58 protein-coding genes, 3 pseudogenes and 3 riboswitches (2 of these 64 running past the window's edge) are annotated in these 57,671 nt (G+C 39.2%); of the genes and pseudogenes, 19 read left to right on the top strand and 42 right to left on the bottom strand.

The annotated features are described in order from the left end of the window. From CEF17_RS02440 to CEF17_RS02420, 5 genes are all read left to right on the top strand, one after another. Positions 1 to 524 carry the 3' portion of a magnesium transporter gene (locus tag CEF17_RS02440; protein WP_100398134.1) on the top strand. Its footprint begins 100 nt before the window's first position, so the window shows 524 of its 624 coding nt (coding positions 101–624); its start codon lies off the left edge, out of view; it ends in the stop codon at positions 522 to 524. A gap of 9 nt (positions 525 to 533) precedes the next feature. Beyond that, a riboswitch (M-box (ykoK) riboswitch) is annotated at positions 534 to 700 on the top strand. 70 nt (positions 701 to 770) lie between these two features. Further along, positions 771 to 1,505, top strand: coding sequence for an MgtC/SapB family protein (locus CEF17_RS02435; protein ID WP_232725394.1), 735 nt, complete (start codon positions 771 to 773; stop codon positions 1,503 to 1,505). Positions 1,506 to 1,532: 27 nt separating this feature from the next. Beyond that, positions 1,533 to 2,897, top strand: a complete 1,365-nt coding sequence (mgtE, locus tag CEF17_RS02430) for a magnesium transporter (RefSeq protein ID WP_100398133.1) — start codon at positions 1,533 to 1,535, stop codon at positions 2,895 to 2,897. 627 nt (positions 2,898 to 3,524) lie between these two features. Beyond that, a complete protein-coding gene (locus CEF17_RS02425; RefSeq protein WP_332835274.1) occupies positions 3,525 to 4,028 on the top strand; it encodes a tyrosine-type recombinase/integrase in 504 nt (167 codons plus the stop codon). 12 nt (positions 4,029 to 4,040) lie between these two features. Further along, on the top strand, positions 4,041 to 5,546 hold the full coding sequence (locus CEF17_RS02420; protein WP_100398131.1) for a potassium/proton antiporter: 1,506 nt from the start codon (positions 4,041 to 4,043) through the stop codon (positions 5,544 to 5,546). Between the two features lie 59 nt (positions 5,547 to 5,605). Here the strand turns inward: CEF17_RS02420 and CEF17_RS02415 are convergent, their stop codons facing one another. Next, entirely contained in the window at positions 5,606 to 7,099 is a 1,494-nt protein-coding gene (locus CEF17_RS02415; RefSeq protein ID WP_100398130.1) for a potassium/proton antiporter, read from the bottom strand. A gap of 280 nt (positions 7,100 to 7,379) precedes the next feature. Here CEF17_RS02415 and CEF17_RS02410 point away from each other — a divergent pair, with 280 nt between their 5' ends. Together CEF17_RS02410 and CEF17_RS02405 are read left to right on the top strand one after the other, a co-directional pair. Further along, entirely contained in the window at positions 7,380 to 8,333 is a 954-nt protein-coding gene (locus CEF17_RS02410; protein WP_100398129.1) for an arsenic resistance protein, read from the top strand. A 282-nt stretch (positions 8,334 to 8,615) separates the two neighbouring features. After that, positions 8,616 to 9,200, top strand: a complete 585-nt coding sequence (locus CEF17_RS02405) for a hypothetical protein (RefSeq protein WP_198508863.1) — start codon at positions 8,616 to 8,618, stop codon at positions 9,198 to 9,200. Between the two features lie 363 nt (positions 9,201 to 9,563). On the opposite strand, the gene CEF17_RS02400 is transcribed toward CEF17_RS02405, so the two are convergent. Next, a complete protein-coding gene (locus tag CEF17_RS02400; RefSeq protein WP_100398128.1) occupies positions 9,564 to 10,319 on the bottom strand; it encodes a helix-turn-helix transcriptional regulator in 756 nt (251 codons plus the stop codon). Between the two features lie 119 nt (positions 10,320 to 10,438). On the opposite strand from CEF17_RS02400, the gene CEF17_RS02395 reads away from it, so the two are divergent. The 3 genes from CEF17_RS02395 (at position 10,439) to crcB (ending at position 13,537) form a co-directional block, all read left to right on the top strand. Continuing rightward, a complete protein-coding gene (locus CEF17_RS02395) occupies positions 10,439 to 12,406 on the top strand; it encodes a right-handed parallel beta-helix repeat-containing protein (RefSeq protein WP_100398127.1) in 1,968 nt (655 codons plus the stop codon). 346 nt (positions 12,407 to 12,752) lie between these two features. After that, positions 12,753 to 13,154: a CrcB family protein gene (locus CEF17_RS02390; protein ID WP_100398126.1), complete on the top strand. Its 402-nt coding sequence runs from the start codon at positions 12,753 to 12,755 to the stop codon at positions 13,152 to 13,154. Next, a complete protein-coding gene (gene crcB, locus CEF17_RS02385) occupies positions 13,151 to 13,537 on the top strand; it encodes a fluoride efflux transporter CrcB (protein ID WP_100398125.1) in 387 nt (128 codons plus the stop codon). Before CEF17_RS02390 ends, crcB begins: the two co-directional genes overlap by 4 nt. 247 nt (positions 13,538 to 13,784) lie before the next feature. On the opposite strand, the gene CEF17_RS02380 is transcribed toward crcB, so the two are convergent. Both CEF17_RS02380 and CEF17_RS02375 read right to left on the bottom strand, forming a co-directional pair. Next, positions 13,785 to 14,162: a DUF1761 domain-containing protein gene (locus CEF17_RS02380; protein ID WP_100398124.1), complete on the bottom strand. Its 378-nt coding sequence runs from the start codon at positions 14,160 to 14,162 to the stop codon at positions 13,785 to 13,787. Positions 14,163 to 14,809: 647 nt separating this feature from the next. Further along, entirely contained in the window at positions 14,810 to 15,331 is a 522-nt protein-coding gene (locus CEF17_RS02375; RefSeq protein WP_100398123.1) for a GNAT family N-acetyltransferase, read from the bottom strand. Positions 15,332 to 15,622: 291 nt separating this feature from the next. On the opposite strand from CEF17_RS02375, the pseudogene CEF17_RS02370 reads away from it, so the two are divergent. After that, positions 15,623 to 15,836 (top strand): annotated as a pseudogene (locus tag CEF17_RS02370) (transposase); the annotation flags it as partial. A 110-nt stretch (positions 15,837 to 15,946) separates the two neighbouring features. Here CEF17_RS02370 and CEF17_RS02365 read toward each other — a convergent pair. The 13 genes and pseudogenes from CEF17_RS02365 to CEF17_RS02295 all read right to left on the bottom strand — a co-directional run. Beyond that, a pseudogene (locus CEF17_RS02365) lies at positions 15,947 to 16,594 on the bottom strand (SpoVR family protein); the annotation flags it as partial. A 281-nt stretch (positions 16,595 to 16,875) separates the two neighbouring features. Beyond that, entirely contained in the window at positions 16,876 to 18,204 is a 1,329-nt protein-coding gene (locus tag CEF17_RS02360) for a TrkH family potassium uptake protein (RefSeq protein ID WP_100398122.1), read from the bottom strand. A 2-nt stretch (positions 18,205 to 18,206) separates the two neighbouring features. Continuing rightward, on the bottom strand, positions 18,207 to 18,872 hold the full coding sequence (locus CEF17_RS02355) for a potassium channel family protein (RefSeq protein ID WP_157842899.1): 666 nt from the start codon (positions 18,870 to 18,872) through the stop codon (positions 18,207 to 18,209). A gap of 61 nt (positions 18,873 to 18,933) precedes the next feature. Beyond that, a riboswitch (cyclic di-AMP (ydaO/yuaA leader) is annotated at positions 18,934 to 19,090 on the bottom strand. Between the two features lie 396 nt (positions 19,091 to 19,486). Continuing rightward, a pseudogene (locus CEF17_RS02350) lies at positions 19,487 to 20,122 on the bottom strand (SpoVR family protein); the annotation flags it as partial. Between the two features lie 222 nt (positions 20,123 to 20,344). Continuing rightward, positions 20,345 to 20,779: a hypothetical protein gene (locus CEF17_RS02345; protein WP_100398121.1), complete on the bottom strand. Its 435-nt coding sequence runs from the start codon at positions 20,777 to 20,779 to the stop codon at positions 20,345 to 20,347. A 261-nt stretch (positions 20,780 to 21,040) separates the two neighbouring features. Then, complete coding sequence (locus tag CEF17_RS02340; RefSeq protein ID WP_232725393.1) at positions 21,041 to 21,283, bottom strand: dsRNA-binding motif domain-containing protein; 243 nt, start codon at positions 21,281 to 21,283, stop codon at positions 21,041 to 21,043. A gap of 34 nt (positions 21,284 to 21,317) precedes the next feature. Further along, positions 21,318 to 21,533, bottom strand: coding sequence for a hypothetical protein (locus tag CEF17_RS20255; protein ID WP_232725392.1), 216 nt, complete (start codon positions 21,531 to 21,533; stop codon positions 21,318 to 21,320). 140 nt (positions 21,534 to 21,673) lie between these two features. Further along, on the bottom strand, positions 21,674 to 23,122 hold the full coding sequence (locus CEF17_RS02335) for an SIR2 family protein (protein WP_100398119.1): 1,449 nt from the start codon (positions 23,120 to 23,122) through the stop codon (positions 21,674 to 21,676). Between the two features lie 345 nt (positions 23,123 to 23,467). Beyond that, positions 23,468 to 24,883, bottom strand: coding sequence for a SpoVR family protein (locus CEF17_RS02325; protein ID WP_100398118.1), 1,416 nt, complete (start codon positions 24,881 to 24,883; stop codon positions 23,468 to 23,470). Between the two features lie 347 nt (positions 24,884 to 25,230). Further along, positions 25,231 to 25,548 carry a hypothetical protein gene (locus CEF17_RS02315; RefSeq protein ID WP_100398116.1) on the bottom strand — a complete coding sequence of 106 codons (318 nt, stop codon included), beginning with the start codon at positions 25,546 to 25,548 and terminating at the stop codon, positions 25,231 to 25,233. 693 nt (positions 25,549 to 26,241) lie between these two features. Further along, positions 26,242 to 28,356 (bottom strand): heavy metal translocating P-type ATPase, encoded by a 2,115-nt coding sequence (locus CEF17_RS02305; protein ID WP_232725391.1) that lies wholly within the window; start codon positions 28,354 to 28,356, stop codon positions 26,242 to 26,244. Position 28,357: 1 nt separating this feature from the next. Further along, positions 28,358 to 28,723, bottom strand: a complete 366-nt coding sequence (locus CEF17_RS02300) for an ArsR/SmtB family transcription factor (protein ID WP_100398114.1) — start codon at positions 28,721 to 28,723, stop codon at positions 28,358 to 28,360. Positions 28,724 to 28,910: 187 nt separating this feature from the next. After that, entirely contained in the window at positions 28,911 to 29,642 is a 732-nt protein-coding gene (locus tag CEF17_RS02295; protein ID WP_100398113.1) for a sulfite exporter TauE/SafE family protein, read from the bottom strand. Positions 29,643 to 29,903: 261 nt separating this feature from the next. On the opposite strand from CEF17_RS02295, the gene CEF17_RS02290 reads away from it, so the two are divergent. Beyond that, positions 29,904 to 30,188, top strand: a complete 285-nt coding sequence (locus CEF17_RS02290) for a hypothetical protein (RefSeq protein WP_198508861.1) — start codon at positions 29,904 to 29,906, stop codon at positions 30,186 to 30,188. Between the two features lie 193 nt (positions 30,189 to 30,381). After that, the gene (locus tag CEF17_RS02285) at positions 30,382 to 30,891 is read left to right on the top strand and encodes a YusW family protein (RefSeq protein WP_100398111.1); all 510 of its coding nucleotides are present in this window, start codon (positions 30,382 to 30,384) and stop codon (positions 30,889 to 30,891) included. Between the two features lie 464 nt (positions 30,892 to 31,355). On the opposite strand, the gene CEF17_RS02280 is transcribed toward CEF17_RS02285, so the two are convergent. Genes CEF17_RS02280 through CEF17_RS02265 form a run of 4 tightly spaced genes read right to left on the bottom strand, consistent with a single transcriptional unit; the run spans position 31,356 to position 34,666 of the window. Next, positions 31,356 to 31,727: a (2Fe-2S) ferredoxin domain-containing protein gene (locus tag CEF17_RS02280; protein WP_100398110.1), complete on the bottom strand. Its 372-nt coding sequence runs from the start codon at positions 31,725 to 31,727 to the stop codon at positions 31,356 to 31,358. A 19-nt stretch (positions 31,728 to 31,746) separates the two neighbouring features. Further along, a complete protein-coding gene (locus CEF17_RS02275; RefSeq protein WP_100398109.1) occupies positions 31,747 to 32,523 on the bottom strand; it encodes an ABC transporter ATP-binding protein in 777 nt (258 codons plus the stop codon). Then, positions 32,523 to 33,647 carry a FecCD family ABC transporter permease gene (locus CEF17_RS02270; RefSeq protein WP_442857424.1) on the bottom strand — a complete coding sequence of 375 codons (1,125 nt, stop codon included), beginning with the start codon at positions 33,645 to 33,647 and terminating at the stop codon, positions 32,523 to 32,525. Before CEF17_RS02270 ends, CEF17_RS02275 begins: the two co-directional genes overlap by 1 nt. 11 nt (positions 33,648 to 33,658) lie before the next feature. Then, positions 33,659 to 34,666, bottom strand: coding sequence for an ABC transporter substrate-binding protein (locus tag CEF17_RS02265; RefSeq protein ID WP_100398108.1), 1,008 nt, complete (start codon positions 34,664 to 34,666; stop codon positions 33,659 to 33,661). A gap of 306 nt (positions 34,667 to 34,972) precedes the next feature. Continuing rightward, a riboswitch (cobalamin riboswitch) is annotated at positions 34,973 to 35,172 on the bottom strand. A 132-nt stretch (positions 35,173 to 35,304) separates the two neighbouring features. On the opposite strand from CEF17_RS02265, the gene CEF17_RS02260 reads away from it, so the two are divergent. Further along, positions 35,305 to 35,646 (top strand): hypothetical protein, encoded by a 342-nt coding sequence (locus CEF17_RS02260; RefSeq protein ID WP_100398107.1) that lies wholly within the window; start codon positions 35,305 to 35,307, stop codon positions 35,644 to 35,646. Between the two features lie 303 nt (positions 35,647 to 35,949). Next, on the top strand, positions 35,950 to 36,336 hold the full coding sequence (locus tag CEF17_RS02255) for a DUF2243 domain-containing protein (RefSeq protein WP_100398106.1): 387 nt from the start codon (positions 35,950 to 35,952) through the stop codon (positions 36,334 to 36,336). A gap of 77 nt (positions 36,337 to 36,413) precedes the next feature. Here the strand turns inward: CEF17_RS02255 and cysI are convergent, their stop codons facing one another. From cysI to sda (CEF17_RS02185), 14 genes are all read right to left on the bottom strand, one after another. After that, on the bottom strand, positions 36,414 to 38,135 hold the full coding sequence (cysI, locus tag CEF17_RS02250; protein ID WP_100398105.1) for an assimilatory sulfite reductase (NADPH) hemoprotein subunit: 1,722 nt from the start codon (positions 38,133 to 38,135) through the stop codon (positions 36,414 to 36,416). Positions 38,136 to 38,162: 27 nt separating this feature from the next. Beyond that, on the bottom strand, positions 38,163 to 40,001 hold the full coding sequence (locus CEF17_RS02245; protein WP_100398104.1) for an assimilatory sulfite reductase (NADPH) flavoprotein subunit: 1,839 nt from the start codon (positions 39,999 to 40,001) through the stop codon (positions 38,163 to 38,165). 602 nt (positions 40,002 to 40,603) lie between these two features. Beyond that, positions 40,604 to 41,281, bottom strand: a complete 678-nt coding sequence (locus tag CEF17_RS02240) for a Na-translocating system protein MpsC family protein (RefSeq protein ID WP_232725554.1) — start codon at positions 41,279 to 41,281, stop codon at positions 40,604 to 40,606. Between the two features lie 332 nt (positions 41,282 to 41,613). Continuing rightward, complete coding sequence (gene sda, locus CEF17_RS02235; protein ID WP_100398102.1) at positions 41,614 to 41,775, bottom strand: sporulation histidine kinase inhibitor Sda; 162 nt, start codon at positions 41,773 to 41,775, stop codon at positions 41,614 to 41,616. A gap of 183 nt (positions 41,776 to 41,958) precedes the next feature. Further along, positions 41,959 to 42,525, bottom strand: a complete 567-nt coding sequence (locus CEF17_RS02230) for a DUF7010 family protein (protein ID WP_100398101.1) — start codon at positions 42,523 to 42,525, stop codon at positions 41,959 to 41,961. Between the two features lie 207 nt (positions 42,526 to 42,732). Then, a complete protein-coding gene (locus CEF17_RS02225; protein ID WP_100398100.1) occupies positions 42,733 to 43,050 on the bottom strand; it encodes a DUF3784 domain-containing protein in 318 nt (105 codons plus the stop codon). Between the two features lie 179 nt (positions 43,051 to 43,229). Continuing rightward, a complete protein-coding gene (locus tag CEF17_RS02220; protein WP_100398099.1) occupies positions 43,230 to 44,471 on the bottom strand; it encodes an MFS transporter in 1,242 nt (413 codons plus the stop codon). A gap of 354 nt (positions 44,472 to 44,825) precedes the next feature. Continuing rightward, complete coding sequence (locus tag CEF17_RS02215) at positions 44,826 to 46,664, bottom strand: UbiD family decarboxylase (RefSeq protein ID WP_100398098.1); 1,839 nt, start codon at positions 46,662 to 46,664, stop codon at positions 44,826 to 44,828. 283 nt (positions 46,665 to 46,947) lie between these two features. Beyond that, positions 46,948 to 47,844 (bottom strand): ABC transporter ATP-binding protein, encoded by an 897-nt coding sequence (locus CEF17_RS02210; RefSeq protein WP_100398097.1) that lies wholly within the window; start codon positions 47,842 to 47,844, stop codon positions 46,948 to 46,950. After that, entirely contained in the window at positions 47,837 to 48,262 is a 426-nt protein-coding gene (locus CEF17_RS02205; RefSeq protein WP_100398096.1) for a GntR family transcriptional regulator, read from the bottom strand. Before CEF17_RS02205 ends, CEF17_RS02210 begins: the two co-directional genes overlap by 8 nt. 20 nt (positions 48,263 to 48,282) lie before the next feature. Further along, complete coding sequence (locus CEF17_RS02200) at positions 48,283 to 49,023, bottom strand: hypothetical protein (protein WP_100398095.1); 741 nt, start codon at positions 49,021 to 49,023, stop codon at positions 48,283 to 48,285. Between the two features lie 40 nt (positions 49,024 to 49,063). Continuing rightward, a complete protein-coding gene (locus tag CEF17_RS02195; protein WP_100398094.1) occupies positions 49,064 to 49,558 on the bottom strand; it encodes a small multi-drug export protein in 495 nt (164 codons plus the stop codon). 553 nt (positions 49,559 to 50,111) lie between these two features. Continuing rightward, a complete protein-coding gene (locus tag CEF17_RS02190) occupies positions 50,112 to 50,624 on the bottom strand; it encodes a GNAT family N-acetyltransferase (protein WP_198508859.1) in 513 nt (170 codons plus the stop codon). 136 nt (positions 50,625 to 50,760) lie between these two features. Then, entirely contained in the window at positions 50,761 to 50,907 is a 147-nt protein-coding gene (gene sda / locus CEF17_RS02185; protein WP_100398093.1) for a sporulation histidine kinase inhibitor Sda, read from the bottom strand. A gap of 278 nt (positions 50,908 to 51,185) precedes the next feature. Here sda (CEF17_RS02185) and CEF17_RS02180 point away from each other — a divergent pair, with 278 nt between their 5' ends. Further along, positions 51,186 to 51,683 carry a MarR family winged helix-turn-helix transcriptional regulator gene (locus tag CEF17_RS02180; RefSeq protein WP_100398092.1) on the top strand — a complete coding sequence of 166 codons (498 nt, stop codon included), beginning with the start codon at positions 51,186 to 51,188 and terminating at the stop codon, positions 51,681 to 51,683. A 69-nt stretch (positions 51,684 to 51,752) separates the two neighbouring features. Here CEF17_RS02180 and CEF17_RS02175 read toward each other — a convergent pair whose 3' ends face one another. The 4 genes from CEF17_RS02175 to CEF17_RS02160 form a co-directional block, all read right to left on the bottom strand. Beyond that, positions 51,753 to 52,490 carry a polyphosphate kinase 2 family protein gene (locus tag CEF17_RS02175; RefSeq protein ID WP_100398091.1) on the bottom strand — a complete coding sequence of 246 codons (738 nt, stop codon included), beginning with the start codon at positions 52,488 to 52,490 and terminating at the stop codon, positions 51,753 to 51,755. An 82-nt stretch (positions 52,491 to 52,572) separates the two neighbouring features. Next, a complete protein-coding gene (locus tag CEF17_RS02170; protein WP_100398090.1) occupies positions 52,573 to 53,124 on the bottom strand; it encodes a hypothetical protein in 552 nt (183 codons plus the stop codon). A 172-nt stretch (positions 53,125 to 53,296) separates the two neighbouring features. Beyond that, entirely contained in the window at positions 53,297 to 53,497 is a 201-nt protein-coding gene (locus CEF17_RS02165) for a hypothetical protein (RefSeq protein WP_100398089.1), read from the bottom strand. A 252-nt stretch (positions 53,498 to 53,749) separates the two neighbouring features. Further along, positions 53,750 to 53,989 carry an HPr family phosphocarrier protein gene (locus tag CEF17_RS02160; RefSeq protein ID WP_100398088.1) on the bottom strand — a complete coding sequence of 80 codons (240 nt, stop codon included), beginning with the start codon at positions 53,987 to 53,989 and terminating at the stop codon, positions 53,750 to 53,752. A gap of 318 nt (positions 53,990 to 54,307) precedes the next feature. Here CEF17_RS02160 and CEF17_RS02155 point away from each other — a divergent pair, with 318 nt between their 5' ends. Beyond that, positions 54,308 to 54,625: a hypothetical protein gene (locus tag CEF17_RS02155; RefSeq protein WP_100398087.1), complete on the top strand. Its 318-nt coding sequence runs from the start codon at positions 54,308 to 54,310 to the stop codon at positions 54,623 to 54,625. A gap of 85 nt (positions 54,626 to 54,710) precedes the next feature. On the opposite strand, the gene CEF17_RS02150 is transcribed toward CEF17_RS02155, so the two are convergent. After that, the gene (locus tag CEF17_RS02150) at positions 54,711 to 54,980 is read right to left on the bottom strand and encodes a hypothetical protein (protein WP_100398086.1); all 270 of its coding nucleotides are present in this window, start codon (positions 54,978 to 54,980) and stop codon (positions 54,711 to 54,713) included. Positions 54,981 to 55,053: 73 nt separating this feature from the next. Further along, positions 55,054 to 55,323 (bottom strand): hypothetical protein, encoded by a 270-nt coding sequence (locus tag CEF17_RS02145; protein ID WP_054636689.1) that lies wholly within the window; start codon positions 55,321 to 55,323, stop codon positions 55,054 to 55,056. A gap of 148 nt (positions 55,324 to 55,471) precedes the next feature. Here CEF17_RS02145 and CEF17_RS02140 point away from each other — a divergent pair, with 148 nt between their 5' ends. Together CEF17_RS02140 and CEF17_RS02135 are read left to right on the top strand one after the other, a co-directional pair. Further along, positions 55,472 to 55,702 (top strand): hypothetical protein, encoded by a 231-nt coding sequence (locus CEF17_RS02140; RefSeq protein WP_100398085.1) that lies wholly within the window; start codon positions 55,472 to 55,474, stop codon positions 55,700 to 55,702. Between the two features lie 21 nt (positions 55,703 to 55,723). Then, positions 55,724 to 55,993, top strand: coding sequence for an acylphosphatase (locus CEF17_RS02135; protein WP_100398084.1), 270 nt, complete (start codon positions 55,724 to 55,726; stop codon positions 55,991 to 55,993). Positions 55,994 to 56,097: 104 nt separating this feature from the next. Here CEF17_RS02135 and CEF17_RS02130 read toward each other — a convergent pair whose 3' ends face one another. Next, positions 56,098 to 57,671, bottom strand: the 3' portion of a protein-coding gene (locus CEF17_RS02130; RefSeq protein ID WP_100398083.1) for a phospho-sugar mutase. The gene runs 163 nt beyond the window's last position; 1,574 of the gene's 1,737 nt are visible here — the last part of the coding sequence; the start codon falls outside the window, past its right edge — the gene reads right to left on this strand; it ends in the stop codon at positions 56,098 to 56,100.

Below are 57,671 nucleotides of genomic sequence, written 5' to 3'. Positions count from 1 at the left end.
TGCAGATTTGGAAATCAAGACTCCCTTATTTAATTATTACGTTGATTGGCGGTATGACAGCGGGTGCTGTCATTGGAGCATTCGAGGATGCATTAGAAGCTGTTGTACTGCTCGCCATCTTTATTCCTGTCATCATGGATATGGGCGGGAATGCAGGCACACAATCCTCCACGATTTTCACCCGAGCTTTTGTGTTAGGACAAATTGACTTTAAAAAGTACCGCAAGCACCTGGCAAAAGAAACGTTAGTGGGTGCTTCCATGGGGGCCCTCTTAGGGACGGCAGCATTCTTCATCGCTATGCTGTGGCAAGGAATACCTGAGTTAGGCTTAGTGGTAGGATTATCTTTATTCTTTACCGTGACAATTGCGACAGCGTTAGGTTTCTTAATCCCATATCTTCTTATTAAACTAGGACTTGATCAAGCAGCTGGTTCCGATCCATTTATCACAACAATTAAAGATATTTCTGGTCTTTTAATCTACTTTACTCTCGCTCAACAGCTTTTGTCTCATATGATGTAAGAAAATTAAATATTACTTCGTTAGGTGAGGCTCCTGTAATGGAGATACGCTGCTGCCCAGAAATGTCCAAAGACGCCAATGGGTCAACTGAAACGGTCGACATAAGGCCCTTTCTAATGCAGCTGGATGATAATCCTATGCCATACAGTGCTAAAGCTCTACGAATGAAGGAACAAGACAAAATCACTCCTAAACACATGACAGCCGCCTTCCTTCCAAAGAAAGGCGGCTTTTGATTTTTACCAAATGAATAATCTTGTAAGAAAGCAGGTGGTAAGAATGGAATTGCTAATCAAACTTAGCCTTGCCCTTTTATTCGGTCTCTTAATTGGGATTGACCGTCAGTTAAAACATAAGCCATTAGGATTGAAAACAAGCATGGTTATTTGTGTAGCTAGCTGTTTAATTACCATTACCTCCATCGAAGCAGCATACAATTTTCCTAAAATGGAACATATGATGATGGATCCTATGCGGTTGGCTGCTCAAATTGTAAGTGGGGTCGGCTTCTTAGGAGCTGGTGTTATTTTACGTAGGAACAATGATGTGATCTCCGGGCTAACCACAGCTGCGATGATTTGGGCAGCTTCTGCCCTGGGAATTGCCGTTGGTGCAGGTTTTTTTCTAGAAGCAAGCTACGCTGTTGTATTGTTAATTCTTTCAGTAAACGTTCTGCCCGCCCTGGTGAAAAGATTTGGCCCTCTGGCTCTCAGTCAGCGTGATGTGGCAGTAAAAATCGTCATGGAGCCAAACCTTAAAATGACAGAGCTACTAGAGTCTATCGAAAGAAGATCTCATACATTAAAGGAAAAAAAGAACTTTGATATAAACATTCGTAATATTAAATTAAAAGATTTAGAGAATGGAAACCAACAAATTGATTTAACAATATCTGCCCCTGAAAAGCAGTACACTACAGAGATTTATTATTTAATAAAAAAAATTGATCACGTTCTTACCGTTGATGTGGAGCATCTATAAAAAATATCAGTAAGGAGGGGTGCACTTATGTTGAAATTAAACTTCAAAAATAGAGAAGAGTATACTTTCTATCTCCATCTTTATTTAAAACAAGGGGAAAAAGAAAAGTTCCGCCATGATTTTTTGGCTCTGCATCCTACTGCTCAAAGTGAAATCCTATTTGAGTACAATGAACCAAAACGAAAACAGGCATATCAATATCTCTCTTCAAAAGAGCTGGCAGAAATCTTTCAAGAATTAGAGTCAAGTCAGCAGAAACAAATGGTCTCTGAATTAAGTGAGGAAAATGCTTTAGAAGTATTTGATGGTTTGGCAGCTGACGACATCACGGATTTCTTTTCTGAAATCCCTGAGCACATCGCTACGTACTACTTAAATCAAATGGAACAGGAAGATGCCAATAATATTAAGCATCTCCTTTCTTACGATGAAAGAACTGCAGGTTCCATTATGACTACTGAATTTATTACGTTACAGGAAGAGGAAACCGTTTCACAAACGCTCGAAAGAATCAGCCGAGAAGGAAAAGAAGCAGAAACAATCTATTATTTGTATATAGTAAACAAAAACAATGAACTGTTAGGCGTTGTATCGTTACGTGAAGTAATTACTTCTGCTCCTGACCTAAAGGTTGCAGAGATTATGAAGGAACAGTTTGTTTCTGTCCACCCTTTCGCTGATCAGGAAGAAGTCAGTCAAATCATTCAGGAGTATGATTTTCTCGCTGTTCCTGTGGTGAATGATGCCCGGCAGATCATGGGGATTGTAACGATTGATGATATCCTCGATATAGTAGAAGAAGAAACAACAGAAGACATTGGTGAGATGTCAGCAGTAAAAGGCGCGATTGACCTTGACGTCACCGCCTTTCACTCAGCTATGAAACGATTGCCCTGGCTAATCTTGTTAATGGTTCTTGGAATGGCTACAGCTGGTCTGATTGGAACCTTTGAAGAAACGCTTGCACAACTAGCTGTACTTGCTGTATTCATCCCCCTGATTGCAGATATGGGCGGAAATACAGGCACGCAGTCCCTGGCTGTTGTGGTAAGATTACTGGCTCTTGGAGAGATTGAGAAACATACTCTCCCTCGTTTAATGAAACGTGAGCTTATAGCAGGATTGATCTTGGGGAGTGTATGTGGGTTTCTTGTCATGGGGATCGTTCAAATATTTGCCTTTGGCGATCTAACGCTTGCGTTAGTTGTCAGCTTGTCCCTTTTTGGTACCATTTTTATTTCCAACCTGACAGGTACTTTGATCCCTCTTCTCATTAACCGTTTGAAAATAGACCCTACGGTAGCCTCTGGTCCTTTTATTACAACAATTAATGACATTACTGGATTGTTTATTTACTTTACTCTCGCGGGAGCCTTGCTTCATACTTTATAAATGCTCCCTGCATTCTGGACTTCCACACAGGAAAAAGTCTCTTATTTGGAATTCGACTGTTATAAAAAAAGAACCCTAGAGTAATGGAGAAAACTACCTTTTATATGATTCTATTACCCTTAACACCCATGTGAATAGGAAGACGTTCTATCGTTCACATGGGTGTTAAAAATTTTTAACCTGATATTCAGTGCCTCATTACTAATTTAAATGAATTTCTTTACCGTAAAACGAACCCCTTTAAAGAAGATGGAATATTAAATATTGTTTTGACTAATGTTTAATAAAAAAACTCACCCTTGATATGCTCCCCTAAAGGTAAACAGAGGAAATGTACTAAATCTGTCCACCTTTAGGTTTTTTTTCATCGAAGTCCCATCTGCTGCTCTTTCTTACCCTTAATAAAAATGAAATAAATAAGCTGTTTTTTATTAGTACCGCCATAACAGTGAGGGATTACCCCTTTAACTAAAAATGCAATTATATTATGACCATCACCTTTCTATTGCTCAAAGCATATTACTTCATGTTACATACATATATGTTAAAATAATAATAAGTAACATAGTTGAGGTGATCTCAGTGGAGTTTGTTGCGCCAATAAAAGATATTAGGAAAATTCGTTTAATGAAAAAAATCATTAAAAAAAAATCCTCTAGAGATTATTTATTGTTTGTCATGGGGATAAATACTGGTTTTCGAATAGGAGAATTACTCGACTTAAAGGTTACTGATGTAATGGATGAAGAAGGAGCTTTTCGGTTATTTTTAGATTATGAAAACAAACAACAGCCTATTTATCTTAATGAGCAGGTAAGACGCGCTCTTAAGCTTCACTTTCAACAAAAAACACCCATATCTACTGATTATTTATTTCAGTCCTCAAGAGGCCATGCTCCAATTACCAGACAACAGGCATACCGAATAATCAACGAAGCCGCAAAGCACGTGGGAGTTACAGAAAAAGTTGGAACTCATACGCTTCGAAAAACGTTTGGATATCACGCTTATGTAAAGGGGATTGCTATTTCCTTGATTCAAAAACGATTTAACCAGGCAACACCGTCTGACACATTAAAATACATTGGCATTGACAAGACTGAACAGCAAAAAATAGATGTGAATTTATAATGGAGGCTAAACATGTTTTTGGAGGCATTTGGAACTGACGCATTTGTTTTAGTAGCTGCTTTGCTGTTAATTAGTGGAGTGTTAGTGGCCAAGTTCTCAAACCGCCTTGGGCTTCCTGCACTTGTTCTCTTTATCCTTGTTGGTATGCTCATTGGGAGCGATGGGTTAGGTTTCATTTATTTTGATAACGCGGAAACCGCACAATTAATTGGGATCCTGGCTTTGGTTATCATCTTGTTTGAAGGGGGGCTTCAAACAAAGTGGTCCACCGTTCGATCGGTTGCTGCTCCTTCTCTATTATTAGCTACGCTTGGCGTGTTGCTTACTTCCGCCATTGTTGGTTTAGCAGCGATGTTAATTTTTGATATCACTTGGTTTGAAGCCTTCCTGTTTGGTGCCATAGTCGGTTCAACCGATGCAGCGGCTGTATTTGCCGCTTTAAAAGAACGAAACATTAAGGCAAAAATGGGAGCTACACTTGAAGCTGAATCCGGGACCAACGATCCCATGGCCGTTTTTCTTACGCTTGGATTCATAGAATTGATTCTTGCTGACGATATGAGCATATTTATGCTTATCCCGAATTTCTTCTGGCAAATGGGTGTGGGACTTGGACTAGGCTTTGCAATAGGAAAAATTGCTTCTTACTCGATAAACCGAATCAATCTGGAATCTAGTGGACTTTATCCGATTTTTTCAGTAGCCTTTGCCTTGCTAACTTATAGCGTTACGGCTTTTATCGATGGAAGTGGATTTTTGGCAGTTTATGTGGCTGCGCTTGTGATTGGGAACTCGGAACTTACTTACCGCTATTCCATTTTTCAGTTTAACGAAGGGTTTGCCTGGATGGCTCAAATTCTCATGTTTATCATCCTAGGTCTGTTAGCTTTCCCAGGTCAGCTATTTACCTTAGATGTTATGGCTGCAGGATTATTCCTTTCCTTTATTCTGATGTTTGTCGCTCGTCCAGTTGCAGTATTTCTTTCAACCCTCGGAATGAAGTATACACTAAAAGAAAAGACATTCATCTCTTGGGCTGGATTAAGAGGGGCGGTACCAATTGTACTTGCCACCTTCCCTGTTGTGGCTGGCCTTGAAAACAGTCAAGTGTTTTTCAATGTTGTCTTTTTCATTGTTTTGACATCTGCTCTCGTACAAGGTTCAACCATTTCACCTGTAGCTAAAAAGCTTAAGCTCACGGGTCCTAAAAAAGATACGCCTCATCACTCAATTGAATTAATTTCGATTGGGAAAGCCAACGCAGAAATGGTGCAATTTAAAACAAATGAAGACACAGCGATTGTCGGTCGAAAATTACACGAGATCCCATTTCCTCGCAAAGCAACAATCAGCGCGATTGTGAGGGATGAAACGCTGATTACTCCTTACGGGGAAACAGAAATTCAAGCAGGTGATTTTCTATATATTTTAGTATCCCGAAAAGAAAAGGATGCGTTAAAAAAGCTCATTGAAAAGAAAAAGTGGAACACCAATAAGCGTAAAGAGAAAGCTAAATAAATGTAAAAGCATTAGATATGAAAAGGGAGGATTGCTCTTAAAAAGCAACCCTCCCTTTTTTATGATTTATTCATATCTCTTCTCTTTTTTCTGGCTAATCCTTTCTTTAATTCTTCTATCTTTTCATTAGGAATTAAAAAGTAAAGGGAATCATCCTCCCTGACTATTGTATGCTCATTAATATCCACAAGTCTTTCCTCTCTCACCAGAGCGTTAAAAACGGTTTCCTCTGGAAGTTTGATGTCTTTTACCTTTTTTCCCGCTACGTCTGTTTCCTCTGACACAATGAATTCGACAAGTTTGGCATTTGCCTTCCCAATATTAACTAACTCCCAGGAATGGTGAGGAAACTTTTTCTTTGCCCCTGTAACTTTTAATTTTTCGGCCACCCAATTGATCGAGTATCCTTGGATGAGAACTGAAGTTATGACTATAAAAAATACGACATTAAAGAAAAGTTGACTATTTTCAACTCCCACAGCAATGGGAAAGGTTGCAAGGACTATGGGAACAGCCCCTCTAAGCCCCGCCCAAGAGAGAAATAGACGCTCATTCACCTCATATTTTAAACCAATTGTAGATATAAATACTGCAACAGGCCGGGCAACAAACATTAAGCAAATGGAAAGAAGAAGGCCGGTCCAAATGACATACCAGGAGAAAATATCCTGTGGAGAAGCCAAAAGGCCTAAGATCACAAACATAACAATTTGAGCCATCCAAGCGAGGCCTTCCTGAAAACGTGAAATAGTGTATCGATACGCGAGTTCAGAGTTTCCAATTACTAATGCCGCTACATACACAGCAAGTAATCCACTGGCTTGGGAAAATTCTGCTGCACTATAAGTAATAAAGGCAAATGAAATAGCAAAAATGGGATACATACCGCTTATATCAATATTAATACGGTTAATGAGAAGAGATGCCCCTTTTCCAAAAACCAGGCCTAAAACAACACCAAAGAGCATTTGCCAGAAAAATGCCCCTACCATAAACAAGTAATCATTGTTTTCTATGGTAATGAGTTCAATAGCTGCCAAGGTTAAAAACACAGCCATAGGGTCGTTGGCACCTGATTCCCCTTCCATGGCTGCACCTAAGCGGGCTTTTATGTTTTTTCCTTTTAATGTGGCAAATACGGCGGCAGCATCCGTGGAACCAACCAAGGCTCCTAGCAAGAAAGCTTCAAACAAAGTAAGATCAAGAATCCAATAAGCAAAAAAAGCGAGAATTACTGATGTAAGAAGCACAGTTACTGTGGCCAAGGAAATGGCAGTACCAATTACAGGTCGGACGGTAGACCAATTGGTATGAATGCCTCCCTCAAAAAGAATAATTACAAGAGCCACAATCCCTATAACTTGAACATACTCTACGTCTGTTAAATTAATAAAACCAATTCCATTTGTACCTAAAGCCATCCCTAAGCCAATAAAAAAGATAAGGGATGGAATTCCTAATCGGCTTGAAAACTTAGTGACAATTACACCCAAAGCCAAAATCAACCCAATGAATAGTACCATATAGTCACTAATAAAGTTACTTGTCAACATAACAATGACAGCCTCTGAATAGTAAGTTACATACTCTGAATTTTTATGAGTATATTCCCTCTTTATGTAGCATCTAACCGTTCGTACTAAAAAGAAAGCTTACGTTTACACATAGGCTTTCCCTAAAGCTCAGTCTTCTCTCGTCATACGTATCATTACCCACCGTTTTAATATGTCTGGTCTCCCCCCAAAACTGATGCAAATAAGGAAAACTTACTGGATAGTTAAACTATGATAAAATTACGTCATTCAAAAATTCTTTAGCAGGCTGTGATACCCAATGAACTTATTTGAAAAACTATATACTCTTATTATTTTCTTAGCAGTATTGATTGGTATAGGTATAGGACAAGTAGAGTTAATAAGAAATAATGCGGAAAGCTTTATTGTTCCTTTACTAGTAGCCATGCTTTATATTACTTTTTTACAAATTCCTATGGAAGAATTAAAAAAAGCTTTTAAAAACATCAGGTTTACATATACTTCAGTTATTATAAACTTTGTCTGGACCCCTATCCTGGCATGGCTTCTGGCAATGGTATTTTTAGGTGATAACCCAGCATTATTTCTTGGATTTATTATGCTCATAGTTACACCATGTACTGACTGGTACTTGATCTTTACAGGGGCGGCAAAAGGAAATGTGGCGTTATCAACGGCCATTTTACCTCTAAACTTAATCCTCCAAGTCATTTTGCTTCCTGTTTATCTTCTTATATTTGGAGGCACAACAGGGGTTATAAAACTTTCTTTTCTCATAGAAAGCATCTTGGTTGTTTTATTCATGCCGCTAGTTTTGTCTCTTCTAACAAAGATGTTCTTAAGAAACAAGCAACAGGTAAGGGATAACCTTATATCCAATCTCAGCGTGTTACCTATCATTTTTCTAAGCCTTGCTATCGTTGCTATGTTTGCTTCACAAGGGCAATTACTTCTTAATAATTTAGATATAATGTGGAAAATTATTATTCCTATTCTTTTATTTTTCATAGTAAATTTCTTTGTCGCTCAAAGAATTGGAAAGGTTATGAGGTTTTCAAACTCCGACAGAGCAAGTTTGAGCTTAACTACTCTAGCAAGAAATTCGCCAATCGCTTTAGCAATTGCTATGACCGCCTTTCCAGATCAACCCTTAATAGCTTTAACATTAGTTATAGGACCCTTATTGGAACTGCCTATTTTGGCTATTATTACTCAGCTGTTACTTTTCTCTTCTAGAAAGAGAAAAACTTAAAAATCTCGAAAGGAATAATGTAATAAATAATAGGATATTTTCAGTACCCTCCAACCTTCACCTTGTCAGTTATAAGGAATAATCTCCTCCCTCTTGGGTTTGTGTATAAATATTCCGGAGCATTCTTCTCCAATCATCCGTAAATACGGCATCCTTATCACTTTCCCCTGTATCTATATGCACTGAGGATTATATTGACAATTCACTATAAAGGAATTATAATCCCATTTGTAGGAAGAAATAGATACATAATTTAGAAGAGGAGTTATTATTATTATTAAATTGAGAAGAATTGGAAGCGTAGTGGGAGCAGTATCTTTCGCTGCAATGTTAACTGCATGTTCAACAGATTCTTCTACTGAACCAGTAGAGGGTGAATCAGCGGAGGAAGAAGTAGTACAGGAGATCACTGAGGAGGAAGTTTTGGAATTTCAGCAAAGCTGGGGAGAAGGAATTGTTCATATCGGAGAAGTATACAGCGAGGGTGAAGACTATGAAGCCGCTGCTTCTGAGCATATCGAACGTTTCTATGGTTATGATACCGGCGAGGTCCTTTTCAAACCAACTTTAGCTAGTGAGGAACGTTTCCGCGATACCTTTGAAGGAGCGTTGTCTTATTTCATAGGGGGAAATGAAGCGTATCCCGAGGATGATGGTTTTGCTATTGCACCTTGGACAGATGTTCAGTGGGAAAATGAAGGAGTTATAATTGAAGGAAATACGGCTCTAAGTATGGGTGTGTATTATTTTACACCAGCGGATGGAGGAGAACCTGTTGAAGTAGAATACAATTTCGCTCATACAAGAAATAATGATGGCGACCTGAAAATTGTCCTTCACGGCTCTCATTACCCGTATACTCCTTAATTAATTAGCTCTGGTACATGAGATAAGGAACGAAACAGAAAAAAACAATACCTGCCTCAAAAAAAAAGCTGGTCTTATCTACATTGTAGATAGACCAGCTTTTTACATTTACTATTATCTCTCTTCATCCAGAACAAAACCCATTCCACTTTCTTTATAAATGTGTTTGTTAGGTACTTGGACAACCCTTATTAGGAAATGTAACTGCAACTGACTTAGCATCTTAGCAAATGTAACACCGTTCATCCGTGAGCGACAGATATTTTATTGAAATTGCCAAACTGCCCTATAAAAGGATGTAAAACTTCCCCTGTCTCTTTTTTTACGAGATCAAACTACCCGCCGCTCCAGTTCTTCAATTCCTTAGGTTAACTCTCTGAACTTTCTAGGTGAATGGCTGGTAATCTTTTTGAAGTTACGATGGAATGACCTGAGGTTATTATAACCGCAGTATATAGCTATCTCGCTAATTGGCTGCTGACTATTTTTCAACAGATAACAGGCTTGTGAAATACGATAATGATTTAAGTATTCAGTAAAGCTCATATTCGTCATTTGTATAAAAAGTTTGGATAGGTAGGCATAATCGTATTGTAATTGTTTTGCGATTACTTTTAGCGTGCAATCCTCACTATAATTTCTATCCACATAAAGGAGAATTTTATGTAGTACTTCCGTCTTTGTTGAGTGTTCAACGGGAAGAAATTCAGTATTATCTACCAGTCTCCCGCAAATATCATACAGGAAACTTTTCTGTCTATAAATAGAATCTAGTGCATCAAAATCGGGGGCTTTACTTAAATGAATAACATTATCTTCTGGGACGTATCCCTTATAATTCATGAAAAAACGACCGATTAACTCTGGTGAAAAGATGACGATGGAAATGTCGGAATGATTCTTTGCTTTAAGTTCATGGATCTGGTTATTAAAAATGAAGGCTATGTCATTTTTATACAAAGTATAGTTTTTTTGGCCAATACTTACTAGTAACTCTCCTTCATTGACAATGATAAGTTCGTAGGCTCGGTGAAAATGGAGAGGAAAGGTTTGGTTATCTAGTTTAAAAAAGTGGAAGAATTCTTTTTCTTCAACTCCATGGTGTTCAAAAAAAACCAAAGGCTATCCCCCCTGAAAAAAAAAACTAATATTGTCTTAAATTATACTATATTTTGAATAGAAATAGACTTATTTTGGCTCCTATAATGAATCTATGATATATAGAAGGAGGAGTAAAAATGGCTTTTGAATACCATGTAGCAAAAAATGGGTCAGATTTTGCAGATGGAACGAAACAGAATCCATTCTTGACAATCAATAAAGCCGCTTCAGTAGCACAAGCAGGAGATACTGTTATTGTCCACAAAGGGGAATATCGGGAATGGGTGAAACCAAAGTTTGCAGGATTAAGTGAATATAGAAGAATAACATATCAGGCAGCTAAAGGTGAGAAAGTTGTAATTAAAGGTTCCGAGCAAATTCAAGATTGGGAACAGGTAGAAGGAACTGTCTGGAAAGTTGTATTAGCAAATGAATTTTTCGGAGATTATAACCCATACAAAGAAGAGATTTTTGGAGACTGGATTGTTTATAATCCAGGAAGACACCTTGGAGATGTTTATTTAAATGGGATGTCCTTTTATGAAGCAGAAACTTTTGAAATGTTAATAAATCCAGAAGAGAAAACAGAAGTATTAGACCATTGGTCAAAGACAGTTGTCCCTGTCCACAATCAAGAGCAAACAAAATATGTTTGGTATGCAGAAGTAAATGAAAATAATACAACCATCTATGCTAATTTCCACGGAACAAATCCTAATGAAGAATTAGTAGAGATTAATGTGCGTAAAGCTTGCTTTTATCCAGAACAAATTGGTGTCAATTACATTACGGTTAGAGGTTTTGAAATGGCCCAGGCAGCAACTCCTTGGACTCCGCCAACAGCGGATCAGCCAGGATTAATCGGACCTCATTGGAGTAAAGGCTGGGTTATTGAGGATAATATCATCCACGACGCAAAATGTAGTGCAATCAGTATTGGTAAAGAAGCATCAACTGGCCATAACTATAGCACGATCCGAAAAGATAAGCCAGGCTATCAATATCAGTTAGAATCAGTTTTTTCTGCTAGACAAATTGGTTGGAATAAAGAAAAAATTGGTTCCCATATTATTAGAAACAATACTATTTATGATTGCGGTCAAAATGGTGTATTAGGTCATCTAGGCTGTGTATTTAGCAAAATTTACAATAACCACATTTATAATATTGCATTAAAGCGCGAGTTTTATGGACATGAAATTGCGGGGATTAAGCTACACGCAGCAATTGACGTTCAAATTCACGACAACCGTATACATGACTGCTCTTTAGGAACATGGCTAGATTGGCAGACACAAGGTACAAGAGTAAGCAGAAATCTGTATTACAGAAATACCCGTGACTTGTTTGTTGAAGTTAGTAGCGGTCCTTATATTGTTGATAACAACATTCTTACTGCAGACTATGCATTAGATAACCATGCTCAAGGCGGAGCGTATATTAACAATTTAATTCGCGGGAAAATGGTCCAGAAGAAAATGCTTGATCGTGCAACACCATATCATGTACCTCATAGTACGGCGGTAGCTGGTTTTGCTCCTGTGTATGGTGGAGATGATCGATTCTACAATAACATTTTTATTGGCGACGATTCTGTAAAAACAGCTGGTTTGCAAACATTAAACCCTTCAGAGATAACAAATGAATATGTTGGTACTGCTCACTATAAAGGTTATACAACTTCACTTGAGGAATATATCGAGATTGTGAATCAAGAATACGGTGACCACCGTAGATTCCATAAAGTTGAACAACCGGTTTATATTAATCGTAATGCATACTATAATGGGGCAGAATCGTTTGAAAGAGAAACTGAAAAAGTTATAGCTGATAACTTTAATCCAGAAATAAAAATTAGCGAAGAAGGAAATGCAGTATATCTTTATATTGATCTGCCAGAAGATTTTGAATCATTACTTGGAGAAATTCAATGCACCAAAACTCTTGGAAGAGCACGTATTGTGGATGCAGAATTTAAAAATCCAGATGGCAGCGAAGTAATCGTGGATAAGGATTTATTAGGAGAACAACGTGCAGAAAAAAGTGTATTAGGACCAATTGGTAATTTAAAAGCAGGGAAAAATTATATTAAAGTATGGGAATAAAAGTTTAGGGACAAGGTGTTACCTTGTCTCTCTTAAAAATATAAATTAAAGGAACTGACTCAAAAACATGTTTTTTGAGTCTTCCTCTTTTTCTATATAATGACCATACATAACTTATAAATACAAGCACCATTAGGACAAAAAATATACCTATTAGACAAATGATTAGAAATGTTGTCAGTGTGACGGTTACAGACGGTGACTATACAATGAAAAAATGTTTCTCCTCCTTTTAAAAAACGTGACATAGCCATGCGCCTTTTCTATGTCCCGTCCCAAATGGTTACAGAAAAGCACTTTTATCCTCAATATGGTACACTTTTCGTGTTAAAAGGAGGGACTATAAATGGTAAATCTTATTTCCATAGCGATTGGAGCAATTATTGGAACCATTCTACGTTATGGGTTAAACCTCTATACTTTGGCTTCTGGGTACCCTTACGGAACAATCATTGAAAATATCACTGGAAGTCTTTTGTTAGGAGGTCTAACAGGCTATTTTGCTATGCGAAGTTCAAAAGAGTGGGTGAAATTAGGTCTAGGTGTAGGTCTTTGTGGCGGCTTTACTACGTTTTCAACGCTTGCAGCTGATAGTGTGTTTGTCTATTCCGATTTAACGTTAGGACATGCTGCTCTTTATGTAGGCGTTACTATTTTTGGCGGGATCCTGACAGCCATGATTGGCTATATACTTGGACAGGACTTTGCAAGCAAACGAATGTCCACAAAAGGGAGGACGCGATCATGAACCTTTTCCTGTTATCAGCTGGAGGAGCAATTGGAGCAATCAGTCGGTACTTACTGGGAAAAGTAATTATGAAACAGTTTCCATCCCCGCCCTTTCCCTTAGCTATGTTAGTTGTAAATATTTTAGGATCCCTGGGGCTTGGTTTATTTTTTGGAATATACTTTGGTGGTATTCCTTTAGGGGCTTATGAAGATCCTTACTTCTTAGCTATCGGCATCGGTTTTTTTGGTGCTTTCACCACCTTTTCCACGTTCAGTGTAGAAGCCTTTACCCTGCTAGAAAACAGAAAATTAAAAGCTCTATTTATTTATACAAGTCTTTCCGTGGCAGGCTCGATTATCACTTTCGCATTAGCATATTACATAGGGTTGTCTCTTTATTAGGCTGATAGGAAAAAGAGTATGTTGTATATATTTATTGATTCACTTGAATAATTGATAAGAGGCTAAACTGAAAAAAGCCGGATTCCTGTACACTAAAAAGGAATATCCGGCTTTGCTTAGATGTTGTTTAGTTTTCCGTTGCAAATTCACTCTTCTTACGGTTATATACCTCTTACTTCGTTGATAATCGACTTATACCCCTTGATCTATACGGTATTTTGAATTAGGTTAATTAAATGGCTTTCCATTAAATAAAAAACATCATCACAGTTCCAATGAGGGTCAATGCAATTACATGATATCCTACAGCAATAAAATAAATGAATGCAGGTTTTTTACTATTTGCTCCTAAGCCAAAGATAAAGTCTTTTGCGTAGGCTAGAGCTACTATTGCCCCAACTGCCCCACCGGTTAATGCTCCATCTAGTAACGTTTCCGCCTGTGATAGTTGAAGTACGCCAAATAATAATGTTGAGGTTAGTAATGTAACCAAAGTGAGCAACCCATAATTTGGTTGTTCAGGTTTAATGTTTAATAGGTCTATCCAACGGTTTCCTACCACAGAATAATAAATCATTCCACTTACCATATACAGCACAACTCCACTTAAAATGGCTAAAATCATTTAACTCACTCTCTTTCTATTTTATAGTTTTTTACTGGTATGCAAATTTATGGATCATAAGCTTATACTTTTGTTCTTTAGCGCTTTCCATTAAATAAACTAATTCAAAGGGATACTTCCAGACTTTTTCTACACCAAACTTTGATGAAAATCATTACAAGGCTGATAGTAATAAGAATTTATTTCATTTCTACGCCTTTCTGTGTTTGGGATCCTGATAGTTAAAGACTCAGTTCTTTAATTTCGTAATTGGCGGCTAATACCATTTTATATATTGCTTCCAACGACCCATGGTATTTGTATTGCTAGTACCGGTTGACTTTTATTTTTGCTTTTAGAACCATTGTTCAGGTGTCTGGGGATATATAAGGTGTATTATTGAAATTGTCCTAAAATGGTTAGTGGTAAAAGATAAACGGCTAGGAAACACTATTGAATGAACTGTTTCTTTAGAACTTAAGTACATTCTTTTGAAAGTCTAGGAAAACATTTTGTTACCCAGTATTTAGTCAATCAAGAAAGACGATCATACTATATATAATCGTCTTTTTGAATTTGCATTACCATTGTACTACCCAGTAAAGAAAACTTTTTTGTTAGCTGTTCTACTTCAAAATAAGTTCCAAATAGTTGACCAAGTTTTTACTTTATTCTTGCATACATAAAACTGAAACATCTTTCCACCCATAAGCAACATCATCAACTATCCTTCCACCAAACTCATTTTTCCTACGAAGGTAGTCCTTTCCTCCCACCCTTTCATAGAAACCAAGTCCAGATTTATTTTGTTCCATTACCCATACCATTATTGAAGTAATGCCTATTTCTTTAAAGTATTTGGCAACAGCTGAAAACAATTGTCTTCCTACACCCAATCCTCTACATTCTTCTAATAGATAAAGGGCATATAATTCTCCATCAAAATTTTCGTTATTAATGCTCTTCCCTGACGCAAAACCAACAATATTACCTTCTTCGCTTATCGCAATAAACATAAAGGCTTCGTTTTCGGTGTTTAAAAAGTTAAGCCATTTTTTTTCGGCTTCTTCATATGATAACCCATCCAAATAACTTTTTGGTACTAAGTAACGATAAGTAGTTTTCCAACTTTCAACATAAACTCTTGCTATTCCTTTTACATCTTCTTCACTTGCTTTTCTAATTTTCAAATTTCCACCTCAAATATTACACAATATAATTATTTTAATATTTTAATATTCATATTGAATTAAAGCGCATTTAGCTTAAGTATACTCTTTCTCAAACAAAGTGAAGAATATTGCCTCTACTAAGTAATATAACAGTTACTCCACAATTTGACCTGGCCCCTATAGAGAAAAAAGCTTCTCAAAAAAATGAGTGAAAAATACTACTAAACCCTAATAAAATAAATGGCCAATATACAGTTAGGGTCTTTTAAGCAAATAGCAAGAGAAGCTGTTATGAAATGACTTGTTCCTAAACTAAAATGCAATGAAAAGTGGAAGAACCAAAAAGCCTTTCGGAAGAGGAAAACAGGTGAAATCTACGGAAAGAGTAAGGTTGATGTAGAGACTGTCTTCGGATTTCTGAAGGCTAATTTGCATGCCACCCGAATGTCGGTGAGAGGCAAAGAGCAGGTTAAAAATGAAATAGGATTTGCCTAGGGCGGTGAACTTAAGAAAGTACACCGCCCGCCAGGCTTAACAACCTATTTTAGATCAACAAAACAGTGCCAACTATCGAAAAGCGATAATTGGCACCGTTTTTTTTCCAAGGACTGTTTTATCCCAGCCCCTTTCTGATTACAAATATCTTCTATGCACTCTTCTCCCATCATACGTAAAGACAGTATCCTTTTCATTAACCACTGTTTCAATGTGCACTGGCCGTCCCCAAAGTTGGTATAGGTAAGGAAGTACTTTTTCTAAATACTTTACATCAAGCTCTGTGTCTTCAAAGTGATGGGTGATAAATAGCTCCCCAGCTTTGAGGTAATCCCCATCAGTCACTGTCAGGTAAGGGAAACCGCCGTTTACTCTGGATGAGATGAGCTGGTCACGCACTTCCTTCCATTCTTTATCGATGATCTTATACTCTTTTCCTTTTTTCTGGAACAAGTACATATCCTCTCTCGTTACCAGCTCTTTTGTTAAGTAGTTGCGGATAAAGGAAATATCAGACTCTACTTCTCTTACATCATACATTTTTTCTCGTCCGCTTCCCTTTTCCACTCCTCGCTGTACCATTTCTTCGGTTGGGTTATTGTAACGCTCCTCAATATCTTCAAAAATTTTCAGCCCTAAGTAATAGGGATTAATAGAGGTTTTTGAAGGCTGCACCACTCCAGCATTAAGCTTTGCAAACTCTAAACTTTCATCAGAAGTTAAGTCCATCTCTCTGAGTATCCTGGCATGCCAGTACGAAGCCCAGCCTTCGTTCACATAGGATGTTCAAACTATCCTTTATATTAATAAGTCTTTCTCAATCCATAACAATAGCCTATGGTAAATCGATAACAAAACGGTGAAAGCAAAGGGAGTTGCTGAAACTTCACACTCATGAATGGCTAGAGAAAAACTAAAAACCCAAACCATGTAATTATGGTTCGGGTTCTTTGAATAAGGTTCTTTGTCCCAACCTCCATAACAATTCACTTAATAAAGGTTGAGTAGGGTAACATCTCATCTTATTCAGAGTGAAGAATGATAAGGATGGGAAAACATCTTTAGTTTTATCCTGTAAAGATGTCCCCCTTGGGATAACGCACATTACTTTTAAAATCTTTGGCTAAGGCAAAAGCTAAGGTAACAGGACCAATTCTTCCAACAAACATCAACACCATAATGACCTGTTTACCCACAGCTGAAAGCTCATCGGTAAGTCCCATCGATAAGCCAACCGTTCCAAAGGCAGAAAAGGCTTCAAACACAATCATCATAAAGGGAGATTGTTCCGTAATCGATAAAAGGAAAATCCCTCCAAATACTGCCATTAAGCTGATTACCACAATCGCAAGTGACCGTGTCACAATATGGGGAGGAATCGTCCGAGAGAAGACGACAGACTCGTTTTTCCCTCTTAAATATGTGACTACTGCCAGCACAATAACAAGGAAGGTGGTAAGCTTGATTCCGCTGCCTGTAGAGGCACTCCCTGCCCCAATAAACATCAATAGTAAAAGAAAGACAATGGTGCTTGGCTCTAAGCTGCTAATATCCAAAGTGTTAAATCCAGCCGTTCTTGGAGTGACAGCTTGAAAATAGGCGGCCCACAGCTTCTCACCCATTGTTAACACTCCAAGCGTTTCAGGGTTCACGTATTCCAGCACAAAAATAAGGAGCATAGCAAAAATGTTGACGACGAGCGTTCCCACCAACATTATTTTAGAGTGCAGGGATAAGTGACGAAAGTTCCTTGTGTAAAATAAGTCGTATAATACAGTAAATCCTATGCCTCCCGTAATAAATAGAAAGGTGATCACGAGGTTAACCGTGGGATCTCCTACATAGGAGGATAAACTGTCTGACCAAAGAGAAAACCCTGCATTATTAAACGCGGAAACCGCATGGAAGAGACTTGTAAATAATCCAAAGCCCCAGCCGTATTCAGGAACCCAGCGTATGGATAGTATAAGCGTGGCAATAAGTTCCATGGCTAAGGCAAAAAGAAATAATACTTTGACCAAACGAACCATGCCGCCAACAGAGGTTTGGTTAAATGACTGCTGAATGAGAATCCTTTCCTTCAACCCAATTTTCTTCCCTAACACAAGAATGATCATGATCGTGAAAGTCATTAACCCTAATCCTCCAATTTTGATGAGGATCATAATCACGATTTGCCCAAACACCGTGAAATCAGTACCTGTGTCAAGAACCACCAGTCCTGTTACCGTCGTAGCTGAGGTGGCTGTGAACATGGCGTCAAGCGGGCTGATAGGTTGTGTGGTGGCAATCGGAAGAAGCAGGAGTAGGGTACCCACAAAAATTGCAGCCAGAAATGAAACGGCCAATGTCTGAGGAGGGGACATATTGATGACTTTGAAACGAAGACTGTTCATTATTATAGTCCCTCATTCTCAAACCGTCTAACATCGTTTTTGTGGCCGATAACGACAATCATATCCTCTTTTTTTATAAGGTCATCAGGCATAGGTGAGACATTGACATCCTCCCCTCGCTTGATTGCAAGAATCGTTACCCCGTATTTAGCTCGAACATCTAGATCTATTAAGCTTTTATTATGAACCTTTGACGTGGCCAGCAATTCCACAATACTGTATTCATCAGAAAGATCAATATGATCAATGACTTTTTCCGAAGCCATGTTTTGCGCAATCCGAATGCCCATGTCATATTCAGGATGAACAATTTGATCTGCTCCGATTTTTTCCAACACTTTTTGATGGTAATGGTTTTGAGCCTTCACCCAAACTTTCGGAATATCCATATCTTTCAAAACCAGTGTAGTTAGAATACTGGATTGTATGTTGTCACCAATGGCCACAACAACATGTTCAAAGTTTCCAATCCCTAAGGACTTTAACGCTTTTTCATCTGTTCCATCCGCCTGAACTGCATGAGTAGCAAGAGTCACATACTCGTTAACCTTCTCCTCGTCATTATCGACAGCCAACACATCATGCCCCATGCTGTACAATTCTCTGCAGATACTTCCACCAAAGCGTCCTAACCCAATGACTGCGAATTGTTTTTTCATTCTTTTCAACTTTTTCCACTCCTTTGCATTTAAAAAAACCATTACAAAGAAATGGTCTCTAGAAGACCCTTTCTCTCTTCACATGACGCTTACGAGGTTAGCTGTCGGATTAGGGATCGAGAGTATCCCCTCTTACATTAGTAAGATTCACCCCAAGATGAATTTACATTCATCAAAAAATGGTTCCCCCGCACTGTTTGGCCAAACAGTCTCAGCGATCTAAAAGGCGTCGTATGAAGTTGTTACAGCTAAAATTTACTCCTGTTTGTATCCGTTGTCAATAAGATTTTTTCAAAGGTTTTAAGAATAAAAGTGAAAGCAAAAAAGCTTCATTATACTGACTAATGATAGAGATATTGCACTCCTATCTAAGCACCTATCAGTATAGAAAATAGTACACAAAGTCTCGTAAGTATCCCCAATTAGTAAATAAATGTGGCCCTAATTTTTGTCCACCTGCTTTTATTCGACTTTGGCTTCTATCTCATACTTAAATGACTAAAATATGTTGATAAACCAATAACAAAGAGGTAACCAATTATAAACTTTTTGGTTACCTCTTTTCATGTTTTTGCTGTTTCTCCCTCTCACCCCAAAAGTGTTATCCTCCCTGGGCTTTCTGTTTATAAATACCTTCTATGAACCCTCCTCCCGTCATAGGTGAAGACGGTATCTTTCTCATTCACCACTGTTTCAATGTGCACTGGCCGTCCCCAAAGTTGGTATAGGTAAGGAAGTACTTTTTCTAAATACTTCACATCAAGCTCTGTGTCTTCAAAGTGATGGGTGATAAATAACTCCCCAGCTTTGAGGTAATCTCCATCAGTTACTGTCAGATAAGGGAAGCCTCCGTTTACTCTGGATGAGATGAGCTGGTCACGCACTTCCTTCCATTCTTTATCGATGATCTTATACTCTTTTCCTTTTTTCTGAAACAAGTACATATCCTCTCTCGTTACCAGCTCTTTTGTTAAGTAGTTGCGGATAAAGGAAATATCAGACTCTACTTCTCTTACCTCATACATTTTTTCTCGTCCGCTTCCCTTTTCCACGCCTCGCTGCATCATTTCTTCGGTTGGGTTATTATAACGCTCCTCAATATCTTCAAAAATCTTCAGCCCCAAGTAATATGGATTGATTGAGGTTTTAGACGGCTGAACCACTCCAGCATTAAGCTTTGCAAATTCCACACTTTCATCTGATGTTAAATCCATCTCTCTTAGTATCCTGGCATGCCAGAAAGAAGCCCAGCCTTCGTTCTCCTAGGATGTTTTACAACTGGAAACTTGTTCAACAGAAATTAATTCTTTCCTGTATCATCATAATAAGACCTCTTTAACAACACAAAAGGCTAGAGACCAATACGAACCAAAAGAGAGGCTAGTTCCCTCTCTTTACGTAACGTATTTTGCTTATTGGACTAACTCCAGTATGTTTTTATTATAAATAGTCTGTTTGTTCAACAGAACATAAAAAGTATATTACTTTTTTACTAAGTCATAATAAAGAGTCATGAAGAAGTATGGAACTATATAAGTAAACAGGGTTTTGTATATGTTCCACCCATTTTTATATATGAGTTTTCCTGACAAGATAGCCAATAGCTCAGCAGTTGTTGAAAAAACAGTAAATAATAATACCCAAAATGCTTTTGGCAAAATACTTTTCTGACTGCAAAAAACCATAAAGCTTGCCACCACTGGAAAGTAACCAAAATTTAAAGGGTATATCGTACGATATTGTTGTCTTTTAATTCGTGGCCTTAGTATCCAGTAACGAGAGCCTTTAATATTCATCACAAATGCAATCAATACACATATAGGGGTAGTTTTCACCATCAGTTGTTTGTCTTTTTTATAAAGGACAATACCGAGGATCCACGGAAGAACAAAACCAAAAAGTATATTAAATAACATTATTCATCACCTCTCTTCTTACTATCTACTACTGAAAGAGAGGTCATGTATTCTTATGATAATATTTTTATTCGAATGGATTTGGTTAACTCTGTTCAGAATATCCCGAGAGTTTAAAGACAAGGCAAGAAAGACATGCAAAAGAATAATCCCCGTTAGAGACTGGTTGCCCCCAAAATTGGCATAGATAAGGAAGTACTTGTTCGCCCTATTGACAGATAACATAAAAAAGACACCCCTTTATGGGATGCCGATAAATCTTCACAACTTCTCTCTTTCATTTAATATACTACGAATTGCCTCATGTGCTGCTTTATCTCTTGTGGAACCTGAACCAAAAAAGTGACCATCAACGTTTGAAGAGGCATCCTCCACTATTGCATGGTAAGAACCAGTTCTTCCGCTGTGGTAAACATGAGCTAAAAAGACCTTGTCTTCCTGTTCATAAACTAATGTTTCTGGTCTGTTAATATCATACATAAAATATCCTTCCTTTCGTATCACAACACCTTTCGATACAAAAAGAGGAAATTCTTCTTTATTCTGGTACTTCTTCATCCTCATCCAATTCAAGGAGCTTCACAAACTCCCCATTGAGGTATATGGCATAGACATGAATATTCTCATACTGCGCTACAAATAAGAACTGTATGTCAGCCCCTAGCTTCATGAGGCCAGCTTTTCCTATTCTTGACCGCCCATGACTTGTTACACTTACCGCACTTGAAGAATCCTTTTGTGAATCCTGCGACAACGATGGCCATAATGAATAATAACACACTCGCTGCCAGGAATAAGAATCCAATCCCGAATATCACGGTTAACACCCCGATAAACCCCATCAGTACCGAAAACTTAAAATAAAAAACGATACGTTTGGGTATCGTTTTCTTTTTACTCTCCCGCTGCCTCTTCCGTATCTTCAAGAAGAGGGTATGATATTTCCCTTCCATTAACATTTACTACATATGGTTCCATGTTTTTTACTTTTTTCAATAACTGAACCATATTCATTGAAAATCTACTTATTCCGTTCATTCTTACATGATAAATGTTATTGCTAGCACGTAAGTTTACACCAGTTTGAAAATGAACGTCTCTTATTAACTCATAAGCATATGACCAATGTGAATCATCTTGCTCATATACTCTTTCAGACAGTTCTGTAGCCGAAAGAGTAAACTGAGCAGCTAATTGATTAGGGTCTTGAATATCAGCAAAGGATACAAGCGTTCTTCCAGTTAGCTCCCCTTCTTCAGCAGGAGTAGTGAAGGAACCCAATAAGCTTTCTCTGTCAGTTAAATAACGTAAGCTTGCAATATCAACTTCTAGGTTAGTAATAGTATCACTTTTAACTACATTGTAAACTGTTTCTTCAATTTGTTTAAGAAATTCTATATCAACGGAATCTTGATACAGAGCTTCATATAACTGTTCGTATGTGTGTAATTTAATGTAATTTACTCTTACCGATTCACCGTTTCCAACAGAGATTGGCTTTTCCCTTGGAGGTGTTTCTTCTGGGTTAATCGGTTCCATGCTCCAGTCAATAAACCACATATTTTCAATCATCGGCTCCATATCAGCATCAATAATCTGCTTAACATTATACAAAATGGATTTTATATTTTCATCGCTTAAACTATAACCGATGAAAATTATTGGGTGTTCCATAAAATATGTAAATAACTTTGCAATTAGATAAATTTGTTTTTGGAAAAAGTTATCGTAATCTTGCTGTTCAATTACAATACTATCGCAATCTTCAACTGAACCATGGATTTTAAGTATATGACCAATATTAGTAGCTTTTTTCTGGCGGATAACCTGCTGTCCAACTATTGCTTCATATTTGGGAAATAAGGTCTCCAGCAAGGTGTCGTAGTTGGTAGTGATAATAGCTTGTGGGTTTAATTTTTTTATCAATCCCAGTTCTTCGCTTAATTCATGGGTTTCCACATTAAATTGTTCCATGAGTTCAATTAATATACTCGCAATTTTATATTTTAAGTGTATGCTTCTTGAAGCGGATTCAAAAAGGAATGGTGGAAACATGTCATCATTGCCATGATTTTTCCAAGCAAAGGTACGATAGAAATCCACCAATTCAGAAGCGATTTCTGCGTAATTCCCATTATGCTCTTGAACAAAATATTGCATTGGCATCTCTATTTCAGGGTTTTCATCAATTAATTGTTTTAATAAAGCTCCCCAAGTGGGTGAATTAATATACCGTTGGGAAAAGCCAGAGCCTACAAAAAGTATTGGCCTACTTTTCATATCGGCAATATATTGACTCAAGTATTCTAACGAACTACTTAAATAAGAATCATAATTTGACATAGCTCCAACCTCCCTTATAACTTGATAATAATTCCATTTTAACATTGATACGGCTTTTGCACTACAAATTAGGAGGGAAAATGTTAATCATTGTCGAACCTGTATTGTAGGAGGGAAGGATTATATGGAAGTTATTTACGTTTCTCAACAGAAGATTCCCCAACTCCAACTATGAATAAAAAAGCTGATCTATGTTTTATAGACCAGCTTTTTACCATTATTATCTCTCTTCAAGACGGGCAAAATCAGGGTGAGTTGAGAAAAGCCTTGCCATACCGCCTTTTCCGTTGATTTTCATCGTCTGTACAGCACGGTCATTAACCTGAGCTCGGTTAACATGAGTTTTTATAAATACCTCCTGTGCACTCTTCTTCCATCATACGTAAAAACGGTATCTTTCTCATTAACGACTGTTTCAATGTGCACTGGCCGTCCCCAAAGTTGGTATAGGTAAGGAAGTACTTTTTCTAAATACTTTACATCAAGTTCTGTGTCTTCAAAGTGATGGGTGATAAATAACTCCCCAGCTTTGAGGTAATCTCCATCAGTCACTGTCAGATAAGGGAAGCCGCCGTTTACTCTAGATGAGATGAGCTGGTCACGCACTTCCTTCCATTCTTTATCGATAATCTTATACTCTTTTCCTTTTTTCTGGAACAAATACATATCTTCACGTAATACCAAATCTCTGGTTAGGTAATTTCTAATAAACGAGATATCAGACTCTACTTCTCTCACTTCGAAAATCGTTTCAATTCCGCTACCTTTCTTTACACCTCGCTGCATCATCTCTTCGGTAGGGTTATTGTAGCGTTCTTCAATGTCTTCAAAAATCTTTAACCCCAAGTAATATGGGTTTATTGAGGTTTTGGAAGGTTGTACAACCCCTGCATTTAGTTTTGCAAACTCCACACTTTCATCGGATGTTAAATCCATTTCCCTTAGAATCCTGGCATGCCAAAGAGAGGCCCATCCCTCATTCATTATCTTGGTTTCAAGCTGAGGCCAGAAATAAAGCATTTCTTCCCGCATCATCGTAAGAATATCCCGCTGCCACGGTTCTAGCTCACGGCTGTACTCCTCAATAAAAAGAAGAATATCCTTTTCTGGCTGGGGAGGGAAAGCTTTTTTACGCTTGCGTTTCGGTTCTTCTTTCTTTTTCACATCCATTTTCCATAAATCATCATATGGAGTATTTCTTTCCTTTGGCTCATCTTCATCTATCTCATAAACATCGTCAAGGGTCCAGGACAACTTTGGTCGAACCAAGCTTGGGTCAATATGCTCTTGGATCGCCAAGACTGCATCCAAGAATGTTTCAACTTCTTCCTTTCCATGAATCATTTCATAGTTAGATATTCGTTCTGCAGTGGCACTCATGCTTTCAACCATGTCACGGCGAGTATTAGCAAACCTGGCATTATTTTTAAAGAAATCACAATGGGCAAGAACGTGAGCGACAATGAGCTTGTTTTGGATCAGGCTATTGCTTCCAAGTAAAAATGCGTAGCAGGGATTTGAATTTATGACTAACTCATAAATCTTGCTTAATCCCAAATCGTACTGAAGCTTCATTTTATGAAACTGCTTCCCAAAGCTCCAGTGGTTGTACCTCGTCGGCATACCGTATGCTCCAAATGTATAAATGATATCCGCTGGACAAATTTCGTATCTCATTGGGTAGAAATCAAGCCCGAATCCTTCTGCGATCTCCGTAATTTCCTCAATCGCCCGATTTAAATCCTTAAATTCATCGGTCATTCTTAGGCGCCCCCTTAATCATGCGTCTTCTTTTATCTTTATGATTTGTCAAAGACAGGCATGACAAAAAACATTCTAGCAGAGCCCTTTAAGAGCTGAATAATACAAGGTAGAGAGGATCCCTCGTTCGACTTTTCCGTAGTGCATCAGGAAGCAGAAATAAAAAATGATCCTGATCATTCGATTCAGGACCTTACCACAATCGTCTCTTCTTCAGTTTCTTTTTTTGTTTCCTCATTTTTTTCCATTCCAGGTATTTCGGGCCATTATCTATTTCTTTACTCCTTTGCTCAAAGATTGGATACATTAGACTACGCTTTCTCTCTTTTTCATGATATTCCCTCCTGTTAACTGGCTTCTTTTGAAGGGTTGGACGATCCCCAAACAAGGTTGGGTAAGCGGGTTTTGATCGCTCGGCAAAGGGATTCGGGCACTTTTTCCATCGTGCTTGCCCGCATGACATGGGTAACCTTTTTTTCTCGTTCGCAAAGAACCACGCGCATCATGTGGCGCTCTTTAATGAAGACATCCACGTAGATCTGCCTGTACCCTTCTGACAGACGACAACTGACCACTCCGCATCGCAAGGAGTCTTGAAAAAACGGTGGGTGGGAAAGAGCTTCTTCAATGGCTTGACAAGCCGCTTTTGTCCACTTTTCTCTCATCGTCTCCTCTCCTTTTTACGTAGGGTGGGAAAAAGAAAATTTCCTTTGTTTCTTATTTCTTTTCCTCTCCATTATACTTGATGTTAGACCTATTTATTTGTTTTTTCTGAATACGATATATAAGCTAATCTCTATTTCTATCTAAGGATTACGGCCCTCTTATACAGATATTCACCGTTTGTCCGCAAAGTCACGGCAAGTGAGCAAGAATGCAAGGTATTTCCTGTCGATACGATTTACGCCTATATTAGAAAGAATCACAGGCGATCATTTTACCTTTCTCTTATCACTCCCCTCTTGCTTCAATCAAGGAATTAAATGCCTCCTTGAAGCGCATGCAAGTGATGTGCGACATGCAGCCTTCCTCATATCTTCCAACTTTTCATTTGTTAACTTATTCCCTTTTCGAATCCCACTGAACCAAGCAAAAATCAAAACTCATGGTGCACTTCACCAAAACATGTACCGGGACTTTCAGAACAAAAACCAAAACTTCCCACAGATGGTATTGTCTGAAGCAGCTATCATTAAAAGTGAAGCAAGGATAAAAATCTATTCTTCATCTTTTCCTTATTTCGTTATTATAGTAATTTATCCTCTTACTTCTTCTTTTCCATGAAGCATTTTATAATTAGAGGTTCGTTCTGCAGGTATGACAAAAACCTCCTAGTTACCGTTCTACTAGGAGGAAAATTACTTGTTAACTTTTATTCTGGTCAGCCTCATACCATTTAATGTAACAAGAAGAGTGGCACCTACGTCTGCTAAAATCGCCAGCCATAGAGGCAGCCAGCCAGCAATAATGAATGCCATGGCAATAAGCTTTATACCTATAGAAAATGCAATATTCTGCTTTATAATTTGTATAGTTTTTCTGCTGAGTTGAATAGTGAACGGCAATTTGCTGATATCGTCAGCCATTAATACAATATCTGCTGTTTCAAGAGCAGTATCAGTCCCTGCCCCTCCCATGGCGATTCCCACTGTGGAAGCAGCTAAAGCAGGGGCATCATTTACTCCATCTCCTATCATAGCCACCTTCTGCTGTTCTTCCTTCAGCTGTTTTACAACTTCTAGCTTTCCTTGTGGAAGTAATTCTGCTTGAACTTCTGTGATACCTAGTTGCCCTCCAATTGAATTCGCAGTTAAAGAATTATCACCTGTCAGCATGATCGTGTTCTTTACTCCCAGGTGATGGAGTGACCTTATAATCTCACGGCTCCCTTCACGAACTTCATCGCGGACTGCTATCAGTCCAAGGACAGTGGATTTATCAGCAGTAACTATAACTGTTTTCCCTGCTTCCTGAAGCTGTTTAATCTTTTTCATTGCAGTCTCAGGTAACGTTGAAACCTGCTCCATTATAAACTCCGGGCTTCCTGCGTAAAATATTTGGCCGTTTACTGATGCTTGAATGCCTCTACCTGTCACAGATGTAAAGTCAGCCAATTCATACGGAGAATGTTTTATCTCCTTTTCCTCTGCCTTTCTAACAATGGCAGCAGCTAACGGGTGTTTAGACCCTTTTTCAATGGCTGCGGTAATTGTAAACCAATCTGTCGTATTTTCTTTTTGTAAAGGAATAATGTCGGTTACCTCTGGTATTCCCTTTGTTAATGTGCCTGTTTTATCAAAAGCTATAGCAGATAACGCACCTGCTTCCTCCAAGTAGACCCCGCCTTTAATCAACACACCGTTTCTGGCTGCATTTCCAATAGCCGTCACAATAGAAACAGGGGTAGAAATAACTAAAGCACACGGACATGCGACAACAAGCAGTGCCAGCCCTCGGTAGACCCACTCGTTCCAGTTCCCACCAAACAGCAGCGGAGGAACTGTCACCATCACTAGAGCCACTGCCATCACAGCTGGTGTGTAATATTTGGCAAATCGATCCACAAAAGCCTGTGAAGGCGCACGTTCTGATTGAGCTTCTTCTACCATGTGAATAATTCTTGCGATCGTCGTATCTTCACTTCTCTTGGTGACTTTGATTTCCAGGAGCCCTTCTTCATTTAATGTTCCGGCAAAGACTTCACTATCAATCTCTTTTGTAACGGGTATCGATTCACCTGTAATAGCTGCCTGGTTGACAGAGGAATATCCATTTACCACAATACCGTCCATAGCAATTTTCTGCCCTGGCTTTACGATCATTATATCCCCAATCACTATTTCTCCCACAGGAATTTCAATCTCCTGTCCGTTTCGTAGAATGGTGGCAGCATTGGGAGCAATACCCATTAGTGACCGAATAGACTGACGGGCTTTATCCATTGAATACATTTCCAGCCATTCACTGATCGCAAAGAAAAATACTACGGCTGCTCCTTCTGCCCATTCCCCAATTGCTGCAGCACCAAGGATAGCTACTGTCATTAACGTTTTCATGTCAAAGCGAAGTCGGGCAAGATTTTTAAAACCCTGGATGAACAAGCTGTATCCCCCAATAAGAATGGAAGAAGCAAAAGCTAAGACTGGCAGAAGAGTTTCATCATCCATCACGAGGTACAATATCAATCCCAGAATGAGTAATATCCCTGAAATAATCGTTTTTACTGCCCCCTGGTTTTTCCATAAGGGAATACGGGTCAGTTGTTCATTTTCATGCACTACCCTCAAGTTTTCAAAAGCTCCTGCTTTTTCTACTTCTTCTATAGAAGGGTTTCCGTACACTGTAATTTTTGAAGCTCCAAAATTTATTTTGGCGTCCTTTACGCTTGGCAGCTTCTTTACATTCTGCTCAAACTGAGCAGCACAGTCAGTTCAGGTAAACCCTTGAACATTGTAAGTCTTTTTTTCAGCCATATCACTCACCTTTTTCTTCTTGCTTATGTTCATAGGCGATGAGGACTAATTGTTTAATATGATCGTCGTCTAAGGAGTAAAATACTAATCTGCCTTTTTTCCGGTATTTTGCCAGCCCCATGTTACGTAAGAGCCTGAGGTGATGAGATGCAGTGGCGGTGGTAGCTCCAATGATATGTGCCACATCACAAACACATAATTCGTCTTCCTGACTCAGGGAATAAGCAATCTTCATCCTTGTGTCATCAGCAAGCGCCTTAAACATTCGTGCCATATGTTGCATATCTTCAGCTATAATTGTCTCTTTTAATCTGTTGACTTTTTCCTCGTCATAACAAAATATTTCACATTGATCCTTTGGTGTCATATACCTCCCACCCATCATTCAAATATTAATTTGATTATTACACTATTATTATATTACATAATTATATTCAAATGAATGTTTGAGTATTAATTATAGAATCTCCCCCTTTCGGACAAATAGGTAATGAATAATAGGGTACAGTTTCTGCCCTTTTTTGGCACATAAACTGTACCTTATTTAATTGTTCTTAACTAAACAAGATTAAATTAATGGCTGCCAGCAAAACCATTATCATGGCAAGTTTTTTGATAAAAGCAGCAGGAAGGTTTTCAAACCACTTTAACCCTAGTGCTGTGCCTAAAAACACCCCAAAAATTCCTGCCAAAATATACACAAGCAGCGAAACATCAAAATCACCATTCAAGCCGTGAAGGAGCAGAGTAAATAAACTGGTTATGACTACGGTGACTTGCAGGTTGGCATTGTATTTATACTTGTCCTGGTAAAGCATCAAAAAGTAAAAGACAAAAAATGGGCCCCCCACGGCAAAAATTCCGCCAATAAACCCACCTAAAAATCCAAGTACCAACGGTGTTACTAGCTTCATTTCTGCAGAAGGAGAGGCCTTCTTTTTAAGAAGTAAGTAAATAACCATTCCAATCAAAAAGAAGCCAAGCACCTGTTTCAACACAGCCATATCTCCGTAAGCCGTCAAAATAAAAAAAGAGAATACCCTTCCTGCCATCGCAGGAAGGATAATAAGTAGAAGACCTTTCAGTTCTATGTACTGATACATTTTTCGCACAATGCTCAACGAAGCTACGAGTAGTAACGCAATAACAATCAGCGTGCTTTCTTTTAACGTAAGAAAAAGCGGCAAAAACCCCATAGCAACTAATCCAAAGCCAAAACCACTGGCCCCCTGAATAAATCCGCCAATCACAACGATAACAAAGACAAATAATAATTCTAAGCCCACTTTGTTCAACACCTATCAATAAGTAATATTCTTACGAAAGTCCCTTCCTTTTTATCATAAAGGACTGATCACCACTTGTGTTGTCTTCTGCTCATAACAAAATGCTGAAATTGATTCTCTCTTGCTGTCATTGGAAGACGCCACTAAAAAACATATTGCTGCTTACCTGTTCATAAATTTGATAAAAGGCCGAACTTATTTCATTTAAATATAATAAGCGCTGTGAGTATAATGGAAAAAGCAAACAAAGGAGGTGTTGGAATGGCAGGTAGAGTATTAAAGTGGGTAGCAGGAGGATTAGAAGCATTGCTTGGCTTTCCCATTCTCGGAGCAACGATCGTTTTAGGATTCTACTGGGTACCATTATTAATTATGCTTGCATTACATATCGTAGCGTTAGTGATCACAACGAATGAAGGCAGAAAGAAAACAGGACATATTTTGGGTATTGTCACCTCCTGCATAGCATGGATTCCGATTGTCGGAATGATTATGCACATCATAACCGCTACCTTTTTACTGATCGAAGCAGGACGAAACGAATAGGGGGTGCCTGGCACCCCATCTAGGTTTGTAATATTTGTAATGATACTTCCCCTATGTAACAAGGGTTTCCATTGATTTAGCTACCCTCTTCTTTCCAGTGCCTGCACCCAGTTATATTTTCCTCATCCTCCTTTTGTGAGCATAATTTATTAATTTCTAGACACTCTAAAAGTATAAATATGCCAAAGGAGCGATGACATTGAAGAAATTCACCCGTGGTGCCGTTTTCTTTCTAGCTGTAATGTTAACTTTTATGAGTACAGGATGTAATGGAGGCGATGCAGCAGGTCAAGGAGGAAACCAAGCCGGAAACCAGGCTGGAAATCAGACCGGCATGAATGCACAAGACAACTTCGGTGGTCAAGCTTTTCAAACTAACGTTGATAACATTCGGGAATTTGATCTTGAGGTTAGAACGATATACGACGATGAAGTAGAATGGGAATATAAACGAACCACCAATGATGTGGATGCAAAAGTGGAGCACGAACATGGAGAAGAAGCTGATCAAGGCGGTGACTGGGCTGTACAGCATATGGAGGAAATGCTGGCGCAATTGAATATTTCCAGTCAAATGAGCGAGGCTCAAATTGCTGATGAGGTGTTAGCTGTTTTTGGACTTGTGCCAGAAGAGATTAATGACTTCGGCCTTGAAATCACTTTTGCAGACGGTACTGAAATTGAAATTGAACGTTTATCATAAATTATTGAAAAAGCATTCCTCGGAATGCTTTTTTTAATTAGAGAACATTGTTTCACCTATAGCATTCACAGACTTTCACTTCCACTTTTTCCTTCTTTCCTGTCATACTACTAATAATACTCATGTTTTCTTCTCCCGCCTTGCTGCCATAAAAGACTGGTAAACTGTGAAAGGAGACAACATATGTCATTGTCCTATATCAATCAATCTTCCAAACCCAAACTATTCATTTCCACTTTTATATTGTTCTGGTGCGGCCTGGTTATCTTATCGAGCATGTATTTAACCATCCTTTAGAACATGCACTGTCTCATACCTTTGATGTAAGCTTGGCTCAGGCCAACAAACTCCTCATATCCGTCTTATCCAGAAGCAAATCCTTTATATTCTCCCATAGAATCTGCTTCTCTAGCCACAATCCGGGTAGAAGAAACGGTTCACCTGTATATTTACAGGTTATCTTTTTATCTTATATCTCTTTTGTAAATCCCTGCTGGTGCTTCTTGCTGCCGCGAGAAACCACCATCACTATATTGATAAGTTAATGAGTCTTCCAGTATCGTTTTTTCCTGAATATGCTTTGTTATAATTTCTTTTCCTGTTTGTCTACTAATACCTTGATACCATATACCTTCTGGGTAGACAATGACCACACAAGCGTCCTCACATCTTCCATTACATCGTGTTCTTGTCGTATGAACCATGTCGTCTATTCCAAGGTCCTTAATTGCTTCCCTGATTGCTGAAGTAACTTCTTCTCCACCTTTCTTCATACAGCTTCCCCCGTTACATATCAAAATGTGGTGGGAAGTTTCTGATAAATTCCAAGTCGCCATAAATAAATTGCCTCCTTTGTTAAGAATGCATCCCTTCAGATAAATAAGTAATAGCAAGTTTCTTGGTTATGGGGTGCTCCATTACTACAGTTTCAACGCCGAAAATTTCTCTCATTAGCTCAGTGGTGAATACATCCTGTGGGGTTCCTGATGCATAGATCTCTCCATGGTTAAGGACGTAGATCTTATCGCAGTATGCTGCAGCCAAGTTTAAGTCATGTAGTGCTCCTATTACCGTCTGCTTTAAACACTTAACCAGATCTAATACTTGGAGCTGGTGCTGAATATCGAGATGATTCGTCGGCTCATCCAAAACAAGGACATCGGCCTCTTGTGTTAACGCTCTGGCAATTATAACCCTTTGTTTCTCCCCACCTGATAACGAGGCGAAGCTTCTTCTGGAAAACGAAAGCATCCCCACTTCTGATAATGCTTTTTCTGCAATTTTTTCATCCTCTATGTTATCTCTGTCCAGAAATCGTTTGTGAGGGGATCTGCCCATAAGTACCATTTCTTTTACCGAAAAATCGAAGGGAACACTTGACTCCTGGCTGACAACGGCCATATGTTTCGCCGTTTTTTTAGCCGTCCAGCTATATATATTTTCACCGTTTACTTCCACAACGCCAAAGTCAGGCTTAAGGTGCCGATAAATGCTTTTTAACATCGTAGATTTCCCGCTGCCGTTAGGTCCCACTATCCCGACAAATTTATTTGTATCTACATGTAAATTAATGTTTTGCAGTATTTTTTCACCTGATAAATCTTTTGAAAGATCTTCTACTTTTACATGCATTATGATTCACTCCCAAACGAGTATGTACTTCTTCGCAAGAGCCAAATAAAAAACGGTCCTCCGCATAAGGCGGTTAGAATACCTATGGGCATTTCCTCTGGTGCAGCAATCAGTCTTGCTCCAATATCAGCCCATATTAGAAATACCGCTCCAAGCAAAGCACTGACCGGCAGCACCCTTTTATGGTCTGAGCCGATAAGCAGCCTCACTATATGAGGAATCATTAACCCTACAAAGCCAATGGCTCCACTGACGGCTACCAAAACCCCAGTAAGAAGGGCGGTAATAACTAAAAGGATCTTTCGGAATTGATCAATATTCATCCCTAACGTAGCTGCCGTTTCCTCTCCCATAAGGAGAAGATTTAACGAACGTGATTGAAGCCAAAGAAAAAGAAACACAATACCAAGAGAAGCTAAGGGAATCGACAGGTTCCCCCAGGTTCCGCCGGCTAAACTGCCCATCAACCAGTAAAGAGCGTTTCGAATTCCTTCTTCTCTAGGCGCAGAAATAACAATGAAGCTCGTCACTGCACTCAATATCATGGAAATGGCTATGCCGGCTAGAAGGAGCCTCACTGTAGAAATTCTTTTATTTACTTGCGCTAACAAAAAAACCAGAACAATGGAAACTAATGCTCCTAAAAACGCAGCAAGTGAAAGAGCATATTGACCAAATACACTGAACGCTCCAAACAGAATCACCAAGGTAGCTCCAACAGAAGCACCAGAAGACACACCGAGAATAAAAGGGTCGGCCAGGGAGTTTCGAACCAGGGCCTGGATAGCCACACCTACAATAGAAAGCCCTGCTCCTACCACAGCACCCAAAAGCACTCTGGGCAAGCGGATATCCCAAACGATGTGTTCATGAGCAGGAGTCCACTCGGCTGTGATCCACGCACCCACAACCGGAACCTTCGAAACAATGATTCCCCATACTGCTTCAGGGGAAATAGCAACTGGTCCCAGCATCACCCCTGCAGTTATCGATATCAACAGTAATCCTAGAAGACCGCTGAGCCAAAGCATGTAGGCAACTTTATTCCTATTTAGCTGTTTTTCCTCCAATTTATCTTTCCCTGATAAAGGGGTAGTCTCATAAGTTTTTGCTATACCGCTCATAAGAAAGTCACCTAATTTTCGTCATCTATATCCGGGTAAAATCCTTCTGCCATCAACTCAAACGCTTCAGGAGCTCTGACTCCTTCAGCCGCCGCAGATAAGGGAACGACTACAAAATTCTCTTCTTGTATTGCTGTCACACTTTCCAAAGCATCATATGATAACAAAAATTCTTTTTTCTGCTCTGCTGTTGTTTCCCCGTAATCAACAATAACGATCCATTCAGGGTCCTCCTCAATCACTGCTTCCCAGCTTACGTTCCCCCAGTTTTGGTCCAAAGCATCAGAGAATATGTTAGTACCGCCTGCCATTTCAATTAAGTTTGTCATAAAAAATTGACTGCCAGTCATGGGCTCTTGTTCCCCGCTATCATATACAAATACCTTAAAGGGATCATCTGTATCCGGGTCTATTTGCGCTTGAACGTCAGCAATTCGCTGATCCATAGTAGAAATTAATTCCTCAGCCTTATCTTCCACTCCAAATATCTGGCCTATATTCGTAATATCCTGATAGACATCATCAAGAGTTGGTCCAACCATTGAGGAAGATTCATGAAGATAAGGGGTGATCCCGTACTCAAGGAGCTGAGTAAAGGTTCCTATATTGTCCTCTGTAAAAGCACTTTCCCATCCTGCGTAAGCAAAATCAGGTTCCACATTTAAAAAAGGCTCCTGGGAAGGGTATTGATCTGCCAAAACAGGCACACTCTCATATGCCTCCTTGTAATCGGGGTGTATGCCGTCATCTAAATATGCAGTCCCTGCCATATGGTCTTCAAGCCCTAGAGCTAGCATTACTTCTGTTACGTGCTGGTTTAATGTCACCGCACGCTGGGGTGCTTCTTCAAATGTAAGTTCTTCTCCATTGTTTTCAATGACCACTGCTTCATCCTGGGACAAAGAATCTCCATCCGCTTCAGCAGCTCCGGTTTCAGTATCCCCCTCTGCACCACATGCTGCCAAAATAAGGGTTCCGGCAAGTAATAAAGACAACGGATATATTTTGCTCCACTTCATATCATTTCTCCTCCTCAGCATCCTCAAATAGTAATTATTACGATTTATATTTTGAATTATAAGGACGCTTCCTCTTTTTGTAAAGATTTCTTTCCTCTTCATACCAATGCGTGTTATTTGTGTGTTTTTATATTTGCCTGCAACCACTCCTTTACCAAAAAAATAAGCGTTTCTACCCCGGGGGGTTAGAAACGCTTACTTCTCATCAAATATATCTGGAAGGCTCGTCACGCCTATTAAGGTTATATTCAAGTGAAGGCACACTTTTGTGCAGCATCTAACCACCTCCCTAATTCCCGTAGGTCAACAGTGATGTTGAAATAGGCAGGTCTCCTGACTTGGGGGTTATCCTCTCATCCCTTCCCGGGTGTTACCCAGTGAGATTACTTGAGAAAGCCAATCATTACATTGGCCCCCCTTACAGTGGCGGGTCCGTGCCGGAGTTTCACCGGACTTCCCTATTAAGCAGGCAGTATGTGCCTTGCACCTATTTCCATTGCATGTATAATTTTAGTAAATCGTATCATTGATTCCTTGCCTTGTCCATCTTCTCTTTTCCCAATCTTACGTTTTATGTATGTATGATTCGGATAATGAGTTTAAAAAGGTGAAATAATAATAAAAAGGAGGTAATAGGAATGGCGCATGATCACTCTGTTCATGAAAAACATTCCCACGAGCACAGCTTGTCTTGCGGGCACACTAAAATTAAACATGGTGACCATATTGATTACGTTCATGAGGGCCACCTTCACCGCGAGCACAACGGCCATTGGGACGAATGTAAAATTTCAGTAACAGAAAGTAACCCTGACAAATGTGCCCCCATGAACTGCGGATGTACTCACAATGATGACTGCGGTCACGAGGTTGTGCCTCATGGCGATCACTATGACTTTCTTGTCAATGGTCGTCTGCACCATGTACATGGGGACCACTGTGATGACCACGGACCTGTAGAGTTAGTAAAAATAGATTAGTGTCATCTGCGGCTGTCCCATTAACGGGGCAGCCTTTTATGTCGGCCAGTATATACCACGCGTAGACATATATTATCGTTGTATTTCACTACCGGACAAAGCCTGTTATCAGGTTATCAAATAGTTTTTCTTCTTTTGTTCAAAACATTATTTTATGTTCCTTCCAGAGTATCAATGCATATTCAGGTACGTGATCGAAATGCATGAAGGATTGTTGGAAAAAATAAAGAAAAGATATAAGGGGGATGTGAAAATTTAAATGTAAGCACAGGTAAATAGTAACGAGAGAAAGGAGGCACCATGTTGGCTCGCTTCATCAGTTACTTCTTTGGTGTTATTTATGTAGACTTGCTGTTTCATCAATATCAGGCTCAAGCTTTTGGGTTTCCTGCCCAAACGACGGGAGAAAGGCTGGGGGTTCTGGCTTTTGCCGGAGCAGTCACATTGCTTTTTTATTTTATCTCCTGGCGTTTCTTTCCGCCTTCTTTTTTCCATGGTGTCCTCATTGCCTCAGGCTTTTTTGCGACGTTTGATATTATCGTCATACATTGGATATTTCATCTTCATCGTCTTACATATGGTCCGGAAGCTTTTATTATTGAACTTCTGCTCGTTATCACAGGATTTGGTATGCTTGCTTACGGTCTTATAAGGGAAAGGAAAACGATACTTGAGGAAAAGTACTATTAATAAATTCCATCTTCCTTTACAAAAAAAGCCCCTTATACTCTTTTGTATAGAGAATAAGGGACCTTTATTAATTCTAATTAAGCATGAAAATTCGTTCCATCGGTCACAGCTTCAATAACGCCTGCTCTAATAACAAAATCACCAAAATGCTCGCCTTCCCTGCGTTCTTTAGCATACCTTGAAAGAAGTACTCTCAACTCACTTAGAATTTCTTCTTCCCCGATATTTTCTAGGTACATTTTGTTTAAGCGGCTGCCGTCAAAGGCTGCACCTAGGTACATATTGTACTTTCCTGGTGCCTTACCGATAAATCCTATTTCTGCAAGAGTAGGACGACCGCAGCTGTTTGGACAGCCGGTCATCCGGATGGTGATTTCTTCATCGCGAAGACCATTTTCATCCACAATTTCATCAATTTTATCGATCATAGAAGGTAAGTAACGCTCTGCTTCCGCCATAGCCAATCCACAGGTCGGCATGGCTACACAAGCCATTGAATTTCGGCGGAGTGCAGTATAATGCTTTCCTTCTGTTAAACCATATTGCTCAATCAACTCATTAATTTCTTTCTTCTTCTGGCTGGACACGTCCGCAATGACAAGATTCTGATTAGCCGTAAGGCGGAAATCGCCTCTGTGGACTTTTGCAATTTCACGTAGACCGGTCATCAGCTTGTAATCTTCATAATCAGCGATACGTCCGCCTTCTACATACAACGTGAAGTGCCATCTTCCTCTGACACCTTTCACCCAGCCGTAACGATCTCCATTATGGTCAAAGGAATAAGGCTTTGCCTCTTCCAGGCTCCATCCAAGACGATTTTCAAGCTCTTCAATTACCGTATCAAGACCAAGACGGTCAACCGTGTATTTAAAGCGTGCATTCTTACGGACAGAACGATTACCATAATCACGTTGAATTGTAATAATCTTTTCTGCTACATCGTAAATCTGCTCAGGTGTACAAAAGCCAATCACTTTAGCAACCTGGGGATAAGTTTCTGTATCACCATGAGTCATCCCAAGGCCTCCGCCAATTGCTACATTAAATCCAATGAGCTTTCCATCTTCTATGATTGCAATGTAGCCTAAGTCTTGAGAAAAGATATCAACATCGTTAGAAGGAGGTACAGCTACACCAATTTTGAACTTCCTTGGCAAATACAAAGGGCCATACATTGGCTCTGCTTCTTCTTCTACGTCCGGCGTTCCAGCTACCATTTCCTCGTCCAGCCACAACTCATGATACGCTCGCGTGCGCGGCAGTAAATCATCACTCAGCTTTTTGGACCATTCAAAGACCTCTGAATGAATTTCAGATTGATAGGGGTTTGGATTACACATAACATTACGATTTACGTCACCACAGGCTGCAATGGTATCCAATAATGAATTATGGATGCCCTGAATCGTATTTTTCATGTTCCACTTTAAAATACCGTGCATTTGAAACGCCTGGCGAGTCGTCAGCTTCAATGTGCCGTTCCCGTATTTCTGAGCCAGCTCATCCATAACCAGCCACTGGTTTGGTGTAGCGACTCCCCCAGGAGTTCTTACCCGAAGCATAAACTGATAAGCTGGTTCAAGCTTTTGTTTCTGCCGCTCATTTCTTAAGTCTCTGTCGTCTTGCAGGTAGCTCCCATGAAACTTCATTAAACGATTATCATCATCTGAGATCCCTGCACTTATGCGATCCAGCATTGTTTCTTTTAATGTTCCGCGTAAATAGTTGCTTTCTTCCTTAATACGTTCCACATCACTTGGCGGTCCGTCTGGTGCTTTTAATCTATCGTTCACCATGTTGATATTACTCCCTTCAATCCCAAATCAATATACATCTCGTTGATAACGTTTTTGCTGCTGCATATCGGCCAGGTACTCTTCCGCTTTTTCACGGCTCATACCGCCTTCTTTTTCAATGATTTCAATGAGTGTGCTATGGACGTCGTGAGCCATCTTTTTCTCATCTCCGCACACATAGAACACTGCCCCTTCTTGAAGCCATTGGAACAATTCTTTGCTGTTTTCAAGCATCCGGTGTTGAACGTATACTTTCTCATCGGTATCCCGTGAAAATGCTACATCCATCTTTGTTAATACTCCCTCACTGAGCCAATTTTGCCATTCAGTCTGATAAAGGAAATCCGTAACAAAGTGCTGTTCTCCAAAGAATACCCAGGACTTTCCTTCCGCACCGATTTCTTCTCTTTCCTGCATAAAGGAGCGGAAAGGCGCAATGCCTGTCCCTGGTCCCACCATAATGATAGGCGTTTCCGGGTTCTCTGGCAGCTTGAAGTTTTGGTTATTCTGAACGTAAACCGGAACGGTGTCTCCCGGCTGCAGACGCTCGGAGCATAAAATAGAGCATACGCCGTTTCTCTCACGCCCGTGGGCTTCATAACGAACAGCGCCAATTGTCAGATGCACTTCATCTGGGTATGCATTCAAGCTGCTTGAAATAGAGTACAAACGGGCTGGAATTTTCCGTAAGATCGAAACAAAATCTTGAGGAGACGCATTCCATGGTCCAAAGTCACGGACTAAGTCTAATAAGTCGCGTCCGTTAATATATTCTTTTGCTTTGTCTTCATTTCCAGGAGCTAAAAGCTCATTCAAGTTCTCATTATCAGAAAAGCCAGTTGCTTTTTCAAGAAGCGGCTTTGACAACACAGTAATTTCAAAGTTCTTAGTAAGAGCTTCTTTGAGCGTTAGGTTTTCCCCTTTTACTTCCACTGTCTCGTCAGGGTTCCATTTCAGTTCTTCCAAAAGCTCATTAACAAGAGCAGGATCATTGACAGGATATACCCCTAGGCTGTCTCCTGGTTCGTAAACAAGCCCAGAGCCTTCAAGAGACAATTCCAGATGTCTTGTTTCTTTATTAGAACCGCGGCCATTTAAATTAATGTTTTCCAGCACTTCTGCCTGGAACGGATTTGACCTGGAGTAATTCGTTTCAACAGTCTGCGGTGCTGCAGCTGTTGCGGAAGGAGTAGCTTCAATGCTGCCGCCCTGTCCTTGATTTAAACCTGCAATGACTCCTTCGAGCCACTCAGCAGCCGGTTCATCAAAGTCAAGGTCACAATCCACTCGGTCATATAGACGGGTGCCGCCAAGGTCCTGAAGACGCTGATCAAACTCTTTTCCTGTCTGACAGAAAAATTCGTATGACGTATCTCCAAGGGCCAGTACTGAAAATCTCAAGTCGTCAAGCTTCGGAGCACGGCGTCCATGAAGAAACTCATGAAATGAAATTGCATTATCCGGCGGCTCGCCTTCTCCGTGAGTACTTACTATGATAAGAAGGTTTTCAACCTTCTTTAGATTCTTCGGTTTAAAGTCGCTCATGGAAGAGACAGTTACTTCAAAACCTTTACCTTCAAGTGTTTTTCCGGCATTTTCCGCCAAGCTTTGAGCATTCCCGGTTTGAGAGCCGTAAAGAATAGTCACTTCTTTAGAAATTGGCGGTGCTTCACTGACAGCCTGGGACGCCTCTGGAGCCTGTGGTGCCGGCGCCTCTGGTGCTTCAGCTGTCGCTGCTGACTGACTAGTGGCTGTTAAATACCCGCTCAGCCACACCTTTTGAGCTTCTGTTAATGATGGCAGTAAACGATTGAGGAGCTCTGCCTGCTCCTGAGTAAACGGACTGTTCATTACCTGAAATTGCAACAAAACCCACCTCACAAAGGAATTAACTTATTATGTGTCATTATATGTAAAATGACTGAGTTCGACATAATCCTCTTTTTCTAAACAAAGAAGAAATGATTATTTCTTATTATATCTCTATTATTCCTATAAATTCAATTGGTTTTATAAATATATGTTTAATTTTCAGTAAACAATAAATAATCAAACCCTGTTATTACTGATTTATTCGACAACATCCAAGGAACACGTTTAAAAATTCCAACAATTCACTAAGAAAAAATAGACCTGATTAAACTAAATATCAAACATTTTCATTAATCTATTATTCTTTATACGCTACACTTCTCTTTTGTGCAAGTTGAAAATTTGTCATTTATGTTAACTCAGTGCCTTGTATTCATTTTTGACCCTAGAAATAAGCCGTCCTCACCTTTTTACGGCAATGGTCTTAGTCAGACTTCAACCTGTTGGTTCATTTCAACAAGAAATTAAGTTTTGCCAGCAAACAACCCGAGATTATTTTATCCACGCTAAAAATCATTTACCAGCTCAAAGACATATAGCACTCTAATAAAAAAACAAAGAAGGTTTTCTTTGGATTAGCCACTCCTATGGGCATGTTATTTTTTAGGATCAATGATAAAAGTAGTTATGCTTTTATCCAGTTTTGTCTCCCAGTCCACAAATATATCATTAATTTTCCTATTGAATATTTTTTCAAAACGGCGTCCTTCGTAAAGGTTTCTTTTTTCCAATCTTCGTTTTGTTACCTTTAAATCCTCTCCAAAACCTAAGAAGATCATTTCTTTTTCAATGGGTAGTAATATACCTTCTCTAATCACCAGAAATGAAAGGTCGTTGACTTGTGCTGAATATATTCTCTCAGGAGCTTTCTGTACTTCATTACTTACAGCTATCACTTCTTGTTCTAGTAACTCTTTTTTAAGAAAGTCTTTACTGAAGCTTTCCCCTTCTTCTTTTTTTGCCAACGTCCCCATGAACATTCCTGTTCTATTATCCAGGTTCCAATCATAGTAAAAGTCGTTGACTTCAAGATCCGTAATCCCATAGACAAATGTCTTAATTTCCGGTAAGAGCGCGGCCATCAACTTTTCCCGAATGTGCAAAACGGTCATTTGATCGTTTTTCCTGAGTAAAACACTTTCCATTTGGCCAAGGAAGTCTTCTAGATATATAGTGATGTAGGGATAAGAAATCGTAACGTAGACTGCTTTAGGTCCCTTTCCAAAATGGTTTCTAATCATCCTGCCTACGTAACCCGCAATCTTATTTTCCATACTCAATTAATTTCACTCCAACTTATTAGACGTGGCTTTCAACCTTTCTATGTAACTTTTCACAAAAGCTAACTTTATAAACAAAATTGAGAGAAAATAACAAAAATTTCCCGATATCTCCAGCCTGATGATTCACTATCGCTCAGAAGTGTTTCTGATTAAGTGTCTCCTACAAAGCACAACGATTGTGCACTATATATCCCCCTCTAACCTTTCATTTGTTGAAAGTACAAGTTACAGGTGTATACAATGCTTTTCTTACAGGAAATGACAAAGCAAAAAAAGCGTTTTTGAGTGAACAAAAACACTTTTCTCAGTAAATATTTATGTAGTTACCGCAAACTCATCTCTTCTTCCCTTTCAGTGACTGCCTCTGCTTCTCTTTCTATGATATGGCTTTTTAAAATATCCAAAAAATCCTTATCTAATTCGTAATGCTGAGCAGAACGATAGGCAGCAAGCAATACTTCCGTTGGCACTTCCTTTAAATGCAATGATAAATCCTCCTAATCTTAGTGGTTCACTTTAAAGAACAGTTGGAATATGATAATGCTACTTTTGAGATTTCTTCTCAAAAAACGTCCACTTTAATAAAATGGACGACAATCAGACTATTTTCACTATTATAATAATAAAGGAACTCTGAACACAAGTATAGCTTTGCAGAAGTACCTGCCTCAAATGGAAGGTTCTTTTTGAAGGAGTAACTCTTTTTTCTTGTAATCCTTAATAAGCAGGAAGATAAGTAAAGCTAATAGAATGGCAAATGTCAAAGGAACATACCATAAAGCTCCTTCATTTATATTCCATCCAATAACTATTGGAATAATGGACATGATTGGTGATAGAACATAGAAAGGTTTGGAATCATATAACCAGCCATAGGGGAAAAAGTGTGCACCTGTAATAACTGCAAAAAAGATAACCATCATAGAAGGGTTATGTGCAAAAGCCCAGAAAATGATAGGGAAATAAAGGAATTGCCCTACATTAAAATAAACTCCCAAATCACCTAACGGATTATTTAGAAACTTCCAATCTGCTTTTAATCCTTTTGAAATAGCTATAGATAAGGGAAACATCAATCCAGTAGATAACAGCATCAGAATATTTTTATAATATAAATCTAGAGGCAGTACAAATATGAGGGTTATGGCAGCCCATACCCCTAAGCCAGAAAGCAAAAAAGAAATCCCGTTCTTTCCATCTACAGACATTTTGATTTTCATATCATTTACGTTCACTAGTTCTTCCCCTCTTTCCCTTTTCATTTAATTATTTCAGAGAAATTTCCTTAGAGTTTTTGTACTTGATGGTGGTCCACTTACTATGTATTTTCCTTTTACTGTTACCTCCCTTATATAAACAGACTTTATTTTTGTTGCAAACCCAAACGATCAGATACCTCCATTTTACTTTTTCACCTTTTCCTTTGCGCCTTTTTCACATTATCAAAGATTCTCTTTCTTGAACCTGTCACCTGTATTCACGTAAAAAAGGGTAAAGAAAACGAGACTGATAAAGAGAACAACACCAATGATAAATAACCATCTTACCTTTAATGCTTCACTGAAAACCCAAAGAGACATGCTAAATGACAGCGCAAGCATCATCTTCCCCATAAATTTGCATAAAGCAGTTGTATCATATTTCTCCTTTTCTTCCTTGGGCAACGTATTAAAACCAGCAATCAGGAAGGAACCTTTGCCATTCAGCAAAATAATCCCAAGCACAATAAACACTCCAATAATTATAAGCGAAGCAATCATACTCTATGTAACCCCCTGTTCATATGTTATACGACTAACGAGGGAAATGGTTTCTAAATGAAATAAAATAAAAAGAAAGGCTCTCCTGTCATGACTGCATTCACCCTTCATCTGCAAATGAAACCATTCAATTTATCTAAATATACAAGTGATGGTACATAAAAAATACCAGCAGTATTCTAATCACTGCTGGTATTATTATTTGCTTCTTTTTCTTGTTGTTTCTGCCATTCTTTTCTTCTTCTCTGTCTGTATCCATATGTGGTTTTGAGCACTGTTTCTTCACTTTCAAGGCCTGCTCCTACTGCCCCTACTACTGTAGCAATCGAAGTTGTCAGCCAGGCCAAGGAAACATAATCAGCAAAAGATACCTCATGACCTAACTCAGATTCCAGCAATCCTGCCGGCACAAATATCGACACAGCTATTAAAAAGAGAAGAAAAAGGACGGAGTAATAAAACAAAACCCCAACAATAAGAGTAAGCGCTGTTGCAATGTTATATAACCTTACCAGATATCGAGAACTTCCCTCTTTAACCGTTTCCCAGAGATGATGAGCGACAATGATCCAAATAACCATAGCACTCATTGCAGTAATCATAAGAATCATAAATCTAGGAATTCCGTATGCACCGCTAAGAAGCCACAAGGTAGGAAAGATCAGCCCATAGGCTCCGGTGGCAAAAGCTCCTGCCACAACTCTTTTAAAGGATGGAAAGATGGTCCAGGGCCTGTTTGCAAGAACCATTCCTGAAGTCATTCTGATGCTCCCGCTGATCTTTGAGTCTACGAGAAAGCGTACGTCAAATTCTGAGTCTTCATCATAGGTTTTTCTCTTTATCGGTGACATCCGCTCAGCCAGTCGCTGTCCCATCAGTTGTTTGGCACCCTGTCCCCGTATATTCTGACTGTCATCCTCACTGTCTCTCTCTTTTGTCTGCTTTTGCTGGCTCCTGCGAGCCTGTTCAGAGCTGCCATGGTACATTTCATTGGCAAGCTGGATAATCGCTTCACGGACTCTTCTTTTCATTGGCGTTGCTCCAAGAGAAGGAAGAGAAATCATTGCTACATTACGCTTTACACTCGCATCTGCTACGACTAGACGTCTATTATGAAAAATAGGGAGATCTGTAATACAAACCGCATACTCCCATCCTTCCTCTTGCTTGCAGCGTTCTGTTTCATCCAGAATTTTCAGCGAATCGCCTGCCACTCCTATTAAAGGGTCCGCTACCACTTCAACCTCCCAGGTAACTCGATCATCCACATATCGCGAAAGAAGGTCCGACAAATCTTCAGACACTGAATTCGCTATATCCTCTGGAAGCTCGGGAGACGGCACAAGCCCTAAACGTTTGGTCTCTTCTTCAGTTTCTTCTCTTTGTTGCCGATCCGTCTCTATAGAAGAGTTGTCTTTCATAAGTACCTCCCTCCTGGAAGAAGTCGTTCCCACTTAACACCCGCTTTTTTATACATACCCAGAATTCATTTTGGCAAAGCACCAATGGATCACATGTAACCCTATTTATTGGTTGTTTCATTTAATTTTTTATGTATAACGCTGCCAATGACTTATTCTGCAGGTTATAGACGAAAACAAGGGAGGTTTCCCCCAGAACCTAAAGAAGACCGCAGCCCATGAGAGGGCTCGCGACCTTCTTTCGTCAAGTTAAACACTCAATAGGGGTCACAGGAAATCTGAGGCAGCCTTACATGACGGCATGTAACCTGGCAGTACAAACTCCTCCTGTTGCACCGGTGCAGGGAATCGTCCTCAATCGACCTTTACTTTCTCTAAGCTGGCACCTTTTTCAAAAAACCTCTGGATTCTTTGCTCCACTGAGAGATCAGAAATAAGAGGAGGAGCGTGGTGAGGCTTGCTGCGAGCATCAATGATCATGCTGTCGCATCCCCAATGCTTATGTTTATAAGTACTGTTTGTCCCGTAGATGTCATGAGAAGGATTGCTTCTTGTAAACGTTACCCATAAGAAGTTACTAATCGTACGACTGACAAATTCACTGTCATCACAAACGATGATCATAGGTGAAGTAAGAACAGAATCATGCATTTCAATCGCTGCAGTAAACTGCTGCATTTCCTTTTCTGCGTGGTCATAACTTGAAAAAGCAGGACCCTGAATTGCTACGACTCCAGGCATAACCAATAAAGGATTTACAAATTCCTTAGTCTCCTTCAGCGGCTGAGGGACTTGTGTACACAAGTCTCTTTTCTTGTCGCCATAGGCAGCAATCACTACCTTGCTTCCTGTATTCAGACCAGTACCTGAATAATCGAGGGTGTCAATTGTTGTATTGGTCTGAAAATGGAGGTCTCTTTGCAAGTCAATTCTTTCTAACATATAGGCAAGAAAATCTGATTCTCTGCGAGTTTCTATTTCTCTTTTTTCATCGCCAGTGATAAATAAATACTTAGCCAGGCTGAGCTGTCCTGTGCCTAGAATGCGGTTAGCAATCGTAAGCAGCTCTGCTGGCTGTTTCACTTTTTGGTAAGGAGTGTATCGTTCACTGCCGACAGCAAATAATAAAGGATGAACGCCTGCAGCATCTACCGCATGAACCTCCTTTACACCAGGAATCTCCTGTGTCACAGCTTCGCCAGTCAATTCATGAATTAAATCGCCAAATGCCGTATCTTCCTGAGGCGGTCGGCCTACAACTGTAAATGGCCATACAGCTTTTTTCTTTGCATATACCTTGTGTACCTTCATGACTGGAAAAGGGTGCACGAGGCTATAGTAACCTAAATGGTCTCCAAATGGCCCCTCAGGCTTCGTGTCTTCCGGGTGAATTTCCCCGGTAATAACAAAATCAGCATCATGGCTGATGCAATACCCATCGACATAGCTGTATCGAAATCTCCGCCCAGAAAGAAGGCCTGCAAACGTCATTTCACTCAACCCTTCAGGAAGAGGCATGACGGATGATAAGGTGTGGGCAGGCGGGCCGCCAATAAAGATGCTGACTTTCAACGGAACACCTAGTCTGTTCGCTTTCTCCTGATGGACACCAATTCCACGGTGAATTTGGTAATGAAGTCCAATTTCCTTATTCATTTCATAATCATTCCCGCTCAGCTGTACTCGGTACATCCCAAGGTTAGCGTTCATGATGCCTGGTTTTTCAGGGTCTTCACTATAGACCTGTGGGAGAGTGACAAATGCCCCTCCGTCGTCTGGCCAGTGATGAATCATCGGAAGGTCTGAAATTTGGATTTCGTCAAATTCCTCCATTACCTTTTTGCTTGATCTTTTCTGCGGAAGAGCTTTTGAGCCTGCCAGCCCTGTACCAATGTGCTTGAATGGATTTTTCAACACATTCATAGGGTCATTCCGCATTGCAATTACGTTTTGTGTAGCCTCAAGTGTATCGCGAAAGATGAACTTGCTTCTTTCCACCGTTCCAAATAAGTTAGAGGCTGCCTGATAATTTGTTCCTTTTACATTTTCAAACAACAAAGCAGGCCCCCCTGCTTCATGCACCTTTAGATGGATAGCCGCCATTTCAAGATAGGGGTCCACCTCTTCTTTAATCCTTACAAGTTGTCCGCTTTTTTCCAGGTCTTTTACACATTCTTCTATATTTTGAAACATTTTTTAGCTCCTATTAAAAACGTAGTGTAGTCCATGTATATTATACTATTTTACCAGGTTGCGGAATTCAACAAAATCAGTCTTTGTTTCATTTTTTGTCAGTTTAAGCACCCTGTTTTTAAGAATATCCAAGAATTTTATCTTCAGTCCAGCCGCTCTAATATTGAATAGTTCTTTTCTTCAGTGATGGAAATAATCAAAAAAAAAGAGAGCGTAGAGCTCTCACTAAAGTAATCTATCTTTAATATTTTATGTCACGTGAAGCACCTTAGGTGATTCTTTTCTAAAAACTCTCTGTTTGAGTTGCGCCTTCATTCTCGGAAAAATATACAATAAGCTCTTCAATGGACAGCCTTTGAACCTGTAATGGTGTGGTACTTTCTTGCAGAAGCTCATTTTCAATTGCTTGTACATTGTCTGTAAGAATTTGTATCGGGGAAGAGTGTGTAATCTTGAGGGTATTCGGGTGTGTTAGAATGCTCTCTGGCACGTTATCCACCCAAAGCCATGCCCAATGTTCATAAAAGCTGTCTTTGTTATCGTGGTAAAGAAGACTGCCATTATGAAGAACTGCTATAAAGTCACAAAGGGATTCGATTTCAGCCACATTATGAGTTGCTATTACAAGACACTTTCCTTCATATTCCATAAAAGCCACAAGGTCTTCTTTCATCTTTTTTTGTGAGTTGATATCCACTCCTGCCGAAGGCTCATCAAGTAATAGCAAATCTGGGTTATGGCTAAGACTGAAAATAAATTCTACCTTTTTCTTTGTTCCTTTTGAGCATTTCCCAAACTTTTCTTTTTCATCAATGAGATATCTGCGAAGGAAATAAGAGTACTTTTCATGATCCCATTTTGGGTACCAATATGAAATATAGGAAGCCAGTTCTTTAATAGTCAAGTGAGAGAACGCCTCTACTAATTCTCCCGAAAACCCAATGTTTTGTTTATGTTGACTTTCACTTGCTACAGTAGATTTTCCAAAAAAATGGATAGTACCTTCATCAGCCTGAAGAATATTCACTAAGAGACGAAACAGTGTGCTTTTTCCAGAACCATTAGCTCCTGCTATACCGAGTGAAAACCCTTTTTCCAAGGTTAAATTTACTGGTCCCAGGGTGAATTTTTCAAATGATTTTTTTACATCATTTACCTCTACCGCTAAATGATCACTCATCTTCCTTTCCCCCTTTACTCTTATTGATTTTATTATCAAAGTATTGGAGAAGCGCTTGATCAAAAAGGCTTTTCATTTCAGCTTGAGTAGAGCCTACCTGGTCAGCTTGTTCCACCGCCTTAAGAAACGCAGAAACTATTACTTGCTGTTTGGTATCTTCTTTTCTTTGCTCCTCCACTTCTTTTACAAATGTGCCTTTTCCCTGTATGGTTTTGATCAAGGCTCTGCCTTCAAGATTTTGATATGCTTTCCTTGTTGTGATAACACTGCAGGAAAGTTCACTGGCCAGGGCTCTAATCGATGGAAGAGGAGTTCCTGGAGGCAATTTACCACTGACAATTAACGATTGAAGTTGAGTTTCAATTTGATGGTAAAGAGGCTCCCTGCTCTCCTCAGATACACGTATCGGTAATTTCATAATGCCTCCTCCCTCAGATATTATAAGAAATCTTTTTTTAGCAGGCGCTGTTTAAGAAGCTGGTTCCAGATAACAACACCTGCTGCTCCTGCCCCTAAAGAAAACAAAGCTGCTATCCATTCATACTGCCTTATTAACAAAAAACTCCACTCGACAACTCCACGGCCTGTAAAAACGGAAATTATTATGATAGCGATCAATAAAACAAGTAAAAAAATATAGGGTGAAAGATAGAGCATGATGCCGTTTAAACCATATTCTACATAGGGATTCCATCCCCCTAAAAATAGAGCATAGCCAAACCAAAAAAGAATAAATAGAATAAATTCTTGCCTCGTTATGTAAGTGAAAAACTCATTCGATAACCCTGCTGTTATAATAAGGTAAAAAACAATAGACATGACCGTTAAGATTATTACCATCGCAAGGGTTCTGCTCAGTGTCAATACATTTATCGGAATGGGCAGAGCTCTAAGCAATGCCATCTTTTTGTTAAAGGGGTCCTCTTTAACTGTCCGAAAGCTTAAGTAAGGGCTTGACATATATAGGGCTGCTAAAGATGGAGTCATCCCTACAAATATAACATCAAGCAGGATGCCATTGATATTCCCAGCTTCCGTAACAAATTCATTTCTTGCCAGCTGGTTGAGAAAAAACATCGTTACAACGCCACAGAGAGCGGTGAAAACAAGGGTAAAAACAAATGCCCATAGATTATGTTTCAATTCCTTTCTCACCAGCCAGAGGGCTTGCCCTATCATCCTAACCTCTCCTTTCTCTTCATATCTCTATGACCTGTAATTATTCAAAAAAACCTCTAATAAAGCCATCTTCCTGATTTCCCAATAGATCAATTCCATAATAAGCCAAAACAGAAAAGACAATACTCCAAAGAGAAATACTTCCTAACACCCAATAAACCGTTTTGTGTTTTGAGCCTCCAAGAGTCACACACATAAAAGCAGTAAGATGACTGCCGACAAAAAGCGGCCCAATGACTGCCAACCCTGGAAGCCCGTATCTTTGCCAGAGCTTCTGTGCTCTTTTATGCCTTTTGCTTTGATGCTGTTCTTGTTCTACTCCTTTGCGTTTCTTCCTCCATGCTTTAATTTGTTCAATAAACAGGACTAAAAAAAGCACTGTCAACAGATTTCCAGCTAAACCAATGACAATGGATGGTAAAATCGATAAACCAGCTATGATTGCAAGAGGTATAACCGCATAAGCTTCAAAAAAAGGAATAGCAGATAATGCAAATACCAGAATATAGGCCCACAGCAATGTGGCAAAATCCATGTTAACTCCCCCCATGTTATGGTGTTTATATCAATATAAACACCATAACACTGTTGTTGTAACCTGGCAAGGGTCAGTCAAGTAAAATGGTTCCCATGTTTTTTGGCAGACCGTTGCGTCTTATGGTATATAAAAAAACAATCTAAATAAACCTTATATCAAATAATAATCTTGCTTTTTAATTCCTTTCACGATATAATAGATCGAATACCACCTCACCCTCTAACAGGAGGTATTAGTTTACTCCCACATCATTAGCCTCTAATTTTCACTTCTCACGCTGGATACCCAATTTATAATTATGTGTAACAAGATCAAGTATGGTTGTAGACCAAATCACACTGGAGCGGTCATTGGAGCCGCAAGGACGAAAGAGTAGGAAGGGCTTTTGTTGTTTTATGTATCACTGCTGTATTTTCACCAATGTTATTAATAAATTGATTTAAAGAAAGAAGATGTGGGATACCCACTAGGCCAGCATAAGTAGAATTGCTGGCCTTTTTACGTTGGATTCCTTATCACCATCAATTAATTACATACGAACCTGCAATTACTATATTTCATCATCCATGCCTATCTTTACACTTCGTCTCTCCAATAGTACTGTATCCCGCCAGACTCCATTCATTTTCCCGATACGCTCCCGCCTGCCTACTTCACGAAAACCTTGTTTCTTATGCAGCCTAAGGCTGGCAGTATTTTCAGGAAAGATTCCGGACTGAAGAGTCCAGTACCCTTGCTTTTCACTTTCTGCGATTAAAGCAGCCAAAAGTCTGCTTCCTACTCCCATGCCTTTACTCTTTTTGCTTATATAAATACTTACTTCTGCAACTCCGGCATATACATTCCTATTTGAAACCGGCGTTAAGGCAGCCCAGCCAAGGATGGCAGTGGCGCTGCGTACGACCAGTCGACATTCTCTAGCATGCTTTTCATCCCACTTCTCCCACGCGGGTGCTTTTGTTTCAAAAGTAGCATTTCCGGTTGCAATTCCCTCTTCGTATATGGTCCTTACCTGTGCCCAGTCTTTTTCTGTCATCCAATCTATCACTATCGTTTCGTTCATTTCCTTTTTTCCCACCGCTTCCTGTTTCATTTCCTGCTTAGGTAATCACTATTATAAACGACTTACGCCACGGATTATAATCCCTTTTATGGAAAACAAAAATAGAGAGGGTATATTTACCTCTCTTTCAGTTTCATTATCTATTTTCTTTTTCAGTTATAGGGATTTCCTCTCCTCTTTTTCTTATTTCTTCTTCTAACAATACTAAAAATTCTTCCTCTAACTCATTTTCACAGGCTAAGCGGTATGCTTCTAGAAGAGTGTGAACAGATACTCCCTCCATGGCTTGCACCTCCACAACACTTTACACTAACCACTTACATTACCTGACTTCCTCGCTTTAAAACATAAATTTATCTTTTCTTTAAAATTGTGGTACACATTCTGTAATTCAGTATGTAAGGGAAATATTATGAAAAGAACTGCATTTCTCTACAAAATAATGTTAAATGCTACTAGATTTCCTGTAAGTTTGATATCATGTTTTTATTAAACTATATACTTGTATGTATATAAGATTTCCATAAACCGATTACATAAATATAAGAGGGGGGACTTTGTATGAATGAAGCACAACAAAATTTTCATACATACTTAAATCTATTTAGGGGAGCTTATAAAGTTATCGAAGAAGACTGGCAAAAGTCAGCACAGGAAATAGGAATTACGCTAGCAGAGCAGCATATCCTGTGGATCCTTCACATAGAAGGAAGATGTACAATGTCACGTGTAGCAGAAGTCGGTTTATGGGACCTTTCCACGGTAATGCAAATCATGAAAAGACTAAAAAATAAAGAACTTGTCAAAACAGAAAAGAAAGCAAATGATTTACGAGTTTCTTATGTAACTTTAACAAATCAAGGGGAAAAGTTACGCGAAGAATCAGCTGGTAAAACCCATCGATTTAACGACTTTATTCAGGAATACGCTAATAAGGGCGAAGCTGAACAAAAGTTTCTAGCGGACCTGATGGCTTTCTTAAAAGAAGCTAACACAGTCTTCCACGGCTCTCATTTTGTAAAATGGCTGGAGCAGCAAGAAACTTCTCGCATCAAATAAACCTTGTCTTCCTACATAAAAAAGAGACTCTCATGAGTCCCTTTTTCTTTTACTTTCCTCTTAAAGGTTTTAAAAATATTGACCTAAGTCAATCTCCCGTCCTTTACACCCTTCTTCAATTGTCGATATGATTGTTTTTAGAGTTTTTACCCTGGCAAAGTTTTTATCCTCGCCTTCAATAACATGCCAAGGAGCATGTTTTGTATCCGTTTTGTAAAGCATATCTTCCACTGCTATTTTATATTCATCCCACTTTTCTCTGTTGCGCCAATCTTCTTCTGTTATTTTCCAGCGCTTTAAAGGATTATTCTGCCTTTCCCTGAACCGCTTTAACTGTTCTTCCTTAGAAATATGAAACCAGAATTTAATAATAAAATAATCTTCTTGAGCAAAAATTTTTTCCATTTGATTAATTTGGTCGTAAGCTCTTGTCCATTCTTCTTCTTCAGCCAACTCTTCCACTCTTTCTACCAGCACACGTCCGTACCATGATCGATCAAATATCCCGATTTTCTCGTATTTAGGCATTCTGTCAAGAAACCGTTGAAGGTAATGGTGCTGCTTTTCTTCCAGGTTAGGCGCTCCAGTAGCATGAACCTCTAACCCTCTAGGATCTATCTTTTCTACAACTCGTTTTATGGCACTGCCTTTTCCCGCTGCATCCCAGCCTTCAAATACGATTATACAGCCTAACTTATGCTCAACCAGTGCTCTTTGAAGGGCTAGTAATTTCATTTGCTCTTTTTTTAATTCCGTTTTATAAACTTCTTCGTCCATTTTAAGAGAAAGATCTACCTTTTCGAGCATTTTTTCTCTCCTTTTCTTAAGTGTTGGTAACCTTTCCCCTCATCCTTCCCTGTACAAACTCTCAACCATTGATTGAACCTATTCAATAAAATCTATGAAAAAAAGAAACTCTATCTTTTTTCCATTCTTTTTTCCTATAAGCCGATGCTTCAACGAAAATCTTTGCTAAATCCTTGACTGTTTGTTTTTCACAAACAGCTTCGGGGGTATGATTTATGGCCCAATCCCATGCCCTTTTTTCCTCCTTTATGTAATCATTAATAAACAAATCTAAAGACTTTACATAACGAACTTTATCACCAACATTGAGAGCCTCTCTGTGATCTTTTATAAAATTTTTCAAAGGATCTTCCTGTTTTTGTTTCGTACAATGACCTAATTCATGAAGAAGTATGATATAAACATAGGTTTTAAATTGAGCAAGCTTTATCCCATGAGAAACGATAATCTTTTTATAATTTTCTACCACTTTTTTTGAATTCACGTTAATTTCATAGTGATTTTCCATTGAAGGGATCGCCGCAGCCTGAGTATTTATCGAAGAGTCTACTTTAAATGTTATAGTCTGTTTTACTTCCGGTGTAATCATTTTCACTAAGTGGTGAAAAGCCAAGTGAAATACTTTTTCTTCCATCTATCCACCATTCCCGTTCATGTTAATTGGCCTTTTTAGGTAAAGCGAGATTATTATATACCAAAATAACTTTAAGTGCCACATACATTCAGGCATCAGCCTTTTTGTACATAAAAAAATAACCGGGAGTTTAATCCTGGTTATACTGTACAGTATGTTTATTTATCAAAAATTATGTTCTTTCGCAGGCGTCTTTCTTAATAACTACTCGCGGGTCAGGAAATTCTTCTTTTTTCTCTACAATGGGATAATGAACAAATTCAATACAAACGGCGTGCTTATATTCTGCGGTTACCTGGGCTGCTTCTCCTTTATACAATACCTGTTCTCCTATCGTAAATAACCGGTCATATTCTGCTTGCTTGGGATACATATCATCTCTCCTTATGTTTGTTATCGCAATCGAGAGAATGACTCTCATTACGAGTTTGCCCTTTTATTTGGCTCTTGTTGTCCATTGGCGGTCTGGCCCCTATTAATAGTAACTCTTGTCCTTGCTTCATAGATTTACCCGAATTTATTATTGAGCAAGAAACAAACCTGGACATTAGTTTGTGTATATGTAATTTCCCTCAATTACACAAAAACAAACTAAAAAACCGCCTGAAAGTTAACCATGCGATTTTCATATTAACTTTTTAATTGCTTCCACAGCATCCTTTGCATCGTTTCCAACTGCTCTTACCGTCATTTGATTATTCTGCTTTAAAAAGGTGCTGACACTTATCAGACTTTTTCCATTAATTACCACATCATTTGTTTCAAACACAATATAGCTTTGAAATTGATTTGCTTCTCGAACAATTGTAAGAAGCTTCTCATAATACATTTTTTCTTCCATTTGAACCATAACAGCTGCTTCCATGATCCACACTACCCCTTTATCGAAAAGTCAATTACCCGCTTATTAAGAGAGTATTTGAGCACTTTTCTTTTTATGTTCATTTCCACTATATTCCTCTAGCATATTATATATAAAAAGTTTTTTTCATGTAGAAATATGGAAGATTTGCTGCCACCTATTTTTTCTGTAGGAGTGGTGTGTAAGCCTTTTTCTCTCAGTCTTATTTTATTTCTTCCTTCGTAAGGATAGGTTTCAAAAACGAGTTCACATAATCCTTTATTTTAAAAGCGGCTTTCTTATGTTATTTTTAATTTATATATTATTGAAGGAGTGAGGGTCGTGAAGGAAAATCATTCTGCATCTGACGAACTGCAGAAAAAGATCGAAGAAATAAGCAGAGAAAATACCGTAACTATCACTGACCTCTTTGACCAAAGTTTTATGAAACAATATACTTCTGTTTCCTCTTTTGAAGTATTCATTGCCCAAAGCGGCTTTGTATTCGAATCTGAAGAGGAATTTAATAAACTTGCAGAAACAGAGAAGTGGAATGAATATATTGGAGAGACAACTATTTTTGAAGACTGGGATGAAATGAGAGAGACTGCCGGTAAAGTTTATATTCAAAGAAGAATTAAAATGATGGAATTTAATTAACGGAAAAGGCTCCCAACCTTTGCTTACTGCTGACCGGTTACGTTTGGCAGGCAGATAGCAGAGCTTGGGAGCTTTCTCATTCCTGTTATACAAACCACCAGGCATCTTTTTGTTTTCCATATTCTTGTGTAGAGGGTAAGAACTTTTGCTTATGCTCCTTTTTTTGATAGATTCTATCCATTTCTTCTACCATGGTATCCAGTTGCTTTCTAGTAAGTCTTCCTTCCGCAAAAAGAAGACATGCGTAGGCATATGCCAGAGAAGATGTATCAATATTTACTGTTACGTCGACATCTGAGTTCCCACTTCGGTCTACACTGGAAACATGCTGAACTGGGAAAGGCTTTTTCTCCATTTCAACGTCCTCCTTATTCGAATGTAAAGGCAAGGGAAGCAATCACCTTGTAATTACCTCCCGTCATCATTTATTATCTTTTTCTTCTCCCATCCTGAAATCCTGTTTCTTGTGCCTGCTTAGCGTCTGCATCTGCAAAAGACTTAGCACGGCCTTTAGCAAAGGATTCAGCATCGACATGAACATTTACATAAGAGTTTCCACTGTTTTTAATCACTGCTTCTGCCACGTTATAGTTTTTATCTTTAATAAAATTTTCGTTGTCCAGTTTGTTTCTGCCAGTACTGACTGCCTGTACCTGATCGTCAACTCTGTCATCCCTATGCTTTCTGTGAATGCTCATAGTTCTCCCTCCTTTCATCGTTCTGTTACCACTCTATGCGTCTCCTCTTAAAACGTATAGACAGGTTCCTGCCAAAATGTCTATCCCTCTATTAATTCCTACATCATTGGGAAAGGTATAGATAAAATAACATCAAAAGGTGATAAATATGGAGCTTGTGAAATGCCAAAAAAACGTATGTAAACACCTGGGGTATGATTTCGTCGAAATTTACCCTCCCAGGTTATTATTTAAAGAAGGTTATATTTATCCTGCCTATCAGGACAAGTACGGGAGCTGGCTGGCCACTGATGAAGAGGGGCAGTCTCATGTGGTTTCAGAGACCATCAATAATCCTGAAGAAGACCCGTGGTTTCGTCTCCATTTTAAAAAGGTATGAGATTTTCAGGAGGTGGGATAGTTGAAAAAACATATTATTGTCCATGGAAAAGTGCAAGGAGTCGGATTTAGAGATTTCACAAGACAAGAAGCGAACAAGAAAAATGTCTTTGGGTGGGTGAAAAATAATTCCGATGGAACCGTTGAACTAAAAGCTGAAGGTGAAAATAAAAATATGGAGGAGTTTATTGATTCCCTGGCTGAAGGTAATTCCTTTTCCAAAGTAGATCATCTTGATATTAATGAAGCAAATGAAATAGATCACGAAAACAGTTTTGAAGTTAAATATTAATGCGGGATATATCCTGTAGCCAAGAAAGGTAAACAAAGCCTTATGTAAAAAAGAAGCATAGGTCCGCAGATGCAGGCTATGCTTCTTCCTCTATTATTCCATTATTAAACCAGTTGATTTACTTTTCCCATCACATCGGCTTTCAGCAAGGCAAGCTCCCGCTCGGCTTCTTCCATGCTTTCCTCACGAACCCCAAAATAAAATTTAACCTTTGGTTCGGTTCCTGAAGGCCGCACACAAAACCAGGAGCCATCTTCTCTGAAATATTTTAAAACATTAGAAACAGGCAGTTCAATCACTTCACGCTGGCTGCCCTCCAACCAGCTTCTTTCGCTTGTTTTGTAATCCTCAACTGTGACAACCTGCTTTCCCCCAGCTGTCCGAGGAGGAGACTTGCGAAAGTCTTTAATGATTTCCTCGATCTTTTCGACTCCCTCTTTCCCCTTGAGAGTAAGAGATTCAAGACCTTCCAGATAGTATCCATAACGGCTGAATAAGTTCATTAATCCTTCGTATAACGTTAACCCTTGCTTCTTGTACCATAAAGTAATCTCTGCGGCTAACAAGGCAGCTTGGACTGCATCTTTATCACGAACGAATGACCCGACTAAATATCCATAGGATTCTTCGTACCCAAATTGGAATGAATATTCTCCTGACTCTTCATATTGTTTAATCTTCTCCCCAATAAACTTAAAGCCGGTAAGAGTGTCAATGGTTGTCAGTCCGTAAGCGTCTGCTACAGCGCGTCCGACTTCCGACGTTACGATCGTTTTTAACACGACCCCGTTTGCCGGAAGAACTCCGTTTGCTTTTTTCTGAGATAAAAGATATTCCAACATAAGAGCTCCAGTTTGGTTACCCGTTAACACTTGATACTTCCCGTCATTGTTCCGGACAGCCACTCCCACCCTGTCTGCATCGGGATCTGTAGCAATAAGGACATCTGCCCCTGCCTTCTCTCCTTCTTCGATAGCCAGCTCAAAAGCTGCTTCTTCCTCAGGATTAGGACTCTTTACAGTAGAGAATTCAGGATCTGGAAGCTCCTGTTCTTTAACAATGTGCACATCTGTAAAACCACTCGTGTCAAGGGCCCGTACAACCGGGAGATTCGCCGTGCCATGGAGCGGAGTAAACACAATGGTAACGTCTTTACCCTCTTTTTTTGTTAAATCCGGATTTACTACAATGGTTTGAAGCTCTTTATTGTAAGCCTCATCGATTTCTTCTCCAATTACTGTCAGAAGACCGTTTGCTTTTAATTCTTCCTGGGTTGAAGCTGGTATTTGCAACTCATCTTCTACTTCCTCTACTTTTGTAATTAAGTCCTCTGCCGGCCCTGGAGGGAACTGGCCCCCATCCTCGCCATATACTTTAAAACCATTGTATTCTGGCGGGTTATGGCTCGCCGTAATCACTACTCCTCCAAACGCACGGAGATGTCTTACTGCATAGGAAAGTTCAGGAGTAGGCCTTAACTCTTCGAATATGTAAGATTTAATATTATGAGCACCAAGGGTTAATGCTGTTTCCAACGCAAACTCGGGTGAGCGGTGGCGGGAATCAAAAGCGATCACTACCCCGCGCTCTTTTGCTTCTTTTCCTGCTTCTTCAATGTATCTTGCCAGCCCTTCGGCTGCTCTGCGGATCGTGTACTTATTCATACGGTTAGTACCAG

This window comes from Bacillus sp. FJAT-44742, from assembly GCF_002797315.1.
Taxonomy (GTDB): domain Bacteria; phylum Bacillota; class Bacilli; order Bacillales; family Marinococcaceae; genus Thalassorhabdus; species Thalassorhabdus alkalitolerans.
The sequence above is the reverse complement of the archived record's forward strand: the minus strand, read 5'-3'. Positions and strand labels throughout refer to the sequence as shown.

Excerpts from the sequence above, each read along its gene's own strand:
- CEF17_RS02335 (WP_100398119.1), bottom strand. The coding sequence starts at position 23,122 with ATGTCAAATTATGATTCTTATTTAAGTAGTTCGTTAGAATACTTGAGT.
- CEF17_RS02200 (WP_100398095.1), bottom strand. The coding sequence starts at position 49,023 with ATGATAGGGCAAGCCCTCTGGCTGGTGAGAAAGGAATTGAAACATAAT.
- CEF17_RS02160 (WP_100398088.1), bottom strand. The coding sequence starts at position 53,989 with ATGGAAGCAGCTGTTATGGTTCAAATGGAAGAAAAAATGTATTATGAG.
- mgtE (WP_100398133.1), top strand. The coding sequence starts at position 1,533 with ATGTTGAAATTAAACTTCAAAAATAGAGAAGAGTATACTTTCTATCTC.
- CEF17_RS02395 (WP_100398127.1), top strand. The coding sequence starts at position 10,439 with ATGGCTTTTGAATACCATGTAGCAAAAAATGGGTCAGATTTTGCAGAT.
- CEF17_RS02415 (WP_100398130.1), bottom strand. The coding sequence starts at position 7,099 with ATGTTGACAAGTAACTTTATTAGTGACTATATGGTACTATTCATTGGG.
- CEF17_RS02145 (WP_054636689.1), bottom strand. The coding sequence starts at position 55,323 with ATGAGCATTCACAGAAAGCATAGGGATGACAGAGTTGACGATCAGGTA.
- CEF17_RS02280 (WP_100398110.1), bottom strand. The coding sequence starts at position 31,727 with ATGGCGACTTGGAATTTATCAGAAACTTCCCACCACATTTTGATATGT.
- CEF17_RS02225 (WP_100398100.1), bottom strand. The coding sequence starts at position 43,050 with ATGATTGCTTCGCTTATAATTATTGGAGTGTTTATTGTGCTTGGGATT.
- CEF17_RS02265 (WP_100398108.1), bottom strand. The coding sequence starts at position 34,666 with ATGAAGTGGAGCAAAATATATCCGTTGTCTTTATTACTTGCCGGAACC.
- CEF17_RS02190 (WP_198508859.1), bottom strand. The coding sequence starts at position 50,624 with ATGAACGAAACGATAGTGATAGATTGGATGACAGAAAAAGACTGGGCA.
- CEF17_RS02315 (WP_100398116.1), bottom strand. The coding sequence starts at position 25,548 with ATGAGAGAAAAGTGGACAAAAGCGGCTTGTCAAGCCATTGAAGAAGCT.
- CEF17_RS02205 (WP_100398096.1), bottom strand. The coding sequence starts at position 48,262 with ATGAAATTACCGATACGTGTATCTGAGGAGAGCAGGGAGCCTCTTTAC.
- CEF17_RS02380 (WP_100398124.1), bottom strand. The coding sequence starts at position 14,162 with ATGATTTTAGCCATTTTAAGTGGAGTTGTGCTGTATATGGTAAGTGGA.
- CEF17_RS02150 (WP_100398086.1), bottom strand. The coding sequence starts at position 54,980 with ATGGAGAAAAAGCCTTTCCCAGTTCAGCATGTTTCCAGTGTAGACCGA.
- CEF17_RS02420 (WP_100398131.1), top strand. The coding sequence starts at position 4,041 with ATGTTTTTGGAGGCATTTGGAACTGACGCATTTGTTTTAGTAGCTGCT.
- CEF17_RS02345 (WP_100398121.1), bottom strand. The coding sequence starts at position 20,779 with ATGTTATTTAATATACTTTTTGGTTTTGTTCTTCCGTGGATCCTCGGT.
- CEF17_RS02220 (WP_100398099.1), bottom strand. The coding sequence starts at position 44,471 with ATGAAAGACAACTCTTCTATAGAGACGGATCGGCAACAAAGAGAAGAA.
- CEF17_RS02360 (WP_100398122.1), bottom strand. The coding sequence starts at position 18,204 with ATGAACAGTCTTCGTTTCAAAGTCATCAATATGTCCCCTCCTCAGACA.
- CEF17_RS02195 (WP_100398094.1), bottom strand. The coding sequence starts at position 49,558 with ATGGATTTTGCCACATTGCTGTGGGCCTATATTCTGGTATTTGCATTA.
- CEF17_RS02275 (WP_100398109.1), bottom strand. The coding sequence starts at position 32,523 with ATGCATGTAAAAGTAGAAGATCTTTCAAAAGATTTATCAGGTGAAAAA.
- CEF17_RS02170 (WP_100398090.1), bottom strand. The coding sequence starts at position 53,124 with ATGGAAGAAAAAGTATTTCACTTGGCTTTTCACCACTTAGTGAAAATG.
- CEF17_RS02215 (WP_100398098.1), bottom strand. The coding sequence starts at position 46,664 with ATGTTTCAAAATATAGAAGAATGTGTAAAAGACCTGGAAAAAAGCGGA.
- CEF17_RS02240 (WP_232725554.1), bottom strand. The coding sequence starts at position 41,281 with ATGGAAAATAAGATTGCGGGTTACGTAGGCAGGATGATTAGAAACCAT.
- CEF17_RS02175 (WP_100398091.1), bottom strand. The coding sequence starts at position 52,490 with ATGCTCGAAAAGGTAGATCTTTCTCTTAAAATGGACGAAGAAGTTTAT.
- CEF17_RS02140 (WP_100398085.1), top strand. The coding sequence starts at position 55,472 with ATGGAGCTTGTGAAATGCCAAAAAAACGTATGTAAACACCTGGGGTAT.
- CEF17_RS02180 (WP_100398092.1), top strand. The coding sequence starts at position 51,186 with ATGAATGAAGCACAACAAAATTTTCATACATACTTAAATCTATTTAGG.
- CEF17_RS02425 (WP_332835274.1), top strand. The coding sequence starts at position 3,525 with ATGAAAAAAATCATTAAAAAAAAATCCTCTAGAGATTATTTATTGTTT.
- crcB (WP_100398125.1), top strand. The coding sequence starts at position 13,151 with ATGAACCTTTTCCTGTTATCAGCTGGAGGAGCAATTGGAGCAATCAGT.
- CEF17_RS02260 (WP_100398107.1), top strand. The coding sequence starts at position 35,305 with ATGGCGCATGATCACTCTGTTCATGAAAAACATTCCCACGAGCACAGC.
- CEF17_RS02285 (WP_100398111.1), top strand. The coding sequence starts at position 30,382 with ATGACATTGAAGAAATTCACCCGTGGTGCCGTTTTCTTTCTAGCTGTA.
- cysI (WP_100398105.1), bottom strand. The coding sequence starts at position 38,135 with ATGGTGAACGATAGATTAAAAGCACCAGACGGACCGCCAAGTGATGTG.
- CEF17_RS02300 (WP_100398114.1), bottom strand. The coding sequence starts at position 28,723 with ATGACACCAAAGGATCAATGTGAAATATTTTGTTATGACGAGGAAAAA.
- CEF17_RS02165 (WP_100398089.1), bottom strand. The coding sequence starts at position 53,497 with ATGTATCCCAAGCAAGCAGAATATGACCGGTTATTTACGATAGGAGAA.
- sda (WP_100398093.1), bottom strand. The coding sequence starts at position 50,907 with ATGGAGGGAGTATCTGTTCACACTCTTCTAGAAGCATACCGCTTAGCC.
- CEF17_RS02210 (WP_100398097.1), bottom strand. The coding sequence starts at position 47,844 with ATGAGTGATCATTTAGCGGTAGAGGTAAATGATGTAAAAAAATCATTT.
- CEF17_RS02435 (WP_232725394.1), top strand. The coding sequence starts at position 771 with ATGAATAATCTTGTAAGAAAGCAGGTGGTAAGAATGGAATTGCTAATC.
- CEF17_RS02270 (WP_442857424.1), bottom strand. The coding sequence starts at position 33,647 with ATGAGCGGTATAGCAAAAACTTATGAGACTACCCCTTTATCAGGGAAA.
- CEF17_RS02410 (WP_100398129.1), top strand. The coding sequence starts at position 7,380 with ATGAACTTATTTGAAAAACTATATACTCTTATTATTTTCTTAGCAGTA.
- CEF17_RS02290 (WP_198508861.1), top strand. The coding sequence starts at position 29,904 with ATGGCAGGTAGAGTATTAAAGTGGGTAGCAGGAGGATTAGAAGCATTG.
- CEF17_RS02390 (WP_100398126.1), top strand. The coding sequence starts at position 12,753 with ATGGTAAATCTTATTTCCATAGCGATTGGAGCAATTATTGGAACCATT.
- CEF17_RS02325 (WP_100398118.1), bottom strand. The coding sequence starts at position 24,883 with ATGACCGATGAATTTAAGGATTTAAATCGGGCGATTGAGGAAATTACG.